49 protein-coding genes and 1 riboswitch (2 of these 50 running past the window's edge) are annotated in these 57,671 nt (G+C 60.3%); of the genes, 13 read left to right on the top strand and 36 right to left on the bottom strand.

The genetic code is table 11. From position 1 onward, the window contains the following. The 4 genes from CAF65_RS17520 to orn all read right to left on the bottom strand — a co-directional run. A protein-coding gene (locus CAF65_RS17520) for an RHS repeat domain-containing protein (protein WP_085717411.1) crosses the window boundary here: on the bottom strand, nucleotides 1-1,462 show its beginning. 3,332 nt of this gene lie to the left of the window's left edge; only the first 1,462 of its 4,794 coding nucleotides appear in the window; it begins with the start codon at nucleotides 1,460-1,462; its stop codon lies beyond the left edge, outside the window. Between the two features lie 93 nt (nucleotides 1,463-1,555). Next, complete coding sequence (locus CAF65_RS17515; protein WP_085717410.1) at nucleotides 1,556-2,608, bottom strand: hypothetical protein; 1,053 nt, start codon at nucleotides 2,606-2,608, stop codon at nucleotides 1,556-1,558. Nucleotides 2,609-3,370: 762 nt separating this feature from the next. Further along, nucleotides 3,371-3,982: a trimeric intracellular cation channel family protein gene (locus CAF65_RS17510; protein WP_085717409.1), complete on the bottom strand. Its 612-nt coding sequence runs from the start codon at nucleotides 3,980-3,982 to the stop codon at nucleotides 3,371-3,373. 195 nt (nucleotides 3,983-4,177) lie between these two features. Further along, nucleotides 4,178-4,720, bottom strand: coding sequence for an oligoribonuclease (orn, locus tag CAF65_RS17505; RefSeq protein ID WP_085717408.1), 543 nt, complete (start codon nucleotides 4,718-4,720; stop codon nucleotides 4,178-4,180). A 107-nt stretch (nucleotides 4,721-4,827) separates the two neighbouring features. Here orn and rsgA point away from each other — a divergent pair, with 107 nt between their 5' ends. Further along, on the top strand, nucleotides 4,828-5,859 hold the full coding sequence (gene rsgA, locus CAF65_RS17500; RefSeq protein WP_085717407.1) for a small ribosomal subunit biogenesis GTPase RsgA: 1,032 nt from the start codon (nucleotides 4,828-4,830) through the stop codon (nucleotides 5,857-5,859). A 52-nt stretch (nucleotides 5,860-5,911) separates the two neighbouring features. Here the strand turns inward: rsgA and motB are convergent, their stop codons facing one another. Together motB and motA are read right to left on the bottom strand one after the other, a co-directional pair. Continuing rightward, the gene (gene motB, locus CAF65_RS17495) at nucleotides 5,912-6,934 is read right to left on the bottom strand and encodes a flagellar motor protein MotB (RefSeq protein WP_085717406.1); all 1,023 of its coding nucleotides are present in this window, start codon (nucleotides 6,932-6,934) and stop codon (nucleotides 5,912-5,914) included. A gap of 2 nt (nucleotides 6,935-6,936) precedes the next feature. Continuing rightward, nucleotides 6,937-7,788 (bottom strand): flagellar motor stator protein MotA, encoded by an 852-nt coding sequence (gene motA, locus CAF65_RS17490; protein ID WP_085717405.1) that lies wholly within the window; start codon nucleotides 7,786-7,788, stop codon nucleotides 6,937-6,939. Between the two features lie 166 nt (nucleotides 7,789-7,954). Between motA and CAF65_RS17485 the strand changes: the two genes are divergently transcribed. The 3 genes from CAF65_RS17485 to asd are packed head-to-tail and all read left to right on the top strand — an operon-like array spanning nucleotide 7,955 to nucleotide 11,229. Beyond that, nucleotides 7,955-9,493 (top strand): HDOD domain-containing protein, encoded by a 1,539-nt coding sequence (locus tag CAF65_RS17485; protein WP_085717404.1) that lies wholly within the window; start codon nucleotides 7,955-7,957, stop codon nucleotides 9,491-9,493. 41 nt (nucleotides 9,494-9,534) lie between these two features. Then, nucleotides 9,535-10,350 carry a rhodanese-like domain-containing protein gene (locus CAF65_RS17480; RefSeq protein WP_085717403.1) on the top strand — a complete coding sequence of 272 codons (816 nt, stop codon included), beginning with the start codon at nucleotides 9,535-9,537 and terminating at the stop codon, nucleotides 10,348-10,350. Between the two features lie 18 nt (nucleotides 10,351-10,368). After that, the gene (gene asd / locus CAF65_RS17475; protein WP_085717402.1) at nucleotides 10,369-11,229 is read left to right on the top strand and encodes an archaetidylserine decarboxylase; all 861 of its coding nucleotides are present in this window, start codon (nucleotides 10,369-10,371) and stop codon (nucleotides 11,227-11,229) included. A gap of 141 nt (nucleotides 11,230-11,370) precedes the next feature. Here the strand turns inward: asd and serB are convergent, their stop codons facing one another. Further along, the gene (gene serB / locus CAF65_RS17470) at nucleotides 11,371-12,585 is read right to left on the bottom strand and encodes a phosphoserine phosphatase SerB (protein ID WP_057395688.1); all 1,215 of its coding nucleotides are present in this window, start codon (nucleotides 12,583-12,585) and stop codon (nucleotides 11,371-11,373) included. Between the two features lie 135 nt (nucleotides 12,586-12,720). Between serB and CAF65_RS17465 the strand changes: the two genes are divergently transcribed. Further along, nucleotides 12,721-14,241 (top strand): AhpA/YtjB family protein, encoded by a 1,521-nt coding sequence (locus tag CAF65_RS17465; RefSeq protein ID WP_085717401.1) that lies wholly within the window; start codon nucleotides 12,721-12,723, stop codon nucleotides 14,239-14,241. 250 nt (nucleotides 14,242-14,491) lie between these two features. Here the strand turns inward: CAF65_RS17465 and CAF65_RS17460 are convergent, their stop codons facing one another. The 9 genes from CAF65_RS17460 to CAF65_RS17420 form a co-directional block, all read right to left on the bottom strand. Continuing rightward, the gene (locus CAF65_RS17460; RefSeq protein WP_085717400.1) at nucleotides 14,492-15,208 is read right to left on the bottom strand and encodes a membrane integrity-associated transporter subunit PqiC; all 717 of its coding nucleotides are present in this window, start codon (nucleotides 15,206-15,208) and stop codon (nucleotides 14,492-14,494) included. Between the two features lie 207 nt (nucleotides 15,209-15,415). Continuing rightward, nucleotides 15,416-17,683, bottom strand: a complete 2,268-nt coding sequence (parC, locus tag CAF65_RS17455; protein WP_085717399.1) for a DNA topoisomerase IV subunit A — start codon at nucleotides 17,681-17,683, stop codon at nucleotides 15,416-15,418. A 7-nt stretch (nucleotides 17,684-17,690) separates the two neighbouring features. Beyond that, nucleotides 17,691-18,215 (bottom strand): TIGR02281 family clan AA aspartic protease, encoded by a 525-nt coding sequence (locus CAF65_RS17450; protein ID WP_085717398.1) that lies wholly within the window; start codon nucleotides 18,213-18,215, stop codon nucleotides 17,691-17,693. After that, nucleotides 18,212-19,201 (bottom strand): esterase-like activity of phytase family protein, encoded by a 990-nt coding sequence (locus CAF65_RS17445; RefSeq protein WP_085717397.1) that lies wholly within the window; start codon nucleotides 19,199-19,201, stop codon nucleotides 18,212-18,214. The genes CAF65_RS17450 and CAF65_RS17445 overlap by 4 nt, the downstream gene beginning before the upstream one ends. Next, the gene (gene parE / locus CAF65_RS17440) at nucleotides 19,201-21,105 is read right to left on the bottom strand and encodes a DNA topoisomerase IV subunit B (RefSeq protein ID WP_008016922.1); all 1,905 of its coding nucleotides are present in this window, start codon (nucleotides 21,103-21,105) and stop codon (nucleotides 19,201-19,203) included. Before parE ends, CAF65_RS17445 begins: the two co-directional genes overlap by 1 nt. Before the next feature lie 56 nt (nucleotides 21,106-21,161). Further along, nucleotides 21,162-21,770 carry a YqiA/YcfP family alpha/beta fold hydrolase gene (locus CAF65_RS17435; RefSeq protein ID WP_085717396.1) on the bottom strand — a complete coding sequence of 203 codons (609 nt, stop codon included), beginning with the start codon at nucleotides 21,768-21,770 and terminating at the stop codon, nucleotides 21,162-21,164. Nucleotides 21,771-21,917: 147 nt separating this feature from the next. Continuing rightward, on the bottom strand, nucleotides 21,918-22,733 hold the full coding sequence (gene cpdA / locus CAF65_RS17430; RefSeq protein WP_085717395.1) for a 3',5'-cyclic-AMP phosphodiesterase: 816 nt from the start codon (nucleotides 22,731-22,733) through the stop codon (nucleotides 21,918-21,920). A gap of 97 nt (nucleotides 22,734-22,830) precedes the next feature. Beyond that, nucleotides 22,831-23,283 (bottom strand): DUF1249 domain-containing protein, encoded by a 453-nt coding sequence (locus CAF65_RS17425; RefSeq protein WP_007977461.1) that lies wholly within the window; start codon nucleotides 23,281-23,283, stop codon nucleotides 22,831-22,833. Then, complete coding sequence (locus CAF65_RS17420) at nucleotides 23,274-23,891, bottom strand: NUDIX domain-containing protein (RefSeq protein WP_008016925.1); 618 nt, start codon at nucleotides 23,889-23,891, stop codon at nucleotides 23,274-23,276. Before CAF65_RS17420 ends, CAF65_RS17425 begins: the two co-directional genes overlap by 10 nt. Nucleotides 23,892-24,115: 224 nt before the next feature. Here CAF65_RS17420 and CAF65_RS17415 point away from each other — a divergent pair, with 224 nt between their 5' ends. Further along, the gene (locus CAF65_RS17415) at nucleotides 24,116-24,862 is read left to right on the top strand and encodes an RsiV family protein (protein ID WP_085717394.1); all 747 of its coding nucleotides are present in this window, start codon (nucleotides 24,116-24,118) and stop codon (nucleotides 24,860-24,862) included. Here the strand turns inward: CAF65_RS17415 and cytX are convergent. Beyond that, nucleotides 24,831-26,123 carry a putative hydroxymethylpyrimidine transporter CytX gene (gene cytX, locus CAF65_RS17410; RefSeq protein ID WP_085717393.1) on the bottom strand — a complete coding sequence of 431 codons (1,293 nt, stop codon included), beginning with the start codon at nucleotides 26,121-26,123 and terminating at the stop codon, nucleotides 24,831-24,833. The two genes, CAF65_RS17415 and cytX, sit on opposite strands and share 32 nt — an antisense overlap. 155 nt (nucleotides 26,124-26,278) lie before the next feature. Further along, nucleotides 26,279-28,168, bottom strand: a complete 1,890-nt coding sequence (gene thiC / locus CAF65_RS17405) for a phosphomethylpyrimidine synthase ThiC (RefSeq protein WP_085717392.1) — start codon at nucleotides 28,166-28,168, stop codon at nucleotides 26,279-26,281. Nucleotides 28,169-28,332: 164 nt separating this feature from the next. Then, nucleotides 28,333-28,438, bottom strand: a riboswitch (TPP riboswitch). Nucleotides 28,439-28,643: 205 nt separating this feature from the next. On the opposite strand from thiC, the gene CAF65_RS17400 reads away from it, so the two are divergent. Next, complete coding sequence (locus tag CAF65_RS17400; RefSeq protein WP_085717391.1) at nucleotides 28,644-30,083, top strand: TolC family outer membrane protein; 1,440 nt, start codon at nucleotides 28,644-28,646, stop codon at nucleotides 30,081-30,083. Nucleotides 30,084-30,166: 83 nt separating this feature from the next. Here the strand turns inward: CAF65_RS17400 and waaA are convergent, their stop codons facing one another. Beyond that, nucleotides 30,167-31,444: a lipid IV(A) 3-deoxy-D-manno-octulosonic acid transferase gene (waaA, locus tag CAF65_RS17395; protein WP_085717390.1), complete on the bottom strand. Its 1,278-nt coding sequence runs from the start codon at nucleotides 31,442-31,444 to the stop codon at nucleotides 30,167-30,169. An 11-nt stretch (nucleotides 31,445-31,455) separates the two neighbouring features. Next, nucleotides 31,456-32,358, bottom strand: coding sequence for a LysR family transcriptional regulator (locus CAF65_RS17390; RefSeq protein ID WP_085717389.1), 903 nt, complete (start codon nucleotides 32,356-32,358; stop codon nucleotides 31,456-31,458). A gap of 103 nt (nucleotides 32,359-32,461) precedes the next feature. Between CAF65_RS17390 and CAF65_RS17385 the strand changes: the two genes are divergently transcribed. From CAF65_RS17385 to CAF65_RS17370, 4 genes are all read left to right on the top strand, one after another. Beyond that, on the top strand, nucleotides 32,462-32,794 hold the full coding sequence (locus tag CAF65_RS17385; protein ID WP_007977444.1) for a multidrug efflux SMR transporter: 333 nt from the start codon (nucleotides 32,462-32,464) through the stop codon (nucleotides 32,792-32,794). Between the two features lie 122 nt (nucleotides 32,795-32,916). Further along, nucleotides 32,917-34,092 carry an FAD-binding oxidoreductase gene (locus tag CAF65_RS17380; RefSeq protein WP_085717388.1) on the top strand — a complete coding sequence of 392 codons (1,176 nt, stop codon included), beginning with the start codon at nucleotides 32,917-32,919 and terminating at the stop codon, nucleotides 34,090-34,092. Then, on the top strand, nucleotides 34,089-34,901 hold the full coding sequence (locus CAF65_RS17375; RefSeq protein WP_085717387.1) for an aldo/keto reductase: 813 nt from the start codon (nucleotides 34,089-34,091) through the stop codon (nucleotides 34,899-34,901). Before CAF65_RS17380 ends, CAF65_RS17375 begins: the two co-directional genes overlap by 4 nt. Before the next feature lie 32 nt (nucleotides 34,902-34,933). Beyond that, on the top strand, nucleotides 34,934-35,902 hold the full coding sequence (locus CAF65_RS17370; RefSeq protein WP_085717386.1) for a metal ABC transporter ATPase: 969 nt from the start codon (nucleotides 34,934-34,936) through the stop codon (nucleotides 35,900-35,902). A 54-nt stretch (nucleotides 35,903-35,956) separates the two neighbouring features. Here the strand turns inward: CAF65_RS17370 and hldE are convergent, their stop codons facing one another. Beyond that, nucleotides 35,957-37,381: a bifunctional D-glycero-beta-D-manno-heptose-7-phosphate kinase/D-glycero-beta-D-manno-heptose 1-phosphate adenylyltransferase HldE gene (hldE, locus tag CAF65_RS17365; protein ID WP_085717385.1), complete on the bottom strand. Its 1,425-nt coding sequence runs from the start codon at nucleotides 37,379-37,381 to the stop codon at nucleotides 35,957-35,959. Between the two features lie 209 nt (nucleotides 37,382-37,590). Further along, entirely contained in the window at nucleotides 37,591-39,393 is a 1,803-nt protein-coding gene (gene msbA, locus CAF65_RS17360; protein WP_085717384.1) for a lipid A export permease/ATP-binding protein MsbA, read from the bottom strand. 154 nt (nucleotides 39,394-39,547) lie between these two features. On the opposite strand from msbA, the gene CAF65_RS17355 reads away from it, so the two are divergent. Together CAF65_RS17355 and CAF65_RS17350 are read left to right on the top strand one after the other, a co-directional pair. Next, nucleotides 39,548-41,413, top strand: a complete 1,866-nt coding sequence (locus tag CAF65_RS17355; protein WP_085717383.1) for an O-antigen ligase family protein — start codon at nucleotides 39,548-39,550, stop codon at nucleotides 41,411-41,413. After that, complete coding sequence (locus tag CAF65_RS17350) at nucleotides 41,410-42,630, top strand: acyltransferase (RefSeq protein WP_085717382.1); 1,221 nt, start codon at nucleotides 41,410-41,412, stop codon at nucleotides 42,628-42,630. The genes CAF65_RS17355 and CAF65_RS17350 overlap by 4 nt, the downstream gene beginning before the upstream one ends. 67 nt (nucleotides 42,631-42,697) lie before the next feature. Here CAF65_RS17350 and CAF65_RS17345 read toward each other — a convergent pair whose 3' ends face one another. The 14 genes from CAF65_RS17345 to glnE form a co-directional block, all read right to left on the bottom strand. Continuing rightward, a complete protein-coding gene (locus CAF65_RS17345) occupies nucleotides 42,698-43,582 on the bottom strand; it encodes a glycosyltransferase (protein WP_085717381.1) in 885 nt (294 codons plus the stop codon). After that, nucleotides 43,579-44,733 (bottom strand): glycosyltransferase family 4 protein, encoded by a 1,155-nt coding sequence (locus CAF65_RS17340; protein WP_085717380.1) that lies wholly within the window; start codon nucleotides 44,731-44,733, stop codon nucleotides 43,579-43,581. The genes CAF65_RS17345 and CAF65_RS17340 overlap by 4 nt, the downstream gene beginning before the upstream one ends. Beyond that, on the bottom strand, nucleotides 44,730-46,172 hold the full coding sequence (locus CAF65_RS17335) for a PIG-L deacetylase family protein (protein ID WP_085717496.1): 1,443 nt from the start codon (nucleotides 46,170-46,172) through the stop codon (nucleotides 44,730-44,732). Before CAF65_RS17335 ends, CAF65_RS17340 begins: the two co-directional genes overlap by 4 nt. A gap of 8 nt (nucleotides 46,173-46,180) precedes the next feature. Continuing rightward, the gene (locus CAF65_RS17330) at nucleotides 46,181-47,077 is read right to left on the bottom strand and encodes an antimicrobial resistance protein Mig-14 (RefSeq protein WP_085717379.1); all 897 of its coding nucleotides are present in this window, start codon (nucleotides 47,075-47,077) and stop codon (nucleotides 46,181-46,183) included. Next, nucleotides 47,077-48,207: a glycosyltransferase gene (locus CAF65_RS17325; RefSeq protein WP_085717378.1), complete on the bottom strand. Its 1,131-nt coding sequence runs from the start codon at nucleotides 48,205-48,207 to the stop codon at nucleotides 47,077-47,079. The genes CAF65_RS17330 and CAF65_RS17325 overlap by 1 nt, the downstream gene beginning before the upstream one ends. After that, nucleotides 48,191-49,948, bottom strand: a complete 1,758-nt coding sequence (locus tag CAF65_RS17320; RefSeq protein WP_085717377.1) for a carbamoyltransferase — start codon at nucleotides 49,946-49,948, stop codon at nucleotides 48,191-48,193. The genes CAF65_RS17325 and CAF65_RS17320 overlap by 17 nt, the downstream gene beginning before the upstream one ends. A gap of 280 nt (nucleotides 49,949-50,228) precedes the next feature. Further along, nucleotides 50,229-51,680 carry a lipopolysaccharide kinase InaA family protein gene (locus tag CAF65_RS17315; RefSeq protein WP_085717376.1) on the bottom strand — a complete coding sequence of 484 codons (1,452 nt, stop codon included), beginning with the start codon at nucleotides 51,678-51,680 and terminating at the stop codon, nucleotides 50,229-50,231. Continuing rightward, nucleotides 51,680-52,432: a lipopolysaccharide kinase InaA family protein gene (locus tag CAF65_RS17310; protein WP_085717375.1), complete on the bottom strand. Its 753-nt coding sequence runs from the start codon at nucleotides 52,430-52,432 to the stop codon at nucleotides 51,680-51,682. The genes CAF65_RS17315 and CAF65_RS17310 overlap by 1 nt, the downstream gene beginning before the upstream one ends. Beyond that, nucleotides 52,429-53,163 (bottom strand): lipopolysaccharide kinase InaA family protein, encoded by a 735-nt coding sequence (locus CAF65_RS17305; RefSeq protein ID WP_085717374.1) that lies wholly within the window; start codon nucleotides 53,161-53,163, stop codon nucleotides 52,429-52,431. Before CAF65_RS17305 ends, CAF65_RS17310 begins: the two co-directional genes overlap by 4 nt. Next, entirely contained in the window at nucleotides 53,163-53,969 is an 807-nt protein-coding gene (gene rfaP, locus CAF65_RS17300) for a lipopolysaccharide core heptose(I) kinase RfaP (RefSeq protein ID WP_085717373.1), read from the bottom strand. The genes CAF65_RS17305 and rfaP overlap by 1 nt, the downstream gene beginning before the upstream one ends. Continuing rightward, entirely contained in the window at nucleotides 53,970-55,091 is a 1,122-nt protein-coding gene (locus tag CAF65_RS17295; RefSeq protein WP_085717372.1) for a glycosyltransferase family 4 protein, read from the bottom strand. Beyond that, nucleotides 55,091-56,152 carry a lipopolysaccharide heptosyltransferase I gene (waaC, locus tag CAF65_RS17290; RefSeq protein WP_085717371.1) on the bottom strand — a complete coding sequence of 354 codons (1,062 nt, stop codon included), beginning with the start codon at nucleotides 56,150-56,152 and terminating at the stop codon, nucleotides 55,091-55,093. Before waaC ends, CAF65_RS17295 begins: the two co-directional genes overlap by 1 nt. A 1-nt stretch (nucleotide 56,153) precedes the next feature. After that, nucleotides 56,154-57,188, bottom strand: coding sequence for a lipopolysaccharide heptosyltransferase II (waaF, locus tag CAF65_RS17285; protein WP_085717370.1), 1,035 nt, complete (start codon nucleotides 57,186-57,188; stop codon nucleotides 56,154-56,156). A 234-nt stretch (nucleotides 57,189-57,422) separates the two neighbouring features. Further along, nucleotides 57,423-57,671 carry the 3' end of a bifunctional [glutamate--ammonia ligase]-adenylyl-L-tyrosine phosphorylase/[glutamate--ammonia-ligase] adenylyltransferase gene (gene glnE, locus CAF65_RS17280; protein ID WP_085717369.1) on the bottom strand. The gene runs 2,691 nt beyond the window's last position, so 249 of the gene's 2,940 nt are visible here — the last part of the coding sequence; its start codon lies off the right edge, out of view; its stop codon occupies nucleotides 57,423-57,425.

Raw genomic sequence — 57,671 nt, 5'->3', positions numbered from 1 at the left:
TGGGCACGATATTGGCCACTGTCGCGCCGTTCACTCCGGCCTGCAGCCCATAGCGATAACAATGGATGGTCGGCGCCGCGGCGGCAAAACCCGCGGCCGGGGTCATGGTCGTTTGCTTGACAAACCGTACAAAGCCCAGCGGATCGGCTGGACAACCATCTGCGCCACGAGCCGGGTAGTATTCGGAAACAGTGGTGACACCACTCGGTTCGACTTGCTTGAGCAGATTGCCAGAAACGTCGAAGTCGGTCTCTGTCACTTCTTCGCGCCTACTCCTCGTCAGCTTGTCTTCGTAACGTATCGTCTGGGTTTTGGGTAAACGAAATTGCGCGGGCTGGTCCTGGATACCCTTGTCAGGTATCAGTGGGTATTCCGTCAGCTCCGAGATGACTTTTTGACCGCATGTGCTCACCCGCGACAGCAGCAGATGAAATTTGTTGTATGTACACACTACCGTACTGTGAATACGCCCATTGAGATACAAATACTCGGTTGAGCTGTACTGGTAATTGTCCTGCACCCGATAGAGGTTGTCGCCCTCGTTATTCCAACCGGAAACCCCCTCATACCCGAGATAATTTTTTGTCGAATACGCATAGTTTTTTTCTATGTCGGGCTGACCATATCCGGGGCTCACGACATGCACATCTACAAAGGGCGAATAGTCCATGGGAGCCAACGGGGGAAAACGATGCCCATGTTCTTTGTATCGAATAGTCTCGACAGCTCCCTGGGGAGAAACAACCTTGCTTAAATAGCGAACATTGCGAATTTTTACATAACCTAACCCCCAGGCCCCACCCGTGGGCAAAGTGATGGTACTTAGGTATTCGTTATTGGTCAGCGTGAGCGTAAATATCGCCTCACATTCCGTACCGGGGTAGTGCGTAAAAATTACTTTCCCGCCAACCCTGTCAACCTTAAGTAGCGCGCGCCCGTTGCTGTCCTTGACTTCAACCAGCATGGCTTGCCCGTTGATCGGCAGATGACGCAAAGACAGATAGGAACCGTTCGCCGCCATGATCCTTTTCGGCGCTGCCACTTGGGTATTATTGACAACCTCAAGCACCTCGCGCTGACCATTCTTGCTGACAACATCAAAACCCCTCGAAGTCATATTCGAGATATTAAACACTTGCAGCCGCTCCTCTTCGAACACTAATTCTCCAGGACTTGTCCTCGCCTTATAGTTTTCCCCACTTGCGAACGATAGTGTTCTGCTGGGAAAATCATAGCGACTCAATGACAATGACCAGCCCACTCCAAAACCCGAATCCACTCTATTCAATGGATTGAATTGAAGTCTGATGGGGAAAGAAGGACCATTCAACGCCTCAGACCGGATCTCACCAAGTGACAACGAGCACGTATACAGCCCCGTACGGGGGTCCACACCACCCGCCATAAAATCATTAAAATTGAACGCATTGGAATAAATAGCGCTTGCACTCTGGACGCTCATCGATGACCTCCGAAAACACGAATCACCAAACATTGGTTTATAGATGGACAGAAGCCCACGCCCACCAAGAGCGCGGGACAATCCAAAGAGGTATCAGCCTCGTTCCAGAATAAACTGCCTGCTTGTCATATCCGTACGAATCGACAGTCGATGCTCAGTACCATACATATCTATAGCGGTAAAAAAGAAGGGCTCCTTCCTGACCCGGTAATTATCGAAATATTTAGAGGATAACGCCTGGACAATTGTGAGTTCGCCCTCACGTTGATTTACGCCAATGCGATACCTGCTTGCGATGCCTCCTGGAAGATTAACATCTACCCTCGCGGCTCGAACAGGAACAATAATACCCATGAAATATTTGGTACTTGAATCGTTCTTCACCTCACCCGAACTAAAAAACTCAAGGGGATAGAGGGAGTCCTGGCCATATTGGCTACTGTGCCAATTCAGCAATTTTAGCTGCCTGCCGCCGGGAAAAGCGCCCAGATAATAGCGATAAATCCGATCACCGTTATGCTCCCCCCCTACTCTCTGGCTTTCGAAGGTAAATTGACTTGTGGCATAGGTTGCCGGTGTAATCGCATTGAGCGTCACACTTTCATCCAACTGGCCAGGTACATTGGGTTTATTAGTGTAGATCACTGAGCCAGAACCACCCATCATCCTTATCTCTGCCGCGATCTTCATAAACTCCACTCGGGAGGACGAAACCCAAAAATCATAACGCAGCGTCCTTGAATTGAGACTGGAAATGCCCACCTCTCCTTGCATTTCACCATTGACCTCCTCATGAGGTGCCGACCCTCTTGAATAAGCCGAATATGGAGACTCAATGCTATGGGCATATTGATTTTCATCAAAGGCTGACACCCACCCGTTTGTCAGTCGCTGCCCGCCTTGATAATGAATCAGGTGAACCCTAGGCCATTTATCCGACTCCGGAGGGCCTCCAAAATTGCCCGTTATCAACACGGTTACGCGTACCTGCATGCGTCCATTGGCATACAATCTTTTTTCATTACTAAATTCAGACCCATCGAACACCACTTGGACCTTTGTAATCTCTTGATTGTCGCGCACACCGCTTGCAATCGCACCCAAATCATCGGCTTGCTTCTCGGACGGATCTATCAAATCATTCATTATTCACTCCTTGTGATTACGTTATTCGCAGCACCTTGACTGCACCTGGCTCCACCTTGAACTTTTTAGTTCATGCTGAGCCGCTGGAATAAGTAATAACACGGTCTGAAATTTTTCCCTACCCATCAAGCACGCTGATCAACAGCATCAAAAAAAACTCTGATCACTACCCACTTTGTATTTTTGATAAATTATAACAAGCAAACACTTTATGTATTACCACCCATGTCATCTACAACACCAAAAAAAACAGGTCACGCGGGCACACTATAAATGTCGCCGCTCATTTTAAATTTATATTTAAAATTTAAAAAAACAGACTAACACTGAACAAAACCAAAACCAGAGAGCAAAAAATACCACCTGATCACTCCGCCAAATTTGTGGGTTTGTCTTTTACAGCGTCATTCAGGTCAAAGCGCTCTCTATCACCTTAAGCACTGCCTGACACTCGACACCGCCCCCTGCCCTGCGCCGATCCAACTCTGTCTTTGCCTCCAGCACGCGCTCACTTTCGACGATATCTATCACTTTGCCATCAAACCAAACCAAAACCTTTCAATCCGACTCTGCAATAGGGATATATTCGGTAATACGCCGCTTGGTTTTATCGTCCAGTGGGTTGTCACAAAATTTGTGGTGCGTGGTTTTCATGCCGGATGAAAAGAGATTGCTGAGCTGCTGCCGGCTGCGATCTTTTGATCTTGCTGTTGATCTTCAACGTCTGGAAGAAAAAGATCGCCGGCTCTACGGGATCGCGACTCAGGCCTCGTCGTTATAGATGAACTTGGGCATTTCCCAGTGAAAACGGATTGCCAGCAAGCGCAGCAGAAAACCACCGAACAGGGTGATCAGAATCGATTGCTCATTGGGTAATTGCAGATAGATGCAGAGCATGTAGCACCACGCCGCCGCGAACGAGACGCTGGCATAGAGCTCACGCCGGAAGATCAGCGGAATATCGTTGCAGAAGATATCCCGCAGGATGCCACCGAAGACGCCGGTGATCACGCCACTGACCGAAGCCACCAGCATGCCGTGGCCCATTTCCAGGGCGGTCATGCAGCCGATCAGGGTGAATGCCACCAGACCTACGGCATCGAGCACCAGAAACAGCGAGCGCAGGTGGCGCATCCAGCGCGCCGTGAACACGGTGATCATCGCGGCAGCCGTGGTCAGCACCAGGTATTCCGGGTGTTTGACCCACGTCAGCGGGTAATGCCCGAGCAGCACATCGCGCACCGACCCGCCACCCAGCGCCGTGACACAAGCGATCAGCACCACACCGAACCAGTCCATGCCACGACGCCCGGCAGACAGGGCACCGGTCATGGCTTCGGCGGTGATGGCGATCAGGTAGAGCATCAGCAGCATGGTGGCGGTCCTTGCAGAAAGGCGCGCAGTCTACTCAGTTCACCCAAGCACCAAAAGAGGGCACCACAGAATCAGCCCAGCCATCGATAGTGACTGTACGGACGCCATCGCGAGCAGGCTCGCTCCCACAAGGCAAACCCAGCCCAATGTGGGAACGAACCTGCTCGCGATGGGGCCGGAACAGCTCCCTGTGAATCAGGCTTTGATGAAATGCTTGCGGTAGTGCTGCAATTCGGCGATGGATTCGCGGATGTCATCCAGCGCCAGGTGGGTGCTGCCCTTCTTGAAGCTGTCACGCACGTCCGGCGCCCAGCGCGCAGCCAGCTCTTTGAGCGTGGACACATCGAGGTTGCGGTAGTGGAAATAGCTTTCCAGGGATTTCATGTGGGTATAAAGGAAGCGACGATCCTGGCAGATGCTGTTGCCACAGATCGGCGACTTGCCCTTCGGCACCCACTTCTCCAGGAATGCGAGGGTTTCGGCCTCGGCTTCGGCCATGCTGATGCGGCTGTCGCGAACCCGCTGGGTCAGCCCGGAACCGCCGTGCTGACGGGTGTTCCACTCGTCCATGCCGGCGAGGATTTCGTCGCTGTGGTGAATGGCGATCACCGGGCCTTCGGCCAGGGTGTTCAGATCGCTGTCGGTGACGATGGTGGCCATTTCGATAATGACATCGGTATCAGGGTTCAGACCGGTCATTTCCAGGTCGATCCAGATCAGGTTCTGCGGGTTTTGCATGTGTCGGCTCCTAGGCAATGCTGCGCAGTTTAGCCTAGGCCGGTGGCCGGGCGTGCTAAACTCGCGGCCGTTTTACCTAATCGTTGCATTCTTGATACGGAACACCCATGGCCAAACGCCAACTCAATCGCCGCCAAAACTGGCGCATCGAAAAGATTCAGGGCGAACGCGCTGCCCGCGCCGCCAAACGCGAGTCCTCGGCTGTCGAGGCACTTGAGGGCGGCGATCTGGGCCCGGAACAGCACGGTCTGGTGATCGCGCACTTCGGTGTGCAGGTCGAGGTCGAGGCCCGCGACGGCGAACTGGCCGGCCAGGTGTTCCGTTGCTACCTGCGCGCCAACCTGCCGGCGCTGGTGACCGGCGACCAGGTAGTGTGGCGTGCCGGCAACCAGGGCATCGGCGTGATCGTGGCGCAACTGCCACGCAACACCGAACTGTGCCGCCCGGACAGCCGTGGCCAGCTCAAGCCGGTGGCGGCCAACGTCGACATGATCGTCATCGTGTTTGCACCGCTACCCGAGCCCCACGCCAACCTGATCGACCGCTATCTGGTGGCGGCCGAGCATGCGGGCATCAAGCCGCTGTTGCTGCTGAACAAGTTCGACCTGATCGACGACCACAACGCCCCGGCACTCAACGCCTTGCTCGCGGTGTACCGCACCCTCGGCTATCCGGTGCTGGAAGTGTCGGCGCACCACGGCAATGGCATGGAGCAACTGCAGGCACAACTGGACGGGCGCATCAGCGTGTTCGTCGGCCAGTCCGGTGTCGGCAAGTCGTCGTTGGTCAACAGCCTGCTGCCGGATGTCGAAACCCGCGTCGGCCCATTGTCCGAGCTGTCCGGCCAGGGCACTCACACCACCACCACCGCGCGGTTGTTCCACTTCCCCGGCGGCGGTGAGTTGATCGACTCCCCGGGTATCCGCGAATTCGGGCTGGGCCACGTCAGCCGTGCCGACGTCGAAGCCGGCTTCATCGAATTCAACGACCTGCTCGGCACCTGCCGTTTCCGTGACTGCAAGCATGACCGCGAACCCGGTTGCGCCCTGCTCAAGGCCCTTGAAGACGGCCGCGTGCAGCAGCAACGGATGAACAGCTACCGCTCGATCATCGCCAGCTTGCCGGAAAATGGCTACTGAGCCGCTTCCCGCAGACATGAAAAAGCCGCGATCATCGCGGCTTTTTCATGGGTCACTGTTTGGGCGCGTCACCCGGTTTGGGCGCCGGATCGTCAAACAGATTCAGCCGCTCACGAAGTTCGTGGGCCGGTAGCGGCTCCTTGTCCGCCGGCAACGCGTTCGGGTCAGCCGGCGCGGCAGGCGCTGCGCCGGGAGCGCCTTGGGAGGCATCTGGAGCCGGCTCCGCGCCTTGCGAACCTTCGATCGCACGCTGGGCCTTCTTGGTCAGCACCACGATGTCGATACGACGGTTCACCGGGTTGAACGGGTGCTCGCGATCGAACAGTGCTGACGAGGCATAACCGACCACGCGCGCCACCTGCGCATCCGGATAACTGCCCGCCACCAGCGCACGCCTTGCGGCGTTGGCACGGTTGGCCGAGAGCTCCCAGTTACCGAAATCACCGGTCCCGGTGTATGGCTTGGCATCGGTGTGACCGCTGATGCTGATCTTGTTCGGCACCGCCTTGATGGTGTCGGCCATGGCCAGCAGGATGTCTTCGAAATACGGTTTCAGACGGGCCGAGCCTGAGTCGAACATCGGCCGGTTCTCGGCATCCACGATCTGGATACGCAGGCCGTCCGGAGTGATCTCGAACATGATCTGGTCTTTGAATTTCTGCAGCTGCGGGTTCTCCTCGACCTTGTTCTGCAGTTCTTGCAGCAACAGTTCGAGACGTTCCTTTTCAACCTGTTCGGCCATGCCTTCGACCTGGTCGGTATCGACGGTGACCTTGTCCGGCTGCGGCTGGGATTTCACCTCGGGGTTGAGGGTGTTTTCCGGCGCCAGGGTCGGCGTGCCACCCAGATCAATGATGTACGGCGTACCGCTTTCGGAAAAGCCAATCGGGTCCTTGAAGTAACCGGCGATGGCAATCTTCTGTTCCGGGGTGGCGGTGGACAGCAGCCACAGCACCAGGAAGAACGCCATCATCGCCGTGGCAAAGTCAGCGAAGGCGATTTTCCAGGAGCCCCCGTGATGCCCGCCGGCGTAGCGCTTGACGCGCTTGATGATTATCGGCTGGTTATTTTCCATTCTTAACGACCACGAACCGCTTGTTCCAGCTCGGCGAAGCTAGGGCGGTGCGCCGGGTACAGAACCTTGCGCCCGAACTCTACCGCCAGCGATGGCGGCATGCCGGAAGCCGAAGCGACCAGCGAGGCCTTGATGGCTTCGTAGACGTTCAGCTCTTCCTTGGCATCGTGACCCAGGGCATGCGCCAGGGGACCGAAGAAGCCGTAGGCCGCGAGAATACCGAAGAAAGTACCGACCAGTGCCGCACCGACGTGCAGGCCAATCATTTTCTGGTCGCTTTCACCGAGCGAAGCCATGGTCACCACGATACCCAATACCGCCGCGACGATACCGAAACCCGGCATGGCGTCGGCAATGCCGTTCACTGCATGGGACGGGTGGTCCAGGTCTTCCTTGAGACTGGCAAGCTCCATGTCGAACAGGTTTTCAAGTTCATGGGGAGCCATGTTGCCGGAGGACATGATGCGCAGGTAATCGCAGACAAATGCGGTCATGCGCTCATCCTTGAGGACCGTAGGGTACTTGGCGAAGATCGGGCTCGCGGCGGCATCTTCGATATCGCCTTCGATCGCCATCATGCCTTCGCGGCGACTCTTGTTGAGGATCTCGTAGATCAGGCCCAGCACTTCCAGATAGAACCCGTGGTTGAAGCGTGAACTGAACATCCCCAAGGCTTTCTTGAGAACGTGCATCGCCATATGGCCAGGGTTGGCCTGCAGGAATGCGCCGAGGGCCGCACCACCGATAATCATGACCTCGAAAGGTTGGATCAGGGCGGCAACCTTGCCGTGGGAAAGCACGTATCCGCCGAGCACGCTCGCGAATACGACGATGATGCCGATAATTTTAGCCATAGGTAGGAGAGCACTTACTGAGTCGGGTTCAAGGTCATATTCGGAAGTTAAAAAATCTCTTCTTCTACTTATCGGCAAAACTGCGCCAGACTAAAGCCCGTTCAGGCGAAAAGCCAATTTGACCCACTCCGGGCCCGGGTAATGCTGATGATGATCGCCGCCAACCATGGTTAACGAAACGAACGTTCCAACACCAAAACCGACAACGCTCGAGGGCTGGATCAAGCTGCTCGATGGCGTACGCCTTCCCGTCCCGCAAGCCAGCCACGACCTTGTCTGCAAGGCCATCCGCGACAATCGCAGCTCGCTGCGCGACATCGCCGACCTCATGCAAGGCAGTCCGGCCCTGGCCTTGAGCGTGATTCGCGAAGCCAACCGACACACCCACGGCAGCATGACCGAGCCTGCGGAAAACCTCGAGATCGCGATCAATCGCCTCGGCCTCAAGCGCACCGAAGAGCTGCTCGCACGCTTGCCCGCCGCCCCCCAGTCCGACATTCCCAAAGCCTTGCGTCAGCTACAGATGATCAGCCAGCACGCCACGCAGCAGGCCAACGGTTTTTTTTCCAGTCGCCTGGCACGCCTGTGGCAGGACATCCACTGGGGTAGCCTGCTGTTCCTTTCGCCCCTCTGGCCGTTGGCGCTGACCCATCCAGAACTGCTCGAAGACTGGGAACTGCGGGTCATCCATAAAGGCGAATCGGCACGCAAAGTCGAGCGGCAACTGTTTGGTGTACGCCTGCTGGACATCGGCCAGGCACTGGTGGAGATCTGGCGCTTGCCGATCTGGGTACAACAAGGCTATCGACTGTTGCTCACTGAACAGCGGGAACTGGTGAAAGTCCTGCGCATTGCCCGTGACAGCGAGCATCCATTGCGCCAGCAGAACCGCCTCGATGACAACCCGACCCTGCGCCGCTGGCTCAATCAACCGGCCAATACGGTGTTGCTGGCCAACGGGTTGGCGCTGTCGGCGCAGCACGCCTGGGACAGCCCGCACAGTGAGCGCTGGCAGTACCTGACCAGCCTTTACCTGCAAATGCCGATGGCCGAGGTGCAGCAGCAACTGCATCAGCAAGCCGCCAACAGCGCACGCCAGCATGCCATGCCCGATCTCTGGCACCCCGCCGAATCGCTGATCTGGCCGTGGAGCATGAACCGTATCCACGCCGGACTGCTGCCGGCCGCGGCACCCACCGCCGAAGATCTGGCGAAATGGCGCAAGCAATGCGCCGAATTGCTGGTCGAGCCGAGTCGCTTTACCAACGCCATGCACCTGACCATCGCCGCCCGGGACGCCCTCGCAGCCTGCGGCATGCGTCGGGTGATGATCCTGATGGCCGACCGCACCCACGCCAACCTGCGCGTGCACCAGACGGCCGGCCTGCCGAAGGAGGCGGCCGGGCTGAACTTCGTGGTCAGCCAGAGCAACGTGTTGCAACGCCTGCTCACGCAACAGGCCCAGGTCCGCCTGACGCCGGCCAACAATGCGCAACTCTCGGCCCTGCTGCCCAACGGCCTGCGTTCGCAGTTCAGCGGCGAACACCTGCTGCTGCGTTCGCTGGTCAACAATGGTCGGGTGATCATGATCGTCGTGGCGGATCAGGGCGGTGGGCCGTTTTCGGAAATTTCCGTACAGGCCTTCGGCAAAACCGCACAATGCATCGAAAAAGCCCTGCACAGCTTTAGCAACCGAGGCCAATAAGCTGCGCTACAATCCTCCCTTTTGTGCTCTGGAGACCTCACATGCCTGACTTCTCTGGCTTGCCGCTGGTGATCGAGCCGAGCGACTTGCTCCCTCGTCTCGACACCCGCGAACTGATTCTGGTGGACTTGACCAGTGCCGCCCGCTACACCGAAGGGCACATTCCCGGCGCGCGCTTTGTCGATCCCAAACGCACGCAACTGGGTCAGGCGCCCGCCCCCGGACTGATGCCCCCGCAGGCAGCACTCGAAGCGTTGTTTGGTGAGCTGGGACACAACCCCGACGCGGTCTACGTGGTGTATGACGACGAAGGCGGCGGTTGGGCCGGACGCTTTATCTGGCTGCTGGATGTCATCGGCCACAGCAAGTACCACTATATCAACGGCGGCCTGCCGGCCTGGCTGGCAGAGGGTTCGCCCATGTCGATCCAGATCCCGCCTGCTGTGGGTGGCCCGGTTGCATTGACCTTGCACGACGAGCCCACCGCCACCCGCGAATACCTGCAAAGCCGTCTCGGCGCCGCCGACCTGGCTATCTGGGACGCACGCGGGCCGCTGGAGTATTCCGGCGAGAAAGTCCTGGCAGCCAAGGGCGGCCACATTCCCGGCGCGGTCAATTTCGAATGGACCGCCGGCATGGACCAGGCGCGCCAGCTGCGTATCCGCACCGACATGCCGCAGATCCTCGAACAACTCGGGATCAGCAAAGACAAAGAAGTGATTACCCACTGCCAGACCCATCATCGTTCTGGCTTCACCTATCTGGTGGCCAAGGCCCTCGGTTATCCGCGGGTCAAAGGCTACGCCGGCTCCTGGGGCGAATGGGGCAACCATCCCGATACGCCCGTAGAGATTTAAGGTTTTTAAGGACAGTTAATGAACAAGCGTCTGTTTATCCTCAGCCAGTACCTGCTGCCCCACAACTTGCTCTCGCGACTGGCCGGCTGCATCGCCGAATGCCGCGTGCGCTGGTTCAAGAACGCCTTTACCGCCTGGTTTGCCAAGCGTTACCAGGTGGACATGTCCCAGGCGCTGGTCGAAGACCTGACCGCCTATGAGCACTTCAACGCGTTCTTCACCCGCGCACTGAAAGCCGGTGCCCGCCCGCTGGACGAGACCCCGGGTGCGATCCTCAGCCCGGCCGACGGTGCGATCAGCCAGCTCGGCCCGATCGAGCACGGTCGTGTGTTCCAGGCCAAGGGCCACAGCTTCAGCGTGCTGGAACTGCTCGGCGGCGATGCGGCGAATGCTGCGCCGTTCATGGGTGGCGATTTCGCGACCATCTACCTGTCGCCGAAGGACTATCACCGCGTGCACATGCCACTGGCTGGCACCCTGCGCGAGATGATCTACATCCCGGGTCGTCTGTTCTCGGTCAACCAGACCACTGCTGAAAACGTTCCGGAACTGTTTGCCCGCAACGAGCGCGTGGCGTGCATTTTCGACACCGAGCGCGGTCCGATGGCCGTGGTACTGGTGGGCGCGATGATCGTGGCCTCGATCGAAACCGTCTGGGCGGGCCTGGTGACGCCGCCGAAACGGGAACTGAAAACCTTCCGTTACGACGAAGCCTCCCGCGCACCGATCCACCTGGAAAAAGGTGCGGAACTGGGTCGCTTCAAGCTGGGTTCGACCGCTGTCGTGCTGTTCGGGCCGGATCAGGTGAAGTGGGCTGAAGAAATGACCGCCGGAACAGCGGTGCAGATGGGTCAGGGCATGGGCCTGCCAAAGGCCTGATCGTCGCACATAACTGTAGGAGCAGCCGGTCGACGCTCGATTGCTCGCGATGAACCAGAGAGCGGCGCGGACATTCAGAATACCCGCGTCATCGTTGACGATCATCGCGAGCGGGCTCGCTCCTACAGTTGTTTTGCGGTGTCAGAGCTGGCCGTCGCGATCGCGGAAGCCCAGCAAATACAGCACACCATCCAGCCCCAGCGTTGAAATCGCCTGCTTGGCAGACTGCTTGACCAGCGGCTTGGCGCGGAACGCCACGCCCAACCCGGCAATCGCCAGCATCGGCAGATCGTTGGCACCATCACCGACCGCAATGGTCTGCTCCAGGCGCAAGCCTTCCTTGTGTGCCAATTCCTTCAACAAATCTGCCTTGCGCTGGGCGTCGACAATCGGCTCGACCGCCACGCCGGTAACTTTGCCGTCGACCACTTCCAGTTCGTTGGCGAACACGTAGTCGATACCCAGTTTGGCCTGCAATTGCTTGGCAAAGTAGGTGAAGCCGCCCGACAGAATCGCGGTCTTGTAGCCCAGGCGCTTGAGCTCGGCGAACAGGGTTTCGGCCCCTTCGGTCAGGCGCAGCGAGGCGCCGATGGAATCCAGCACATTGACATCCAGCCCTTTGAGCAAGGCCAGACGCTCCTTGAAGCTGGCGCGGAAATCCAGCTCACCGGCCATTGCCCGCTCGGTGATTTCCGAAACCTTGTCACCCACACCGGCCGCCTTGGCCAGCTCATCGATCACTTCGGCTTCGATCAGCGTCGAGTCCATGTCGAACACCGCCAGCCGACGGTTGCGACGGAACAGCGAATCTTCCTGGAAGGCGATGTCGACATTCAGCTCCTGGGCAACGCTGAGGAATTCTGCCCGCAGCGCCTGCGGATCAGCCGCCTCGCCACGCACGGAAAATTCGATGCAGCCCTTGCCCTTGTCGGCCGGGGTATCCAGCGGCATGCGCCCGGAAAGACGATCGATGTGGTCGATGTTCAAGCCATATTTGGCGGTGATCGAGCTTACGGCCTGCAACTGCCCGGCTGTCACCTTGCGGGTCAACAGGGTCACGATGTGACGCTTTTTGCCCTGGTTGCCAACCCACTGCTGGTAATCCTGTTCGGATACCGGTGTGAAACGCACCTGTTGATCGAGTTCATAGCCCTTGAACAGGATGTCCTTGAGCACGGACTTGCCTTGCTCGGTGTCAGGAATTTCAACCAGGATGCCGAACGACAAGGTGTCGTGGATCACCGCCTGACCGATGTCGAGAATGTTCACACCACCCTGGGCCAGAACGCCGGTAATGGCCGCAGTCAGACCCGGACGGTCGACTCCCGTGATGTTTATCAGGACGATTTCGCGCAAGGCGCACCCCCGCAGGTGGAAAAAAACCGCATTCTACCCACTTTCAGTGACCATCGGGCACCGCGAGCGCTTTGACGGTCTAGGGCCTGTCGCTATACTGCGCGTCAACTTCACGGACAAAAGAGCCGAGCTCAAGTGAACCGGCCCACGCCAGTAAAAACCGACAACTTCTTCCTGCTGATCTTCCGGGCACTGCGCCACCGCCGTGTACCGATTGCATTGCGCATCGCCAGCCATAACGTGATCCTGGTCGCCCTGGCCCTGGTCATCTATGCCGGTGTGATGGGCTTGCAGTTCAAGCAGGCCATGCACGAGCAGGCGGATGCGCTGGGCGAAAGCCTGACCACGCAGACGGCCACCTCGGCTACCGAGCTGCTGGTGTCCAACGACATCCTCAGCCTCAACGTGCTGCTCAACAACCTGACCAAGAACAAGCTGGTGGCCCACGCTGCCATCTACAGTCCGGACAACCGCATCCTCGCCGAATCCGGTCAGCGCCCCAAGCATGGCCTGCTGGGCGAAGCCGAGGGCATGTACCAGAGCAAGATCACCTTCCAGGACGTGACCGCCGGACAATTGCGCATTAGCCTGGACATGGACCAGTTCCAGCAACCGATGACCATCAGCCTGCAAAGCATGGGCATCCTCAGCGCCATTCTGCTGGCCCTGTCTTTGGCCTTGAGCCTGCGCATGGGGCGTTATCTCTCCACGCCGCTGCTGCAATTGCGGGTGTGGCTGCGCAATATCGATGAATACACCCCGGCCACCGACCGCCAGGACGAGATCGGTGACCTGGCGCGTCAGCTGCACGCCAACTTCGCCCCGGAGCCCGCCGAGCCAGCCCCGGTGCCGGAACCGGAGTTCGACGACGTCGATGACGAGGCCGACCCGGCCTTCGAAGTACGTAACCTGCGCGATCCGAGCTTTGACGAGAGTCGCCCGGTAGCGGCGCTCAAGCCAGCGCCACGGCAGATCGTCAGCACCGTCGAAGACGACGATGATGAAGACCCCTTCGCCGATCTGCGCGACGAGTCACTGGGCAGCACCCCACAACCGGTCATTCGCCAGGCCACTCCGAGCATGCCGCAACACAGCGCAGTGCTGGCAGTGCAACTGGGCTCCCAGGAACAACTGCGTCGCCTGCCGCGGGCACGTCTGGAAGAACTGCTCGAACGCTATCGCGATTGCCTCGATCAGGCCGCGTCGCTGTATCAAGGCGAAGTGGAGACCTTGAACGATGGCAGCACCTTGATGCTGTTCCACACCGAAGACAGCGGCGACGATTACCTGACCAACGCCATTTGCTGTGGCGAGCTGCTGCGGGCCCTGGGCCACCAGTTGCAGATCGAAGTCGCGGACAGCGGCATCACCCTGCAATTGCAGCTGGGCCTGACCCTCGGCGAGGAACTGTTCGGCCTGAGCCAGATCGACCTGCTGCTGACCGATTCCGCCCAGGACGCCCTGGCCCTGTCGCAACACAGCCGCAACCTGCTGCTGGTGGAGCGCAAGATCAGCGATGACGCGTTGATCCGCCAGCGCGCGCGGATCCGCCCGATTGCCAGCCCTGAAGGTGCGTGCTGCGTGGAACGGTTGATGGAGCCATATCCGTCGATGCTTGAACGGCAATTGGCGCGGATGCACGAGCGCCGCGCTTAAGCCTCAGCCCCGGCCACAATGAAGCCCGCAGATGAGCGATCGTCTGCGGGCTTTTTGTTGCCTGTACTGACGCCTTCGCGGGCAGGCCCGCTCCCACAATGACTGCTCCGGTCACGATTGACGTGTACGACGCGCACCCTGTGGGAGCGGGCTTGCCCGCGAAGAGGCCGGAACTGACGCTAAAGATCTCCAACCCGCAGAAACAACAAAGCCCGCATAATGCGGGCTTTGTTTCAAATCCATCCTGCGGTCAGAAGCGGAACACTTCCATATCCGTACGAATAGGCGCGGCCATCGGGATCTTCGGCTGCTTTTCCTGTTCTACCGCAGGTGCTGCCGCCTTGGCTGCCGCCGGCTTGCGCGGGACTTCGGCGATCGGCGGCTGATTGGCCAGAGGCTTGATTGCCACCGACAGTTGCTCGGCCAGGCGTTGCAACAACACGCCCTGCGCCTGGACCTGCGCCGCCGTACTACCGGCATGCTGTTCCTGCAAATGGATGATTCGGTTGTCGCGGACCTGTCCGCGACGGTCGATCAGACGCCATTGCGCGTCGAGGATCGCCGGTTGTTTTTCACCCGAATCCAGGCGGGTGATGGTCAGCAGCACCTGAACGTCCGGGGTGAAACCCGCTGTCGCCGGGGCCAGCACTACGCGCTGGCTGTCCAGGCGACCTGAGACCTGACGCAGCAGCAACTGATCGATATCCGACGAAAGGCTGCCAGCCCAACGACCATCGGTCGAGGCTTGCAGGCTTCCATCCGGCTGTCGCTGCAACAGGGTTTCACGTTGCAGGTAGTCGGCCACGGTGACCGGGCCCAACAAAACCGCCATGCCAGCGTTCTGTGCAGGCTGAGCCGGACTTCCAGCATCCAGCTGGTACAACGACACCGGTTGGTGAACGCTGCAACCCGCCAGGCCAAGTACGCCGGCGAGCATGAGAATAAAAGGAAGGCGCAGAGCAGTCATCGTCCCATCCAGGTGATCGCCAAAAGGCTGACCACAGTGAAAATACTCAACAAATATTAAAAATGCGCGGCCAGGCCGACGCTTGAAAGGCCATATCATCCGTGAATATGCGTTCCGACTCCAGCGCAAAGCGCCGAACTACGGGTTAAATCGTAGTTCGGCGCCTCCAGGGGACGCTATCGACTGGTTTCCCCGCCGCGATGTCACCTAATTAAGGTTTTCGACGAGCAACGCATCTACCCGCTGGAAGCCACGCGGCAACTTGTTGCCCCGACGACCACGTTCACCCTTGTAGTGTTCGAGGTCGTCCGCTTTCAGCGACAAGGTACGTTTCCCGGCCTGCAACACCAGTGTTGCACCGTCCGGCAATACGGCGATGTCCGTCACATACTCTTCGCGACTGGCCACTCGTTCACCAGGAATCCCGATGATCTTGTTGCCTTTGCCCTTACCTAATTGTGGCAGGTCGCTGATCTTGAAGATCAGCAGGCGACCTTCGGTCGTCACCGACGCCAGCCAGTTCTGCTCACGATCGGCCACCGGACGCGGCAGCATGACCTTGGCATTGTTCGGCAGGCTCAACAGGGCCTTGCCCGCCTTGTTCTTGGCCTGCAGATCTTCACCCTTGACCACGAAACCGTAACCGGCGTCGGAGGCGATCACGTACAGCGCATCGTCTTCCGGCATCAGCACGCATTCGAAACTTGCACCTGGCGGCGGCGTCAGGCGACCGGTCAGCGGTTCGCCCTGGCCGCGGGCCGACGGCAAGGTGTGGGCAGCCACCGAGTAACTGCGGCCGGTGGAGTCGATAAACACGGCAAACTGGTTGGAGCGCCCCGCTGCCAACGCCTTGAAACCGTCTCCGGCCTTGTAGGAAAGCCCGGTGGCATCGATTTCGTGACCTTTGGCGGAGCGAATCCAGCCTTTTTCCGACAGCACGACCGTCACTTTCTCGTTCGGCAGCAGATCGTGCTCGGTCAGGGCCCGGGCCTCGGCGCGCTCGACAATAGGCGACCGGCGGTCATCACCGTAAGTTTCAGCGTCCTTGATCAGCTCGCTGCGCACCAGTTTTTTCAACTTGGCTTCGCTGCTCAGCAGGGCTTGCAGCTTGGCTTGTTCCTTGAGCAGTTCATCCTGCTCGGCACGCAGCTTCATCTCTTCCAGTCGCGCCAACTGACGCAGACGGGTGTCGAGAATGTAGTCGGCCTGGATTTCGCTCAGGGCGAAGCGTTCGATCAGCCTGGCCCGTGGTTGCTCCTCGGTACGGATGATGTGGATCACTTCATCCAGGTTGAGATAGGCAATCAACAAGCCATCCAACAGGTGCAGGCGACGCTCGACCTTGTCGAGGCGGAATTGCAGGCGACGACGCACGGTCTGCACCCGGAACTCCAGCCACTCGACCAGCAGCGCGCGCAAGTTTTTCAGCTGTGGCTTGCCATCCAGGCCGATGATGTTGATGTTGACCCGGTAGCTCGACTCCAGCTCGGTGCTGGCGAACAGGTGCTGCATCAGCGCATCGTGATCGAAGTTTTTCCGGGCACCCGGGATGATCACGATCCGGCACGGGTTCTCGTGGTCGGACTCGTCACGCAGGTCGGCAATTTGCGGCGCCTTGGACGGCTTGGCCTGCATCATCGCGGCGATCTGTTCCAGCACTTTGGCGCCCGAAACCTGATGCGGCAGCGCGGTAACGATGATGTCGCCGTCTTCGATGTGATACACGGCGCGCATGCGCACGGAACCGCGACCGGTTTCGTAGATTTTCAGCAGGTCGGCGCGCGGGGTGATGATTTCCGCTTCGGTCGGATAGTCCGGGCCCTGGATGTGTTCACAGAGCTGTTCGACTGTGGCCTTGGGCTCGTCGAGCAAGCGCACGCAGGCGGTGGCGACTTCGCGCAGGTTGTGCGGCGGAACGTCGGTGGCCATGCCCACGGCGATACCGGTGGTGCCGTTGAGCAGAATGTTCGGCAGACGGGCAGGCAAGACCAGCGGCTCGTCCAGCGTGCCGTCGAAGTTTGGCCCCCAGTCCGCCGTGCCCTGGCCCAGCTCGCTGAGCAGTACTTCGGAATAACGCGACAGCCGCGCTTCGGTGTAACGCATGGCGGCGAACGACTTGGGATCATCCGGAGCACCCCAGTTGCCCTGGCCGTCGACCAGCGTGTAGCGATAGCTGAACGGCTGGGCCATCAGCACCATGGCTTCGTAGCAGGCCGAGTCACCGTGGGGGTGGAACTTACCGAGCACGTCACCGACTGTACGCGCCGACTTCTTGTGCTTGGAATCGGCATCCAGCCCCAGCTCGCTCATGGCGTAGACGATACGCCGCTGTACCGGTTTCAGACCGTCGCCGATATGCGGCAAGGCACGGTCCATGATCACGTACATGGAGTAGTTGAGGTAGGCATTTTCGGTGAAGTCAGCCAGTGACCGGCGTTCTACACCGTCCAGGCTGAGATCAAGGGAGTCGCTCATGCGGGCCTCATCGGTTCGTTGTCTGGCGCAGCAGCATGGTGCCACCGCGCTGGGTAAATTCAAGTTTGTTCAGTGCGCTCATGCCGAGCAGCACCTGATCGCCATGCAGCCCCGGGGCCACCAGTGCGCGTACATCCCGCAGCACGATGTCACCCAGTTGCAGGCGTTCGATACGAGTGCGATAGCCCTGGCTCAGGCCATTGGCCGTGCTCAGGGTCACGCCGAATCCTTCTTCGAGCTTCAGGCGCCTGGCCAGGTCCGCCGGGATCGACACGTCGGTCGCCCCGGTGTCGAGCATGAAGTCCACCGGCTGGCCGTTGATCAGGCCGCTGGCGACGAAATGCCCTTGTACATTGCTGACCAGTTTCACCTCAATGAAACCTTCGCCCTGCTCCGAGCTGACCACAACATTCGGATTTTGCTGACGCGCTTCCCAGTGGCCGAAAAATCGCGTGGCCAGAAACAGCGCCGCACACCAGGCCAGCACCATAAACACCCGGCCGATGCGCTGCCCCGGCGATTGCTGCCTCACAGACTGGCACTCCAGCCACCTTCCGGTGCAGCGAAACGCCAGACCACCGGACGCACTTCACCATCGGCGCGCGGGCCGAAGTTATTGTCAACACCGATCCAGGCGCCGTCGGCATCCACGATCAACGCTTCTTCCAGCCCGTAATTCTGTGGATAACGACGGTTGTCCTGCAACAACTCGGCGGCGTACGACCAGCAGCGCTCGACCTTGGCCGTCTGCGGATCCCTGCGGCAGATCTGGTAGGCGTTGCGTTCAAGGGTGAACAGTTTGCCGTTGAACAGCGACAGGTCAGAGAAGTCCCGCGGAACAGCTTTGGCGTGGGGAAACTGCTCGGGCTGCATTTCCATGCCCGCCTCGCTCAACAGTACACAGCCACCTTCACAATCCCACACCGTCTGTTTGCGCTTGATCATCAGCAGTCCGCGACCTTGACGTTCGGCAGCGAGCCACATCTGATCGCCCGCCGGATTGATGGCCAGCCCTTCGAACAGTGCGTTGAATTGCAACAACAGACCACTGGCCCGCGCCTCGCGCACCAGCATCGGCGAAATCTTCAGCCAGGAGGCAGGCCCCGTTGGCGGCACTTGCAAGACAGCGGCATGGCCTTCGCTGACCACGTAACGATTGCCGGCGCCATCGCAGGTGATGCCCTCGAAGTCCAGATCGCCGCCACGTACGAACGCAGCCCCCCAGACACGAGACTTCAGCCCCCAGGGCAAGCCGCTGTCAGGCACCGGTGGTACATCAATGTGCAGCGCTTCGGCCTGCCAGGCAGATTCGCGGGTATCCAGGCGATAGATCTGATCATCGTCGCGGTCGGAAACCGCCCACAGCTCATTGCCGCACTGCGCCAGCCCGGACAGGTTGCCGCCGCGCATGCCTTCCACGACGTGCTCGGACAACAGGTGCAACTGTGGTGCCGGCCCGGCGCAGACCGTGATCGATGTCAGCAGCAACCCACAGGCCAGGGCAAAGCCCAGACGCATCAGCCCAGAACCTCGGCCAGGTTGCCCTTGGATTCCAGCCAGTTCTTGCGGTCACCAGCGCGTTTCTTCGCCAGCAGCATGTCCATGATTTCCGCAGTCGCCTCGAAATCATCCAGGGTCAGTTGCACCAGGCGCCGGGTGTTCGGGTCCATGGTGGTCTCGCGCAACTGTGGCGGGTTCATTTCGCCCAGACCCTTGAATCGCGTGACCTGCGGTTTGCCGCGCTTCTTCTCGGCCACCAGACGATCGAGAATGCCGTCGCGCTCGGCTTCATCCAGGGCATAGTAAATTTCCTTGCCCAGGTCGATGCGGTACAGCGGCGGCATGGCCACATAAACGTGACCGGCATCCACCAGCGCGCGGAAATGCTGAACGAACAATGCGCACAACAAGGTTGCGATGTGCAGGCCATCGGAGTCGGCGTCGGCGAGGATGCAGATCTTGCCGTAGCGCAGCTGGCTCATGTCGGCCGCGCCTGGATCGACACCGATGGCCACCGCGATGTTGTGCACTTCCTGGCTGGCCAGCACTTCGCTGCCGTCGACTTCCCAGGTGTTCAGGATTTTGCCGCGCAACGGCAGAATCGCCTGGAACTCTTTGTCCCGCGCCTGCTTGGCCGAGCCGCCGGCGGAGTCACCTTCCACCAGGAACAGTTCGGAACGCATCGGGTCCTGCCCGGCACAGTCGGCCAGTTTGCCCGGCAGCGCCGGACCCTGGGTAATGCGTTTACGCTCGACCTTCTTGCTCGCCTTGAGGCGACGGCCGGCGTTGTTGATCGCCAGTTCCGCCAGCAGCATGCCGGTTTCCGGGTTGGCGTTGAGCCACAGGCTGAACGCATCCTTGACCACCCCGGAGACAAACGCCGCCGCTTCACGGGACGACAGGCGCTCCTTGGTCTGGCCGGAGAATTGCGGCTCCTGCATTTTCATCGACAAAACGAAGGCAATACGCTCCCATACGTCCTCCGGCGCCAGCTTCACGCCGCGCGGCAACAGGCTGCGGAATTCGCAGAATTCGCGCATGGCGTCGAGCAGGCCCTGACGCAAACCGTTGACGTGGGTGCCGCCCTGGGCGGTAGGAATCAGGTTGACGTAGCTTTCCTGGACCGCATCGCCACCTTCCGGTAGCCACAGCAGCGCCCAATCCACCGCTTCCTTGTTACCGGCCAGGCTGCCGCAGAACGGCTCGTCCGGCAGGCGCTCGAATTCGCTGACCGCATCCACCAGGTAGGAACGCAGGCCGTCTTCGTAATGCCACTCGACTTTCTCGCCGGTGGCCTTGTCTTCAAAGCTGACCAGCAGCCCCGGGCACAACACGGCCTTGGCCTTGAGCACGTGCTTGAGGCGGCTGATGGAGAATTTAGGGGAGTCGAAGTATTTCGGATCCGGCGCGAAGAACACACTGGTACCAGTGTTGCGCTTGCCGACAGTGCCAACGATTTCCAGCTCGGTGGCCTTGTAGCCATCCTTGAAGGTCATCTGGTATTCGTTGCCGTCACGCTTGACCCGCACCCGCACTTCGGTGGACAAGGCGTTGACCACGGAAATACCCACCCCGTGCAAACCGCCGGAGAACTGGTAGTTCTTGTTGGAAAACTTGCCGCCCGCGTGGAGTTTGGTAAGGATCAACTCGACGCCCGACACACCTTCCTCGGGGTGAATGTCCACCGGCATGCCACGGCCGTCATCGCTGACTTCCAGGGAATGGTCGGCATGCAGGATCACCTGCACCGATCTGGCATGCCCGGCCAAGGCTTCGTCGACACTGTTGTCGATGACTTCCTGGGCAAGGTGGTTCGGCCGACTGGTGTCGGTGTACATGCCGGGGCGTTTGCGCACCGGGTCGAGGCCCGAGAGGACTTCGATGGCGTCTGCGTTATAAGAGCTAGCGCTGGGAGTAGCCATGGGGTCTCGTCGTCAGTGTTGCGTGAAAAAAGAAATCCATGAAAACAGGCACCGCATCAAAGCGATGTGAAATCAATTGCCTGATACAAATCGGCGCCAATGCCGGCAAAACTCAGCATGGCTGGCAGTTGCGCGGCAAACCCCTGGAAACTGTGGTCACCGCCCGCCTGGATACGCAAGGCACATGCCCGGTAATACTGCTGGGCGAGGCGATAGTCCAGCGTTTCGTCTGCCGTCTGCAACCATACCTGATAACGCTGCGGATCCCGGGGCGCCGGCACTTCCAGCTCGGCCAGGGCCGTCACGTGGTCGTGGGTCAATTCCCAGGCCTCTTCGGTATACAGGTTTTTCTGTGTCCCCAGATAGCCGTCGAACATCCGGTGCGGGCTGACGGCAGGGTTGATCAACAGGGCTCTCAAGCCAAGTCGCTCGGCCAGGTGAGTGGCATAGTAGCCGCCGAGCGAGCTGCCGACCAGCAGTGGCCGCCCCAGCTCGACAATCGTCCGCTCCAGCTGCGCGATAGCCTGGCGCGGGTGATGGTGCAGCGCCGGTACGCGCAAATGTTCGCTCAGGCCCAGACGCTCCATCACGTCGATCAACTGGCAAGCCTTCTTCGACAACGGCGAGCTGTTGAAGCCGTGGATATAAAGGATCGAACCGGACATTTGAGTTCCCTGGACGTCGGCTAAAGAGGCGGAGTTTACTGTAGGAGCGAGCAAGCTCGCGATGGTCGTCAACGATAACGGTGCAAACCTGGCGCCCCCGCGGTGTTCTCAGGCTAATCGCGAGCAGGTTCGCTCCTACAGGGGGGATCAGTAGCCGTTGGAACCGTAATCCACAGTAAAATCGAACCCCGTGACCCGCTCAACACCCGTTTCCAGCCGCCCGTCGGGCAGCAGTCGCAACCAGCGATACCCCGGCGCTTGCTCTGCGACCTTGAAATCCTCGCTGCCCGGCTCGAACTGGATACAGGTCGAGGGCGAGGCGATCAGACGCACGCCGTTACGCCATTGATCGATTTCCTGATGAACATGCCCCCACAACACCGCGCGCACCTGTGGAAAACGGTCCAGCACGGCGAACAGCGCCTCGGGATTGCGCAAGCCGATCGGTTCCATCCAGGCGCAACCAATGGACACCGGGTGATGGTGGAAGCACACCAGATGATGGCGCTCCGGCGCTTCGCTCAACGAACGGGCGAGCAACTGCAACTGTTCGTCCTGCAAATAACCCGGCACCGAGCCTGGCACCGCCGAATCGAGCAACGTGACCCGCCAGTTGCCGATATCCAGCACCGGTTCGAGCAAGGCACTCTGCACCGCCGCCTCAGCCATGATCTGCGGCTCATCGTGATTACCGGGAATCCAGCGCGCCGGCGCATCGAGCTGACGCGTCATGTCGCGAAATTGCCGGTAAGACTCCACCGTCCCGTCTTGGGACAGGTCACCCGTGGCCAGGATCAAGTCAATCCGCGGCTGTTGCGCGCGCACCAGTTCGATGACCTTTTGCAGACTGTCGCGGGTGTTCATGCCCAACAACGCGCCGTCCGCTTCGGCAAACAGATGGCTGTCGGAGAGTTGCACCAGCAACGCCGGATCGGCGGTGGTCAATGTGGATACGCTCGGCAAGGCGTTCTCCCAGATGGGTAAGTGCCGTAATTATGCTGGGGGATGACCGAAAGGGGAAACTGTTGAACCTGACGCAGTTCACAACTGCGTTGCCCGTTTAACGGACAACTTCGTACTCATGCCCCAGCGCCAGGCAATGGCTCAGCCATTCGCCCAGAAACATGTTCAGTTGGGCTTTTTCGTCCGGCTGGTGCATCGAGGCGTTCGGGTAAGGATAGATGCCGCGAAAGCGTCGCGCATGTTCGGCGCTGACCACTTCAGCCATGCGTGCGTCGTGATAGACCTGTACTTCCAGTTGCGGCACCGGCAGCCACGGCAGGCTGTGTTCCTGACGCACTTGCAGGGTCGTGGTGTAAGGACAGGTCAGCAACACTTCCAGCGCCAGCACACCCAGCATCTGGTCGCCATGGGTCACGGCGATGCGCCGCGCGGCAGGCTCACTGCGCATGTCCGGCAGCAGTCGCATCAGGCGCGCGTAGTTCGCCTCGCAGGACGCTTGCAGCCCCACCAGGTCCACCCGATAGCGATCGCGCAGCTTGTTTACGACCATAACCCCCTCACTTCAACGCGGTTCAAAGCAAGCCATTGCAAGGCAATGATGCTCGCCGCGTTGGCAATACGCCCGTCGCGCACGGCTTGCAGGGCATCTTCGAAAGCCCAGACCGTAACGCGGATGTCTTCTGCCTCTTCTTCCAGCCCATGCAGGCCGCCCACCCCGGTCGTGTCACAGCGCCCCAGGTACAAATGCACGAATTCGTTGCTGCCGCCCGGCGATGGAAAGTATTTGAGCATCGGCCAGAGCGCCCCGATCACAAGCCCAGCTTCCTCCTGCGCTTCGCGGTGAGCAACTGCTTCCGGTACTTCATCCTTGTCGATCAGACCAGCGACCAGTTCGATCAGCCAGGGATTGTCGGTCTTGCCCATGGCACCGACGCGAAACTGCTCGATCAGCACCACTTCATCGCGCTGCGGGTCGTAAGGCAGCATGCATACCGCGTCATGGCGAACGAACACTTCACGATTGATTTCGCGGCTCATGCCTCCGGCGAACAATTCGTGGCGCAAGTGCACACGTTCGAGTTTGTAAAAGCCCTCGTAGCACTTTTCGCGCCGCACGATATCAACGGCGGTCGGAATGGCGTTGGCAAAATCCGTCATGACAATCCTCGTTACTGCGATTCCTGAACGAGGCTGCTTTTTTCCTGGGCCTCGACTTCGCGCCATCCTAACGCGCGCGTGACGTTTGATGCAGCTCCTTTCCCGTCAGTGGGATGGACGGTGAGAGCGAAACCCACTCTAATTAGCTTAGTGGCGAACTGATTGCTTTGTTGAGAGTCGAAGCCGGTATCTTTTTGCCTTCCCCTGTTTCAGAAAGGATGCACATGTCGCTTTTCAAAATCGCCTCCGTGGCCGCTATCGCCCTGACCTTGGGCGCTTGCGCGAGTCTGTTCCAGCCCAACTACCGGACGCCGCTGGAAACCACCCGCGACGCTTCCGAGCAGCTCAAGCCCGGTTGCAGCAACCCGGATTGCCCGCTGGTCAACATCGACACCCTGCACTTCCCGGCCGAGCCACAATTGGACGGCATCATCGAAAATCGCCTGCTGCAGATGACTCGTACCTCGCCCGACGCGCCGGTCGCACCGACCCTGGCGGCCTATCGCGAAGAGTTTTTGCGCACCGCCGGCCCGCACAACAGCAGCTATCTGCAAGCGAAGGTACGTGAGCAGCATGACGGCTTGGTGATCGTCGAATTATCCAGCTACCTGGACACCGGCGGTGACCATGGCACGCCAGGCCGAGGTTTTATCAACTATTCGCGCCAGCAACATAAAGTGCTGACGCTGTCGGACATGCTGGTGCCAGGGCAGGAAGACGCGTTCTGGAAAGCGGCGCAGGTGGCGCACAACAGCTGGTTGATCAGCACCAAGCTCGATCAGGAACCGGAGTTCGTGAAGAGCTGGCCGTTCCAGAAAACCCGGAACGTGGCGCTGACCTACGGTGGGGTAATCCTCAAGTACGAAACCAGCAGCATTGCACCTTACGCGCTGGGTCATGTCGAACTGAAGATCCCCTACCCTCGCCTGAACGGCATCATCAAGCCCGAGCTGTTTCCCGGCCGTAACTGAAGGCCCGGCCCAGCACCAGTTGCAGCAACCCTGCCAGGACCAGCGCCGGCAGGGTGGCGCCCACATCCGGGTACAGGTTGGCCAGCAAATGATAGGTGCTGATCCCGCCCAGCCAGGCGAGCAGCGCCGGCCAGCGCAGTGCAATTGAGGCGACCTGGCCACTGCGCTTACGCAGGATGAAGTGATCCACCAGCACCACGCCGAACAATGGCGCAAACACCGAACCGATCAGCAGCAGGAAGTTCTGGTACTGGGCCAATGGCGCCAGCAGGGCAATCAGCGTGCAGATAACGCCAATAGCCAGGGCCAGATGCTCGACTTTGGCGCGCAACAGAATCCCGCTGGACACTGCCGCCGAGTGAATATCGGCAAAGGCGTTTTCCGATTCGTCCAAAAGAATCAGCAGCAGCGGAATCCCCAGGCCAGCCCCGGCCAATGCCAGCAGCAAGGCATTGACTTCACCGCTCGGCGCGAACGCCAGGGTGTAGGCCACGCCCAGGCTCATCAGCCAGAAATTGCCGATGAAGAAACCGATGGCGGTGCCACCGAAGACGTTTTTCGCCCGTTTGCCGAAGCGCGAATAGTCGGCAATCAGCGGCAACCACGACAGCGGCATGGCGATGGCGATGTCGAAACCCACGGCAAACGGCATCGAACCGTCACCGGCCTGGGCCCACAACGCAGCCAGGTCGGCCTTGGCGAACAGGTTCCAGGTCAGCCAGGTGCACGCGGCCAGCAGCAGCCAGATGCCCCATTTGCGCAGGATCTGCCGGACGAAAGCCAGCGGACCGCTGACCGCCAGCAAGGTCGCCAGTGCGCCGAAGAACAGTGTCCACAACAGCGGACTGGACAGCAGGCTGCCTTCACTGAACGCTTTGGCGCCCAACAGGCTGGCGGCATCGCGCATGACGATGATTTCGAACGAACCCCAGCCGATCAATTGCAGCAGGTTCAGCACCGCCGGCAGGCTCGCGCCTTTGGTACCGAGGCTGAGCTTGAGTGCGGCCATCGACGACAGGCCGGTATCACTGCCGATCACCCCGACCGCCGCCAGCAGCAGAACGCCGACCAGGGTGCCAAGAAAAATTGCCAGCAACGAACCGGACAGGCCCAGGCCTGGCGCGAGCAAGGCACCGGTCTGCAAGACCATAAGGCCGATGCCGAGGGAAAACCACAGGGAAAACAGATCGCGGCCACCGAACACGCGCTTGTCGGTCGGCACCGCGATGTCAGGTGAATAAGTACTCGGTTGAATGCTCAAGGGTGTTATCTCAGAGGGACATTTGTTGTTGTGTAGATCGCTTTCGCGAGCAGGCTCGCTCCCACAGGAGAATGCATTCCAATGTGGGAGCGACGGTGCGACGACTCGACCTGCTCGCGAAGAGGCCCTTTCAGGCCCCACCTTTTCAGGTCAGATCAAACTTTCTGGTACAACTGGCTGCCTTCCTGCTTGAAGCGCTCGGCCTGTTCCGCCATGCCTTTGGCGACGTCCACGTCGACCGCTTCGATCCGTTGGTTGGCCGCATATTCGCGGACTTCCTGGGTGATTTTCATCGAGCAGAACTTCGGCCCGCACATCGAGCAGAAATGCGCGACCTTGGCCGAATCCTTCGGCAGGGTTTCATCGTGATACGAACGGGCGGTGTCCGGATCGAGGCCCAGGTTGAACTGATCCTCCCAACGGAACTCGAAACGCGCCTTGCTCAAGGCATTGTCGCGGATCTGTGCCCCCGGATGCCCCTTCGCCAGATCGGCGGCATGCGCGGCGATCTTGTAGGTGATGATCCCGGTCTTCACGTCATCCTTGTTCGGCAAGCCCAAGTGTTCCTTCGGCGTCACGTAGCAAAGCATGGCGCAACCGAACCAGCCGATCATCGCCGCACCGATGCCGGAGGTGATGTGGTCGTAGCCCGGCGCGATGTCGGTGGTCAGTGGGCCGAGGGTGTAGAACGGCGCCTCGTCGCAGCACTCGAGCTGCTTGTCCATGTTCTCTTTGATCAACTGCATCGGCACGTGGCCCGGGCCTTCGATCATGCACTGCACGTCATGCTTCCAGGCAATCTTGGTCAGTTCGCCGAGGGTTTCCAGTTCGCCGAACTGCGCCTCGTCGTTGGCATCGGCAATCGAGCCCGGACGCAGGCCATCGCCCAGCGAGAAGCTGACGTCGTAGGCCTTCATGATTTCGCAGATGTCTTCGAAATGAGTGTAGAGGAAGTTCTCTTTGTGGTGTGCCAGGCACCACTTGGCCATGATCGAACCACCACGGGAGACAATGCCGGTGACGCGCTTGGCGGTCATCGGCACGTAGCGCAGTAACACGCCGGCGTGGATGGTGAAATAGTCGACGCCCTGCTCGGCCTGCTCGATCAGCGTGTCGCGGAACAGCTCCCAGGTCAGGTCTTCGGCCACGCCGCCGACTTTTTCCAGGGCCTGGTAGATTGGCACGGTACCGATCGGCACCGGCGAGTTGCGGATGATCCACTCGCGGGTTTCGTGAATGTGCTTGCCGGTGGACAGGTCCATGACCGTGTCCGAACCCCAGCGAATGCCCCAGGTCAGCTTCGCCACTTCTTCTTCGATGGACGAACCCAGGGCGCTGTTGCCGATGTTGCCGTTGATCTTCACCAGGAAGTTACGGCCGATGATCATCGGTTCCAGTTCGGTGTGGTTGATGTTGGCCGGAATGATCGCGCGGCCGCGGGCGATTTCGTCACGGACAAATTCAGGGGTGATGATTTTCGGCACGCTGGCGCCGAAACTGTGGCCGGCATGTTGCTGGTCCAGCAGACCGGCGGCGCGGGCCACTTCCAGCTTCATGTTTTCACGGATGGCGACGTATTCCATCTCGGCGGTGATGATGCCTTTGCGCGCGTAGTGCATCTGGCTGACGTTGGCCCCCGGCTTGGCACGGCGCGGGTTGTTGACGTGAGCGAAGCGCAGCTTGGTCAGCTCCGGATCGGCAAGGCGCTCCTGGCCGAAATTCGAGCTCAGACCGCTCAGGCGCTCGGTATCGCCACGGGATTCGATCCACGGCGAACGCACATCGGCCAGGCCTTTGCGCACATCGATGATGACATTGGGGTCGGTGTACGGACCCGAGGTGTCGTACACCACCACCGGCGCGTTGACCTCGCCACCGAAGTCGGTCGGCGTCACGTCCAGGCTGATTTCGCGCATCGGCACGAGGATGTCCGGGCGAGTGCCCTGAACATATATTTTTTGCGAGCGGGCAAACGGCTGAACCGATTGTTGATCGACCTTGGCCGACTCACTCAGGTTGGTGGCGATTTTTGCTTTTGTAGTCATCACGGGCTCTCCAGACAGCATCCAGGCAGTGGATTTTTGTCGGAGCGAACCTGTAAACGAATGGACGCACGGGCGCTGGGAAAACCAGCTGTGCTGTGCTCAGTGCTCGAGGGGTGTTCGATTGTCGAACAACATCCCGGACGAAGCACAAGAGGACTCGCCGGGTGACGAGAAATCTTGTTCCCTACGCAGGCGCTAACCTGATCAGGTTCAACGGGATCCGAAATTATTCGATCTCAGCCTCATAGCAAGGCACCCCGACAAGAACCCGGCCAGTCTAGACACAACTGGCGAAGAACGCCAACCCCACTGCAATCACCATGATGAATGGCGTAATAACACGCAGTATCAGGATTGTTGCCGCCCGAATGCACAACTACACTCGCTACGCTGAGTCGCGCATTGGCGCTGTCAAGGCAGCGCCTTAGCCTTGGCGCTCAAATTACCTGTGCAATATCAATTCTAGGGAACGTTTATGCTGCGCAAACTCTCACTGGCCCTTGCCGTGTCTTGTGCGACCAATGGAATGGCCTGGGCAGCAGATGCGCCCTTATCGAACAAGACGGACCTTGTCAGCGTTTATCAGGAAGCCGTCAACAACAACGCCGACCTGGCGGCTGCGATCGCCCAATACGGCGCGCAGAAGGAAGTCGTACCCCAAGCCCGCGCCGGGCTGCTGCCGAACCTCTCGGGCGGAGCGAATATTTCCGAGGTGCGTACGGATCTCGATCAACCGTCCGCCACGTCCAACCGCGATGCTCATTCGTACCAGGCCACCCTGGCGCAACCCTTGTTCCGCGCCGATCGCTGGTTCCAGTTCCAGGCGGCCAAGGAAGTCAACGAACAGGCCGCCCTGCAACTCTCGGCGACCGAGCAGAACTTAATCCTGCAAACGGCTCAAAGCTATTTCAACGTGCTGCGCAGCCAGGACAACCTGGCCTCGACCAAGGCCGAAGAAGCGGCGTTCAAACGCCAGCTTGATCAGTCCAACGAGCGCTTCGATGTCGGCCTCTCGGACAAGACCGACGTATTGAACTCACAAGCCAGCTACGACACCGCACGCGCCAACCGCATCGTTGCCCAGCGTCAGGTGGATGATGCCTTTGAAGCATTGATCACCCTGACCAACCGCCAGTACAACTCGATCTGGGGCATCAGCCATAACTTGCCGATCCTGCCGCCAACACCGAACGACGCCAAGGCCTGGGTCGAAACGGCGGGCAGGCAGAACCTCAATCTGCTGGCCAGCAACTATGCCGTCAGCGCCGCCGAGCAAACCCTCAAGCAGCGCAAGTCCGGGCACTTGCCTACGGTTGACGCGATAGCCAAGTACGAGAAAGGCGACAACGACGCACTGGGCTTCAGCAACCCGAATAACCAGCCCGTGCCGTACGGTGGCAACGTCTCGCAAACGACCGTTGGCCTGCAACTGAACATCCCGATCTACAGCGGTGGCCTGATCAGCTCCCAGGTGCGTCAATCGTATGCACAACTGGACCAGACCGAGCAGCAGCGCGAGTCCTTGCGCCGGCAGGTCGTGGAAAACACCCGCGACCTGCACCGCGCGGTGAACACCGATGTCGAGCAGGTACAGGCGCGCAAGCAATCGATCATCTCCAACCAGAGCGCGGTGGAAGCGACCGAAGTCGGCTATCAGGTGGGTACGCGAAACATCGTCGACGTGCTGGATGCACAGCGTCAGCTGTACACCTCGGTGCGCGACTACAACAACACCCGCTACGACTACATCCTCGACAACCTGCGCCTGAAGCAACAGGCCGGCACGTTGAATCCGGGGGATCTGCAAACCCTGGCACGCTGGCTCAACCCCAACTACAACCCGGACAAGGACTTCCTGCCACCGGATCTGGCCAAGGCTGCGGAGGAGCAGTTGAAAGCGCGACCGGAGCAGTAAAAGCAAAGCTTCGCGAGCAGGCTCGCTCCCACACTCGAAACACTGTGCAAGCGAGCCTGCTCGCGGATGAATACAGCGCGGTCTTAGCGGTCGATCAACCGCCCCAACCCGTCCAGCAACCGTTGCAACGCCCCCTGATTGGCGCGCATCACCTTCAGCCCGGCCTCTGCCATGCGCTGCGCATCACGCGGCAGTTCGAACAGCCGCTGCACCGCCACCGCCAGCCCTTCGGCATCCTCCACTTCCTGCAACGCCCCGGCACTGCGCAACTGCGTGGCGATTTCGAGGAAGTTGAAAAGATGCGGCCCACTCAGCACCGGCTTGGCGAGGGCTGCCGGCTCCAGCAGGTTATGCCCGCCATTCGGTACCAGGCTGCCGCCGACGAATGCACTGTCAGCCAGGGCGTAGAGAAACAGCAACTCGCCCATGGTGTCGCCAAGCAACACTGAAGTATTCGCACTGACCGCATCGCCGCTGGAACGCCGGACCGTGGCAAAACCTTGTTGCTGGCACAATCCGTACACCGAATTGAAACGCTCCGGATGACGCGGTACCAGAATCAGCAAGGCATCGGGGTGATTGGCCAACAACTGACGATGGGCCGCCAGCACGACCTCGTCTTCGCCATCATGGGTACTGGCCGCGATCCACACCGGTCGTTCCAGCGCCTGCCATTGCCCGCGCAATTGGTTGGCGCGCTCAAGCAGTTGCGGGTCGATGGTCAGGTCGAACTTGATCGAACCGGTCACTTCGACGGTTTCCGCCCGCGCGCCCAGGTCGCGAAAGCGTTGGGCTTCGGCTTCGGTCTGCACCGCGAACAGGCTCATCTCGGCCAACATCGGCTGGGTCAGCTTGCGGAACCGGCCGTAGCCCCTGGCCGAACGTTCGGACAGCCGCGCATTGGCCAACGCCACGGGAATCCCGCGCTTGGCACATTGATGGATATGGTTGGGCCACAGTTCGGTTTCCATGATCACCGCCAGTTTCGGCTGGACCCGATCGAGCAAGCGCCGGGCGGCGCAAGGCAGGTCGTAAGGCAGATAGCAGTGCTGGATGCGCGGCTCATTGGCGAACAGTGCCTGGATCCGTTCCGAACCGGTTGGTGTCATGCAGGTCACGGTGATCGGCAGATTCGGATAACGCGCCAGCAAGGCTCGGATCATCGGTGCGGCAGCGATGCTTTCGCCCACCGACACGGCGTGCACCCAAATGCCGCCCGGCTTCATCGCCGGCATCCCATAGGAGAAGCGCTCGCCGATGCGCCTGGCATACGCCGGCGCCTTGCGCGCGCGCAGCCAAAGCCGAATCGCTACCAATGGCAGCCCCAGATAAAACAGCGCGGTGTAAAGAGTTCTATTCATGGCGGCGGAGTTTATCGGCTTTTTTCGCCAATCGCCTGCAAGTGCACGGCAAAACGTTCGGCGAGCCAGCGCGCGGCCGGACCGAGTGGTTCATCCCGGCGCCATACCAGTTCCACCACCAGGGCCGGCGGGGTCCATTCGCTGGCCAGTTCGACCATCTGATTCTGATAGGTCGGGTACTGCACCACGTGGCGTGGCAACCAGGCCCAGCCGAGGCCGCGCACCAGCCATTCGGCCATCACATAGAAACTGTCGGCACGCCAGACTTGCGGGCTGGCCGGATCACTGCCGGGATAAATGCTCGACTCCGCGGACATCAGCAACTGCCGATGCTGCGCCAGTTGTTGGCCGTCCACTGAGCCTTTGCGCGCCAACGGATGGTCCTTGCCGCACACCGTGACCATTTCCACGCTGCCCAGTACCCGCCGCTCAAGTGCCTCGGGAATCTGATCGTGAAAGAACAGCAGCCCAAGATCGGCGCGCCGCTCCACCAGCTTACGCGCGACATCGCCCTGGGCGGCGCTGGTCAGTTGCACTTCAAGGCTGGGGAATTTTTCCGCCAGGGCCTCGAAGCTTTCGATGATCGGCTGATAAGGCATCGCTTCATCCTGCGCCACACGCAGTCGTGCCTCCTGCCCGCGCATCATTGCCAATGCCCGGCCATTGAGTCGTTCGCACTGGCGCAATACTTCCCGTGCTTCGTCCAGCAACGCCGTGCCGGCTTCGGTGAGTTTCGGTTGTCGGCCGCTGCTGCGGTCGAACAGGCTGACGCCCAGGTCTTCTTCCAGCAACGCAATCGAGCTGCTGACCGCCGACTGTGCCTTGCGCTGGTCCCGCGCCACGGCAGAAAACGAACGCTGCTCCGCTACGCTGACAAACAACCGCAGCTGCTCCAGATTCCATTGCGTGCTCATGGCTCAACCCATCTTCCATTCAGATAGGTAATGACTTTACCGCATCTGGCAACTCACTAGAATGCCGACCTCAGAGAGCAACACTTCACACGAGGATTGACCCATGACCGCTTACTACTACCTGGCCATAGCCATCTGCGCCGAAGTGATTGCCACTGTTTCGATGAAAGCCGTCAAAGGCCTCAGCACCCCGCTGCCCTTGGTGCTGGTCATCCTCGGCTACGGGATTGCCTTCTGGATGCTGACCCTGGTGGTGCGCAGCGTTCCGGTGGGCGTGGCGTATGCCGTATGGGCCGGAATGGGGATTGTGATGGTCAGCGTCGCGGCGCTGTTTATCTATGGGCAGAAGCTGGACGTGCCGGCGATGCTGGGGATGGCACTCATTGTCCTTGGCGTGGTGGTCATCCAGCTCTTCTCCAAAACCGCCGGGCACTAAGTCCGAAGCACCATTCATTGTGGGAGCGAGCCTGCTCGCTCCCACAGGTTTTGTACTCCAGTAAATCCCCTCCACTTCGAGTCTGTATACTGCGCCCTCGTCTTGAACACAGAGGTCGCTGCATGCCATCCGTTATTTCCACCGACGTTCTGATTGTCGGCGCTGGTGTCGCCGGCCTCTGGCTGAATGCGCGTCTGCGCCGCCAGGGTTTTTCGACCGTGCTGGTGGAAAGCGCCAGCCTCGGCGGCGGGCAGAGTGTGAAGTCCCAGGGCATCATCCACGGCGGTGCCAAATACGCGCTGCACGGCGCCCTGACCGGTGCCTCGGAAGCCATCGCCGACATGCCGCGCCGTTGGCGTGAAGCCCTGGCGGGCAATGGTGAGCTGGATCTGTCCGGCGTGCGTTTGTTGTCCGAAGCCCATTACCTCTGGTCCCCCGGCACCCTCGCCGGCAACCTCACCAGTTTCTTTGCCAGCAAAGCGGTGCGCGGTCGCGTCGATCAGGTCAAGGGTGAACAATTGCCGCCGGCCCTGCAAGACAAGCGTTTCAAGGGCAAGGTCTATCGCCTGGCGGAACTGGTGATCGATGTGCCGAGCCTGATCCAGCGCCTGGCCGACCTGGCGGGAGATGGCTTGCTCGCCGGGCAGAACATCGAGCCGTTGCTGGAGAATGGTGAGCTGGTCGGCTTGAAAGTCGATGAGCGCGAAATCCGCGCCCAGCGCATCGTACTCAGCGCTGGCGCCGGCACCGCCGACCTGCTCACCGCGCTCGGCCTGAGCCAGCCGGCCATGCAGCGCCGACCGCTGCACATGATCATTGCCAAAGGCCCGGGCCTCAAGCCACTGTACGCCCACTGCCTGGGCGGCGGCACCAAACCGCGCCTGACCGTGACCACCCACCCGGCCGCCGATGGTCAATGGGTCTGGTACCTGGGCGGCGACATCGCCGAAGCCGAAGGCGTGGCCCGCGAGCCCGCCGAGCAAATCGCTACCGCCCGCAAAGAGCTCGGCCAATTACTGCCGTGGATCGACCTGAGCAGCGCGCAATGGGCGACCCTGCGGGTCGACCGCGCCGAACCGTTGCAATCGGGGTTGACCCGCCCGGACAACGCCTTCCTCGCCGAACAGGATCGCCTGCTGGTGGGCTGGCCGACCAAACTCGCCCTGGCGCCGGACTTCGCCGACCGGGTCATCGCCAGCCTGACCCGCGATGGTATCCAGCCAAGCCACCCGGCAGCGCTGCCTGAACTGCCGAAGCCGCCGATGGGCGTACCTGCCTGGGAGCAACTGCTGCCATGAGCCAACCGACCCTGCACGACTTGCATCGCCCGTTGGGCAGCACTGGCCTGCTGGTTTCACCCCTGGGCCTGGGCACGGTGAAACTGGGCCGCGACCTGGGAGTGAAGTACCCCAACGGCTTCCGGATTCCCGATGACGATGAAGCACGCATGCTGCTCAAGCTCGCCCGCGACCTGGGCATCAACCTGATCGACACAGCCCCGGCCTATGGTCGCAGCGAAGAACGTCTCGGTCCGTTGCTGCGCGGCCAGCGTGAGGATTGGGTGATTGTCAGCAAGGTGGGCGAAGAGTTCACCGACGGCCAGTCCCGTCACGATTTCAGCGCTGCACACACGCGAATGTCAGTGGAACGCAGCCTGCAACGCCTGGAAACGGACTTCATCGACCTGGTGCTGGTGCACTCCGATGGTAACGACCTGGCGATCCTCAATAATGGCGAAGTCTACGAGACCCTCGCCGAGCTCAAGGCCGAAGGCAAGATTCGCGGCTTCGGATTTTCCGGCAAAACCGTCGACGGCGGCCTGAAGGCGCTGGAGCAAGGCGACTGCGCGATGGTCACCTACAATCTGAACGACCAGAATGAGAAGGCCGTCATTGACTATGCTGCTGCACACGGCAAAGCCATTCTGGTCAAGAAAGCCCTCGCCAGTGGTCATGCATGCCTGAGTCCGGGCGTGGATCCGGTGCGCGCCAGTTTCGAGCTGTTGTTTGAACATCCGGGTGTTGCCAGTGCTATTGTCGGGACCATCAATCCGCTGCACCTCGCCCACAATGTCGCGACCGTTGCCCAGGTCCTACGTAGCCACTGATGCCGCCCACGCGGCCTTAAGCAGGAGCCGACATGCCGCGCACGCTCATAAGAAAGAACCCGAGCAACTTCAAGACCCTGCCGTTATTCGTCGAAGCGACTCCCGAAGGCCTGGCTTATCAGAGCGTCGGCAGGCCGCTGAATTTCTCCCAGACCCTGCAACGTCGTCGGCCGGTGACGGTCGGCGACAGCGAGCGGTTTGCCCTGGAGCTGGCCAATCTCGGAGTGTCAGTGCGCCTGACCCTGCATTGGCAGAATCGTGACTATTGGGTGCTGGTACGCCAGCGTCGTCAGGACCGTGGCGATGTGGTGCTCAAGCTGATCTCCGGATATGTGCCAGCCCATGAACTGAACCTGCCCTTGCACACAGCGATTCAGGAGATTGCCGAAGAATGCCTGCTGGAAACCCCCGAAGGCTGGCTCGGCGGGCGGTTCAATGACACCTGGCTGCCGACACCCTACTCGGCCGCCCTGCATTACCGTGAGGCCCTGCCATTTCGCCTGTCGCCACTGTCCGGCTCGGCGCGGCCAGTACGTTGCGCCAATCTGATGCTGATGGAGCGCCCGCGGGCTTACGTGCATTTGCCAACGGCGTCACTGCAACTGATTTACGACTTGCGCCTGGACGTTCCCAGAGAAGCCAAATCCCTGAGTCTGTTCCATGTCGATGAAAGACTCGAAGGCGATCAACTCGTCGCCCGTCTCGACCGCAAACGCCCCGATCTGTACTTGATGCCCTTGCAGGACGGTCACCCGATGGCTGAGCTCTATACCTTGAAAAAGGATCAGCTGTACCCGGCCAGCACGCGCGGCCTGTACCTGGCCGAGAGTTTTGCCCGACAGGAAGGCTGGCTGGTGCGCGATGAACGAATTCGCTGGAAGGACTGGGTGAGGCAGCAAGGCTTGACCCCGCCGGGGAAGGATTCGGGACTGGCGCGGTTGCGCGGGAAGGCCAGGCTGCTGCTGAAGAAGATCGTACCGCGTAAAAAAGTCAGCTCCTGAAGGTGTACACATAACTCTGTAGAAGCGAGCAAGCTCGCTCCTACAGAGGCTATTTTATTCGGACTTGCGGATCTTCTCGACAATCGCGGTGGTCGAGCTGTTTTCCACCAGCCCCAACACTTTCACTGTGCCGCCGTAGGCTTTCACGATGTCCGCGCCGACCACCTGGTCGATCCCGTAGTCACCGCCCTTGACCAGCACATCCGGCTTGACTGCGCTCAACAGGCTTTCCGGTGTGCCTTCCGGAAAGCTGATCACCCAGTCCACCGCGCCCAGACCGGCCAGTACCGCCATGCGCCGGTCGACGCTGTTGATCGGACGGCCCGGCCCTTTCAGGCGGCTGACCGATGCATCGTCGTTGATCGCAACGATCAGGCGATCACCCTGGGCCCGCGCCTGCTCCAGATAGGTCACGTGGCCGGCGTGCAGGATATCGAAGCAACCGTTGGTGAACACGATCCGCTCGTTGTGCGCGCGGGCATCATCGACCGCCAGCAACAGTTGCTCAAGACCCAGTACACCGCGCTCGGAACCCTCCTCGCGCTGAATCGCACGACGCAGTTCCGGCGCACTGATGGCCGCCGTACCGAGCTTGCCGACCACGATGCCGGCCGCCAGGTTGGCCAGGGCCACCGCGTGGGGCAGTTCTTCACCTGCGGCAATCGCAGCCGCCAGGGTGGAAATCACCGTATCGCCGGCACCGGTCACGTCGAACACTTCACGGGCACGGGCCGGCAAGTGCAGCGCCGGATGATCCGGGCGCAGCAAGGTCATGCCGTGCTCGCCACGGGTCACCAGCAAGGCGCCGAGGTCCAGGTCGTGCATCAACTGCGCGCCCTTGTTGACCAGCTCGTGCTCATCGACGCAACCACCGACAATGGTTTCGAACTCGCTGAGATTCGGCGTGATCAGGCTCGCACCGCGGTAGATCGAGAAGTCCTTGCCCTTGGGATCGGCCAGCACCGGAATGCCGCGGGCACGGGCGGCCTGGATCAGCGCCTGATGGTTTTTCAGCGCGCCTTTGCCGTAGTCGGACAACACCAGCACCTTGATGCCTTCGAGCAACTCATCGACCTGCGCGGCCAACGCCAGTGCATCGGTGGCGAAGGGTTCTTCGAAGTCGATACGCAGCAATTGCTGGTGACGACTCATGACCCGCAGCTTGACGATGGTCGGCTGATGCGCAATGCGCTGGAAGATGGCCCGCACGCCAGCGCCCTTGAGGCTGTTGACCAGGCTGTTGGCGGCTTCATCGTCGCCTGTGACACCGACCAGCGAGGCCGGAGCCCCCAGGGCGGCAATGTTCAAGGCAACGTTGGCAGCGCCGCCCGGACGGTCCTCGATGTGATCGACCTTGACCACCGGCACCGGCGCCTCAGGAGAAATCCGTGAGGTACCACCATGCCAGTAACGGTCGAGCATGACATCGCCAACCACCAAGACAGGGGCTTGATCGAATCGCGGCATGGACAACTTCATGGTGCAACCCACATACAGAATGAACAGGGGCGCGATATTAACACAGGGTTGGTGTCGGCTTGTGCGGTGGCTGCAACGGGATGATTCGCCAGCATTTTTTGCTCATTTTTTGAGCAAAAACCCGCTAGATGAAATCACCAAAGTCACGGTAGTGGCTGTGCGGTTTCGTCGGGTGTGCGAAAGGGCGAGCCAGGCTCGCCCTTTCAGGGTCAGGCGATGTCTTCGGCCGGGGCGTCGAGGCCCATCGCGTTGAGGCGCGAGTAGTAACCGTTTTGCGCCAGCAGTTGCTCATGGGTACCGCGCTCGACGATTCTCCCCTGATCCATGACCAGGATCAGGTCGGCCTTCTCGATGGTCGACAAACGGTGAGCGATCACCAGCGTGGTGCGCCCTTTCATGACCTGATCCAGGGCTGCCTGGATATGCCGCTCGGACTCGGTATCGAGTGCCGAAGTCGCCTCGTCGAGAATCAGCAGCGGAGCATTCTTCAACAGCGCCCGGGCAATCGCCAGGCGCTGGCGCTGGCCACCGGACAACAGCACGCCGTTCTCCCCGACCTGGGTGTCCAGACCTTCAGGCAATTGGGCAATGAAGTCCATCGCGTAGGCATCCCTGGCCGCCTTTTCAATGTCTTCACGAGGTGCGCCGGCCAGGTCGCCATAGGCGATGTTGTTGGCCACGGTGTCGCTGAACAGGGTCACGTGCTGCGTCACCTGGGCGATATGCTGACGCAGGTTCAACAGCTTGTACTGCTCCACTTCGACACCATCGATGAGGATTTCGCCCTTGTCGTGGTGATAAAAACGCGGAATCAGGTTGGCCAGGGTCGACTTGCCGCTGCCCGAACGCCCCACCAGCGCCACCATCTGCCCGGGCTCGACCGAGAAACTGATGTCATTGAGCACCTGACGCTCGGTTTCAGGATAGGTAAAGCTGAGGTTGCGCACTTCCAGGCGGCCACTGACGGCATCACGCTCGACGGTGCCGGCATCGACTTCAGGCTCGACATCCAGTTGCTCGAAGATACTTTCAGCACCGGCCACCCCCTTCTGGATGGTCGAGCTGACTTCGGACAGCTGGCGTATCGGCTTGGGCAGCAGGCCGGCCAAGGTGATGTACGCAACCATGTCACCGGCGGACGCATCGCCCCGCAGGAACAGCACCAGGAACATCAACACGGCCATGGCGGTGTAGATCACCAATTGCAGCAGCGGCGTGTAGATGGCACCGGTGCGGGTCATGCGCAATTGTTTCTCGGTATTGCCCTGGCTGGCGTCGAAGAAGCGTTTCTCTTCGTACTTTTCACCGCCGAAGCTGCGCACCACGCGATAGCCCTGGATCGTTTCGGACGCCACATGCGTCACGTCCCCCATGGCCAGCTGGATTTTCTTGCTCTGCTTGCGGAATTTCTTGCTGGCCGTGCGCACCATGATGGCGATCAGCGGCAGGATGGCGACCATGACCAGGGTCAGGCGCCAGTTCATGAACAACAGCGAGGCAAACAGGAAGATCACCGTCATGCCTTCACGAATTACGACCTTGATCGCATCTGTTGCCGCCCCCGTGACCATGGTCACGTTGAAGGTGATACGTGAAATCAGGTGCCCCGAGTTATGCTTGTCGAAATACCGGTTTGGCAACACCAGCAGGTTGTTGAACAACTGGACCCGCAAGTCATGGACCAGGCCCAGGGAAACCTTGGCCAGAAAGTAGTTGCCCAAGTACGACCCCAATCCCTGCCACGCGGCGATCAGGATGATCAGCAACGGCACCGCCTGCAGCAGTTGCAGGTCTCGCAGGTAGGGCACGGTTGGAAACAGCGCCGCTTCAGGGTTGGATAGACCGTCGACGAAGTACTTGAGGATGTAGCCCAGCATTGGCTGCGTCGAAGCGAAAATCAGAAAACCGACGATGCTGATCAGGAACAGGCTGATGTACGGCCGGACATAGCCGAGCAGACGGAAGTAGATTTTCAAGCTCGATGGGCTTGCGGAGAGACTGGAGTCGGTCATATCACGCGAATGTCGATGAAAAGGACGCTGACTTTAGCACAGCTTCCCCAGGGTTCTGGCAATCGCATACAGTCTGTGTATTGTGGCACGTCAAATAGCCACCAGATGCCCCTGCCTTGGTACGGTCGCTCAATTCAGGAATAAGTTACTCAGCATGCAATTAAACGCTTTGAACAGCACGTCCAATAGAATCTTCGATTTCATTTGTTTGTGGATCCTTCCGCTCGGTTATTTATTGCTGCTTTGTGCACTGTTTTTCCTGCCGGGGCGCAGTGTGCATCACAAGCTTTACTATGGACTGTTCAGCATTCCGGCACTGATTGCACTGTGCCTGCGTCCGCGGCTCGCCAAGGAACTGCTGCATGAACCGATCGTCATTGCAGTCCTGTTGTTTGTGGCATGGGCACTGCTCAGCCTGCGTTGGGGGCCGGGCGACGGCATTGACTTTGGTCAGTTCAAACCGCCATTGCATACCCTTTTCCTGTTCGTTGGCTGCTACCTGCTGGTGCGCTATCGCAGCGAAATCATTCAACCCCTGCTGTTCTGCGCCGCGACGGTGGCGCTGATCGCCTCTGTCTACAACCTGTACAGGTTCGGCCAGATCTACCAACCGGAAATGCGCCTTATCGGCGTAGGCGCGTTCGACAATCCACTGCTCAGCTCCCATGTTTTCGGTTTTTTTTGTACCTACTGGCTGAGCCTGAGCATGACCTTCAAGCGACGCCAGGTACTTTGGTTGAGCATACCGGCGATGGCGATCATGTTCGCCACCGTGCTGGCCACCGGCTCCAGGACTCCACTGGTTGCGCTGACGATCGCTGCGCTGTGGCTGTGTTTCATCTGCTGGAATCGACGCTCGGTCTTCATGCTTGGCGCCATGCTCCTCGCCGGTACGGCGACTTTTGCGTTGTTTGCGGACAAGATCCTCGAAAGAGGCAGCTCTTTCCGTATCGAGCTCTGGCAATTGGCCCTGGGCAGGATCGCTGAACATCCATGGATCGGGCACGGCTACAACGCCGAACTGAGCCTGGACCCAGGCGTCGGCTACCCCCTTTCGGAGCCCCATAGCTTCGCCCTTGGTGTGCTCTACTACGTCGGCATTATCGGTTTGCTGCCATGGTTGTTCCTCCTCGCGTGGGGCTTCATCAGTAGCTGGCGCCATCGCGTGCAACCGCTGTTTATCATTGCCTCAGCCTGGCTGGCATTCGGTATCGGTGCGGGCCTGACCGAAGGTGGCGGGATTATCTCTCGCCCCAAGGAGCACTGGTTCCTGCTGTGGATCCCCTTGGCACTGATTGCCGCACTGAGCATCAATCAACGGGTCAGGCGCCTGCTGGACAGGCCGATCAGGACTGCGACGCCTAGCGACCTGCAACAACTGATTGCCGATGCCCGGGTCATCGAAGAGGATGGTTTGGGCCCCAAGGTCCTGCGCCTGACCGATGGCAGCTTTCTCAAGCTGTTCCGCCGCCGCCGCTGGTACACCTCGGGCAGTTTCACGCCCTATTCCGATCGATTTGCCATCAACGCAGTGCAGCTGCGCAGCATGGGCATCCCGACTCCGCACACTCTCGACCTTTACCGGTTCGAAGACGGCAGCACCGCTGTGCACTACTCGCCCTTGCCGGGCAACACGCTGCGCCAGATCCTGCAAGGCATCACCGCCCCGGCGGTGCGCCAGGCACTGGTGGAGCGTTTCGGCAAGTTCATGGCTCAATTACATCAGCAAGGGGTCTACTTCCGCTCCCTGCACCTGGGCAATGTGCTGGTACTGGAGGACGGCGAGTTCGGCCTGATCGACCTGGCCGACCTGCGCATCTACCCTTCATCCTTGAGCCCTTCCCTGCGTCGGCGCAACCTGCGCCATATGCAGCGCTACGCAGAAGATCGGCATTGGCTGTTCGAGGACCACTTCGAAGCGCTACTGCAGGGCTATGCCGCAGCGGCTTCGAAAGCCGACGTGGATAATTTGCACAGGCAAGTGCTGGCCGGAGGCCCTCCGGCCCAGGCTCACCGATGACCGAAACCAACCCGCTTATCGCGATGACGGCCTACCTGCTCGCCATCGCGACCGCTGCACTACTGCTGCGCACCGTACCGAGATTCACCCGACAGCTGGAGCATTGCGGTGAAAGCCGCTTTGCCGGTATCGACGGTTTACGCGGATATCTGGCTTTCGGCGTGTTCGTGCACCACTCGATAATCACCTGGATCTTTCTGCAAACCGGCGTGATCGACTTTCCGCCGAGCAACTTCTACTCGCAGCTCGGCCAGGGCAGCGTTGCCCTGTTTTTCATGATCACCGGCTTTCTGTTCTGGGACCGTTTGCTCACCCACGGGTGGCAACACGACTGGCTGGCGTTCGCAGTATCTCGGCTGTTTCGCCTCTACCCGCTTTACCTGCCGCTGATGTTGGCCGTGTTTATCAGCGTGCTCTATTTGCAGGGCTGGGAACTCAAGGACTCCGTTACCCAGCTCATTGGCCAGACCCTGGCCTGGCTGACCTTCGACCGGCCAGACGTCAACCAGTACCACCAGACCGGCATGTTGATCTCCAATGTCACCTGGACGCTGGGTTACGAAGTGTTTTTCTATCTGGCCCTGCCACTGGCCGCCATGCTGTTCATTTATCGCGGCGGCTGGATGCAGACGGTGTTGTGCCTGATCGGCATCTACGCCCTGTACAAGTTGGTCGGTCTGGAACACTCGTTGAAGAAGCACTACCTGGCCAGCTTCCTCGGCGGCATCGCTGCGGCGTACTGGATTCGCCGCCCACAATGGGTCGCCTGGAGCCTGTCTCCGCTGGCGGGCATCATCGCCCTGCTCGCATTGGCGATCGCCTTTACCGTGTTCAACCGTGCATTCAACCTGGGAGCGCTGCTGCTGCTTTCACTGTTTTTTGTGATCGTGTCGTCCGGCAATACCTTGTTCGGCGCCCTGAGTCCACGCAGCATTCGCTGGCTGGGGGAAATCAGCTACAGCACGTATTTGCTGCACGGGTTCGTACTCTGGATTATGCTGCAGCGACTGCCACCGGTATTGCATCTTGACGCCCGACAAGCCTGGGTCTTTCTACCGTTGCTGGCCGTGTGCAGTTGCCTGTTGATCATCATCAGCAGCCTGACTTACCAGCACATCGAAAAACCCGGTATCGATGCCGGCAAGAAAACCCTGTACTGGTTACGCCAGAACAGGACACTCAGGAAGGAACCGGAGAAGACGGCTCAACAACGTTGAGCAATTGTCAGGGGCATGTGACCGCGGACAATGCCATGTCTTGCGGCCGATTGATCCAGCCCCTGGCTCAGTCTTTCTCCAGCCGTGAGAAATACATCCGGCCCAACCCACGCCAGGTCTTCCTGTTCCAGGCCTTGAACGGAATCTGCGCCAGCAACTCACGCGCCAGCTTGCGATCGCGGTTGGCGGTTTTGAGGAACATGGAATTGAGAAACTTGTAGCGCACCTCGTCATACAGCGGGTGATCGCTGAAGAGCGCGTAGGTGCGCAGGATGCTGTCGATCATGAAGCGGTGGTTCTTGTAGGAGTTGGTGGCGTGCTTGCGATAGCGCGCCATCAACACATTCAGACCATCGATGAAGTAACCGGCATGGGTCACCTTCAACTCGATCAGCAAGTCTTCCAGGCGAATGGTCGGGTCGAAACCGCCCACCTTCTCCAGCGCTTCGCGGCGGATCATCAGGGTGGGTGCCGGTGGATAGGGCTTGCGCTCCAGGAACATGTCATCGAAGTCCAGGCGACGGAACGGGACATCCCGACGCTGGCGCTTCTCCGGGTAGAGGTTGCCGTCGGCATCGATCAGCTCGATGTTGCCGGCGCAAATGCCGACCTCGGGCTTGCCATCCATATGAGCGACCTGTGTGGCGATGCGCTCCGGCAACATGATGTCGTCCGAACCGAACGGCACGATCAGGCTACCCTTCGCCCGGGCAATCGCACCATTGAGGGTGTTGGTCAGCCCCTGGTTTTCCTGAACCCGAAAGTCGAAACCATGGATGGCCTGCAACGCCTTGATCCGCTCGACGCTGTCATCCTTCGAGCCATCATCAACCACCAGCAACTCAATGTTCCGATAGGTCTGGTTGAGGACGCTGAGGATGCTTTCCTCGATGTAAGGGGCGTGGTTGTACGACGCGATAATGACCGTGACGATGGGTTGCGCGTCGTTCATGGCTGTTCCTTGCGGGCCTGCTCCAGGCCGGAGTCGATCAGATTGAGGTATTCGCGACGGAATTCCTCGATGTCATGGTGTTGTTGCAGATAACGGAAGGCCTGCTCGCCCTTGGCCTTGAGCTCGTCATCCGACAGCCCGAGATAAGTGTCCAGCGCCGCTTGCAGCGTCGGCACATCCTTCGGCGTAATCGCCAGGCCACCGGCCCCCTCGATGAGCGGCAACATGGCCGGCACGTTCGAGGCAATCACCGGCAAATGCCCGCTCATGCCTTCAAGTAGCGCCAGCCCGAGGCCTTCCGCCAGGGAGGGCATGGTCCAGATGTCGAAAGCGCGAATGTACTGCAGGGCAATGTCCTTGAACCCCAGCAAATGGGCACGACCGCCGAGGCCGAGACGGTCGATTTCCGCGGCCAGGCGTGACTCTTCGCGGCCGGCACCAATGATCGCCAGTTGGGTATTCGGGTATTTGTCCTTGAGCGCGGCAAAGGCCTGCAGCAAATAGATATGGCCTTTGACCGGCACCAGTCGCCCCAACGCACCGATCAGCCGCACCGCCGGATCGATGCCCAGCATTTCGCGGGCCTTTTCACGACTGTGTTGCAGACCTTCGGCTTGCTCGATGTCGATGGCATTGGTGATGGCGTAGGTATTCTGGTCGGTGAAACCACAGTCACAGTCCAGCAGATACTGTTTCACCGCTGGCGACACGCCAACGAAGCGCCAGTGACGATCGATCAGGCGCTGGGTCTGGCGGCGCCGGTAAAAACGGTCGTACTCGCCAAATCCGTGGGAAATGCCAATGCACAATGGCACTTTCAACCAGCGATTGAGCGCCAGCATCATGTTCACCGGCTTGAAGCGGTTGCAGATCACCACATCGAATTTTTCCCGCCGGCAGAACTTGTACAGCTGCCACATCGCCCGCAGGCGCATACCCTTGAGGGACTTGTCGGAAAACTCGAAGTACACCGAACGGTCGGCTCGGCTCACCGCTTCGCCCGGCCCGGGTTTGCCGCGCAGAAACGCGGCGGTCACTTCATAGCGATCACTGGGCAGGGCCTTGACGATCTGCTCCGCGAGGTCGGCGAAATCATGGGCTTTGACGTTGTAGTCAGGCTGCAGCTGCAGGACCTTTGACCGCTGACTCATAACTCTCCCCGCTGAGTAACATTACCTGGTGTGTGCTTGATGGACCACAAAAGCTCGTGGCGCCGGACTGCCTTGCGAAAGAACTCGTTCTCGCCATAGGTTGGTGGCAACCGACCGGCCAACAACCGTTGTATCAGCCGACGCAAGCGACGCTTGAATGGCATCGCCGGTTGCAGGTCGTGCATCATGCCCAACGCCATGGCTTTGTCTCGCTGTTGCTCGAGCGGCATCGCCAGGCAATAAGGCTGCATCGGCTGAACCGAATCGAAGGCCGGCGGCAAGGCGATGCCGTCACCGCTATCGCCCATCGGCCAGCGGTCGTTGTCGTGCAGGTGGTTGGCGTAGCCCAATAGTGTGGTCGGCTGCCAGTCCAGACCTTGCAAGGCTTCAAGGACTGCCGCCTGGGCGCAGATATGATCGGGATGCGGATCCAGGGTCGGATGCGGCAGGACGATGACCTCGGGCCGGGCGCGCAGCAGCAACTCTCGCAGATCCGCCAGCAGATTGTTCCAGGTCGGCGCGCCATCGACATCGCCGGGCAGCGCGAAAGGGTTCAACTGACGGAACAGCCGCGTGTCGCTCAGGTCCGCTTCCCGCGATCCCGCCGCCACGGCAGGCGCGGCCTGCATGTTCGGCAATTGCAGGCAGAAGTAACCCAGTTGTACGCAGTGAGCCTCGGGTACACCGGCCCAGCGTGGCACGGCAATGCTGTCCCATGCGCGCAGACGGCCTTTCAAGCGAGCCGCCTCGACCTTGTTCAGGCCCATCTGCTGATAGTGTTCGGCTTCGATTTCACCCGCTGTCAGCGTGACGATCCAGGTTTCATCTGCCTGACTGTACAAACCGTAGGCCGCCAGCTCGGCGTCATCAGCGTGGGGCGCGATAACCATCACCCGCTGACGCCGGTAATCCGGATGCTCGAACGCCCACAGCACAGGCTCGCCGAACACACGACAGTAACGCCCGCGCAAGCGCAGGTCACCACGCGACAGCGCCTGAGCCTGGCCACTGAGATTGAGGTAACGCAGGCCGTTTACGCCGCGCTCGAAGGTTTGTCGATCAGGGCTTTCACCCCCTGCCAACTCGACCACCGGATCGATAAAACGCCCCAGCCAGGTGCTTTTTACCCGCAGGGCCAGCACCAGCGTCGCGTCGTCGAGCAGCATCACACCCTCGTCCAGCCGCAAATGTTCACCACTCAGGTGCACCTTGGGCTGTGACGTGTACGGGGGAAAGCTGTACTGGTAATCGTCTTTCGGTGCGTAGAACAGATGATCGGAAAACCAGGCTTCGTGGGCAATCCAGCCCAGAACCGCCAGCACCAGCGGTAACCACCAGGCCACCAGCACACCGATGACGATCAACAACACCAGCGCAATCAACAGGCCGATTCGTTTGTTGCGCCGATGACGCTTGAGCAGTTGCTGTTTGCGGCTCATGACTTGGCTCATACGGTGAAGACCGGCACAGGATTGCACCAGCGATCCTTGTACTCGCGGTCGGCGCGGCCGAAGGAAAAGCGCAGCGGTTTGTCCTGCGCCCGGGCATGTTCCCAGGCGCTTTGCGTATTGAGAAAACTCAGCACGCTGCCGGGGCTGAACTCACGGGTTTGCGGATCGACCCCACCGTTGATGTACTCGACGCTGATCCATTGCGGGGTTTCGACGCGGTACACCAATTGAATCGCAATCGGCGCATCGTTGAGGAAAATCACCGAGCCGATCAGCAACTCGCGCAGCAACTCGATGACGTCGGCCATGCGTTCGGCACCCGTCGCCGGGAAGCCCCAGCGGCGCTGGAACAGGTCGCAATAAATAGCCGCCAGATCGAAGCTGGAAAACTCCGATACCGGCCGCACCACGCCACCGGCCTCTTCCAGCAAACGCAATTCGCGGCGCTGGTTGTAGCGAAACTTTTTCGACAGCTCTTCGGGTGTGCGGGCCATGGCCAGTTGTTCGGCTTGCAACCTGATGCCAGTGAAACGGCCTTCGTTCAGCGCCGACAGATACCGCGCGCGATGGCGCAACGGCGCCGTGGCATCGGCAGCGGCCGGCAGGATGATTTCGGCGTTGCCCAGGTCGAACAGACCTTTTTTGCCGCGACGCTTGAGCACGTCCTTGGACAAAGCCAGGTCGCGCCCCCAGGTCGGGATCGCCGCCTTGATCTCACCACCCTGCAGCCAGGCCAGGTAGCGCACCGGAATGTCGGCCAGTGTCGCCAGCCGCTCGACCACCATGGGATGAGTCGCGACGCTGCCGCCATATCGCTGCCAGGTTTCGGCGTAAGTCGAGGCGTCGACTACCGCCCAGCCACGCTCGCGCCAGCCTTGAAATCGGTTGAGCATCAGCCCCTCTGTGCCAGTTCGGTAACATGTGGCAAGTGCCAGAAAGCATCGCGCACCGCACGGTCGGAAAAGCGCTCGCGCAAGCGTTCGAGCATCAACTCGGCACACTGTCGGCGCTGCTGATCATCCATGCCGGCCAGATGCTGCAGCCCTTGGGCCAGATGCCCGGCATCGCCCAACGGGAACAGGATGCCCACGCCTTCGACCACTTCCTTCGCTCCGCCGCAGGCCGTGGCCAGCAAGGGTACGCCGGCGGCCATGGCCTCCAGCAGCACCATGCCGAACGGTTCGTGATCGGAACTCAGGGCAAACACATCGAAGGCCCGGAAGTAGTTGCGCGCATCCGGCACCTGACCGAGGAACAACACCCGGTCACCAATGCCCAGCTCTCGGGCCTGAGCCTTGAGCTTTTCCTCCAGGCGTCCTTTACCGAGAATGACGAGCTGGCTGTTGGCCGGCAACCTCGGCAACGCCTCGGCGAACCCCTGCAGCAGCGTGGCCTGGTCCTTGTCCGGATGCAGCCGTCCGACGTTGCCGACGATCCAGGCATCCGCCGCCAGACCGAGGGTTTCCCGGGCCTCGCGAGCCGACACCTGGGTGGTTTGCAAGGCATCCACGTCGATGCGGTTGTACAACGTCTGAATTCTCGAAGCCGGCCACTTCGGCAGGCAATCGCGCATGTCGTCGCGCACCGCGTCGGACACACCGAGCAGACTCAAACGCTTGCGGAATATATGCGCGAACAGTTTACGACTGCCGCGCTTGTAGTCTTCAAACCCGTGGTGCACGCCAATGACCGGCAACGACGTACCGAGCAAGGCGATATAGATGGGTTTGAAGCGGTGAGCGATGCAGAAACTGAAGTTGCGCGACGCGGCGATCTTGCGCAGATCGCCGATGGCTCCCAGCTTCAGGCCGCGAATGGCCTTGGAGCTGTACTCCATGAATAGCACTTCGTCGGAAGCGCAGCCCGCGGCGACTTCGGCATCAGCAGCCCCGGTGAGAAACACCGTGGTCACTCGATAACCGGTCCCAGCGAACAGGCTGGCGTACTGCCGCGCGCAGTCCAGAAACGGCCCGTCATAGCCGTGGCAGAACTGCAGCACATGGCGTTCAGCCGAACGTGTCATAGGCGTTCGCGCCCTCTTTGACCACCAGGATGTCTTCCATGATCAGATACTGTAGATCCGAGCCGAAGAACATATTCAGCGCATCGGTCGGCGAGCAGATCATCGGTTCGCCGCGACGGTTGAGCGACGTGTTGAGCGACACACCGTTGCCGGTGAGCACTTCCAGCGCTTTCATCATGTCGTAGTAGCGCGGGTTGTATTCGCGCTTGAGCACCTGGGCACGGGAGGTGCCGTCTTCGTGGACGACTTCCGGCACGCGGGTTTTCCACTCTTCAGCCACTTCGAAGGTGAAGGTCATGAACGGCGCCGGGTGATCGATCTTGATCATCTGCGGCGCCACGGTGTCGAGCATCGACGGGCAGAAAGGCCTCCAGCGCTCGCGGAACTTGATCTGGTGGTTGATGCGGTCGGCCACGCCGGCCACACTCGGGCAACCGATGATCGAACGACCACCCAGTGCACGCGGACCGAATTCCATGCGGCCCTGGAACCAGGCCACCGGGTTGCCATCGACCATGATTTTGGCGATCTGCTCCGGCATGTTGTCGAGCTTGCGCCATGTCGGCTTGTTGGCGTGACGGGCGCAGGCCGCGATCACGTCTTCGTTGCTGTACGACGGGCCGAGGTAGACGTGTTCCATCTTCTCGACCGGTACGCCACGGGCGTGAGAGACGTAGGCCGCTGCACCCACCGCGGTACCGGCATCGCCGGACGCAGGCTGCACGAACAGCTCTTTGACGTCGTCGCGGGCGATGATTTTCTGGTTCAGCTTGACGTTCAACGCACAGCCACCGGCGTAGGCCAGCTTGCCGGTCTCCTTGAGCACGTCGCCCAGGTAGTAATCGATCATCTGCAGCGCAATTTTTTCGAACAGCGCTTGAATGCTGGCGGCGTAGTGGATGTAAGGCTCGTCGGCGATGTCGCCTTCGCGCTTTGGACCCAGCCACTCGATCAGCTTCGGCGAGAAGTAGTAACCCTTGCCCTTCTCTTTATAGCGACGCAGGCCGATGACGTTGGCGTAATCGGTGTTGATCACCAGCTCGCCGTTTTCGAACGAAGCCAGGCGTGAGAAATCGTATTTGCTGGCGTCGCCGTACGGCGCCATGCCCATGACCTTGAACTCACCGTCGAGCATATCGAAACCGAGGAATTCGGTGATCGCGCCGTACAGGCCGCCGAGGGAGTCCGGATCGAAGAACTCCTTGATCTTGTGGATCTTGCCGTTTACGCCATAACCGAAGAAGGTCGTGGCGTACTCGCCCTTGCCGTCGATGCCCAGGATCGCGGTTTTCTCTTTGAAACCGGAGCAGTGATAAGCGCTGGAAGCGTGGGCCAGGTGGTGTTCGACCGGCTCGATCTTGATCTTCTTCGGATCAAAACCCAGTTGTTCCAGGCACCAGACGATCTTGTTGCGATAGCGCTTGTAGCGACGGTTGCCCATCAGGATCGCGTCGAGTGCACGGTCCGGGGCGTACCAGTAACGCTTGGCGTACTGCCAGCGAGCCTTGCCGAACAGGCTGATCGGGGCGAACGGGATCGCCACCACGTCGACATCGGACGGCTTGATACCGGCCTGTTCCAGGCAGAATTTCGCCGATTCGTAGGGCATGCGGTTCTTTGCATGTTTATCGCGTACGAAGCGTTCCTCTTCAGCCGCCGCGACCAGCTTGCCGTCGATATACAGGGCTGCGGAAGGATCATGGCTAAGGGCGCCGGACAGGCCAAGAATCGTCAATGCCACAGGGGTCTAGCCTCTTTAGTCTGCATGCAGGCGCAAGCGCCTCAAGAATTAATGTGCCCTCGCAATGGGCGAGAGACAGCTAAAGGGCGGGATTATAGCGTAAAAGCAGCAGCAAGCCTCTAGCCGCAAGTGGCAAGCAACTACGGCGGGGACCTTGCGGCACTTTTATCCGCGCGCAGGACGGCTCACAGGAACTTGTCCCTGATCTTCGCTGACTGTTCGGGCCTCATCGTCGGATCGCCGCCCGGAGCAAGCCCGCGACAGGACCGAAGGTCCTGATTCAGCCAGCGCTGGGGAGGTCTTTGGGCAACCGCTGATCGATGACCTGATAAAGGGCACTGCCTTCAGGCCAGTTGCGCATGAACCGCGCCCGATCCCGGGCATAAGCCGGAGCGAAGCTGCCCACCGAACCATGCTGACGCATCGCATCCAGATCGATCAATGCCCAGCGATCCTGCTGCCAGAACAGGTTGTGACCCTTGAAGTCCCCATGACTGATCCGCTCGCGAATCAGCTCGGCAAACAGGTGATCCAGCGCCAGCAATTCAGCTTCAGGCGCATCGCCGTTTTCAACGTACGGTGCAAAACGCTCGATGATGTCCGGCCCCGGCAGATACTCGGTGATCAGGTAAGCCCGGCTGCGCAGCCACAGAAAACGTTTTTCCAGCAACGCCAGCGGCTTGGGCGTGGCAATCCCGAGGAACGCCAGGCGGTTGCCTTCGCGCCATGAATGCCAGGCCCGGCTCGGGCGCCAGAAGCGCTTGAGCCAGTGGGCGAAACCCTTGATGTTGTAGCGCTTGATCACCAGCGTGCGGCCATCCACCTCGACCTTGCCGACGCTCGCCGCCCCGCCGGTCTTGTACAGATGCCCCTGGTCGAGCAAGGTATCGGCCTGCTCCAGCACCGCCCCCATCGACGACTCTTCCTCGCGGCGAATCGCCCGCAATCCGAAGGCCCCGCGCTGGACGCTGAACAGCGTGCACTCGCGGCCGACCTTGTTCAGGAAGTCCTTGAGGCGCCAGCTGCGGACCTTGTCGATCTGCTTCTGCAACGCCTCCATGGGCAAGGCGTGTTCGCCGTTGCTGAGCAGGTAATACACCAGCAATTCTTCAATGAAAGGCTCAATCGGCTTCGGCAGCTGGGCAAAGAACACCCCGAGGTTTTCCAGGACTTTCTGCCGTGACAGCGGCTGGCCGGGCGTCTCGCAACAGATACCCGCGCCATCGATCAGATACAGGCGACCGCCCTGACGCAGCAAGTTGTCCAGGTGCAGGTCTTCCTGCCACAGGCCCTTGCGATGCATCTGGCCGATCGCACCCAACGCCTCGGCCAACACCGCCCCTTGCCCATCGGACAGTACAGGCTGCTGTTCAACCTGCTTCCAGGTGTCGCCCAGACTTTCGGCATGCTCAAGGAAATCAAACAGCAGCCAGCCACCTTCGCCGTCCTTCAGGCCATCGGCCAACAGCTGCGGGGTGGTCAGCCCCTGGGCGGAAAGCAGGCGCACGCCGTCCAGTTCACGCTGAAAATGCCGTGCGGCCTTGCTGCCGACCAGCAATTTGGCCAACACCGGCCGGCCACGCCAGACGCCGGCACCGACATAACGCTGCCCCGGCAAGACCCGCAACAGACTCAGCAGTTGCAGCTCGGCGGGGCCGGCGGCATCGGCCAGCGATACGCTCAGCGGCAATACGGGATAGCGGCCAGCGGCCTTCAGTTCTGACAAACGCATCAGCGTGGCCTCTTTTGACTGCGCCGCACGGTCAAACGCTGCAGCCAGCTGTCGACCAGCGAGCTGTCCTGCGACTGATCCAGATAGGCGGCCAGTAATTGCCGCAGTTGCGACTCGCCCCACTCGGGTGCGCGGCGCGCCAGCGGTTCCAGATCCTTGATCCGGTCACGCTGCCCGTACAGCAGCGGTCGGGTTTTTTCCAGATCGATCAATTGAGCCTGATAGCCGCTGCCGGTGGCGCGCATGAAAATATGCTTGGGATAGAAGCACCCATGCACCTGGCGTGCAGCGTGCAGTTGCCGGGCCAGCTCACCACTGGCCTTGAGGATTTCCGAGTGCTGCTCAGGGCTCAATTCATCCCAACGCTGCAGCAGCGATTCGAGGTCGTCCCAACCGTCCAGGGCGCGGGTCACCAGGATCGCGCGCACTTCGCCATTGACCTTGCGCTCCCCGTAGAACACCGCTTCCAGCGCTGGAACCCCCAACTTCTGATAACGGGAGATGTTACGAAACTCGCGAGCGAAACTTGGCTCGCCGAAGGGGGCGCGTAACGTACGGGTCAGGTAGTTGCTTTGACGCTTGAGGTAGAAACCATGACCTTCCAGATCCAGCCGAAACACGCTGCTCCAGCCCCCGCGACCGGTGTTGGGTTCGTCCACCGCATCGAGTTGCCTGGTCCAGAGTGCATCGAACGTGCCGAGGCCATGGCGCTCAAGCAGCGCACGGTCTTCAGCAGCCAGAAAATCAGTCATTCGCGCCCCTCGAAAAACCTCAACACGTGCCGGATGCGTTTTTTGTCCGCAGCGTTGAGCCGGGGCCGGTTGCGGTACTGCAAGTAAAAGCGCAGCCGCTGGGTCGCCGACAGTTGATACTTGGCAACCTTGTCCAGGCACGCCAGATCCTTGGTGATACGGTACTTGAGCCAGAAACCGCGCCAGAAATCGCCGTTGGGGCAATCGATCAAAAACAGTCGGGCCTCATCGTCGATCAGCAGGTTGCGCCACTTCAAGTCGTTATGAGTGAAACGGTGGTCGTGCATGGTCCGGGTGTACTGGGCCAACTGACGACTGACAGTGTCGACCCAAGCGCGATCCGACAGTTTCGGATCGCGCCGCTCGGCCAGTGCCGACAAGTCTTCGGTACGCGGTAGCTCCCGGGTTATCATCGCGCCGCGAGCGTAGGCCACACCTCGCCGTTCCAGCCCCCAGGCCACCACTTCGGCAGTGGGGATACCCCACTTGGCGAAGCGCTTGAGGTTCTGCCATTCCATCTTCACCCGAGGTTTGCCCAGGTAACGCCGCAAGCCTCTGCCAGCACCCACGTAGCGCTTGACGTAATAGTTGACGCCATTGCGCTCGACACGGATGACCTCCGAGAGCAGGTCACTGGTGATCTGCTCGCCTTGCAGCGCAAACACAGCCTCGAGGCTGCCAAAGTCATCGGCCAGGTCGCTGTAGGCCGGCTCCAGTCTCCAACCCGACATCAGAGCGCATCCCCGTATCGCTGTTTACGCTCGTAGAGCTTATTGGCCTTGCCATCGAGCCATGCCAGCAAAGCGGCCTCTTCACTCAGGACCTGACGCAGCGGCTGCTGGAAATAGCCCTTGAGGAAACGCAGCTTGTCGCGTCGAGTCAGACCGATGTCCAGCGCGGAAAAGTACAGGGCCGCCAGATCCTTGTTTCGCCAGCGCGAAGTAATTGCCGGGCGGGTCTGGGCGCGGTGCAGGTCGATCACCGAGAGCTTGAAGTCCTCCGCGGTCACCGGCTTGTCAGTGTGCAGCAGGAAATGGCAGATGTAGCAGTCGCGGTGGTTCACCCCGGCGCGGTGCATCATACCGGTCATGCGTGCAACTTCAGCGATCAGCGCGCGCTTGAGCTTTGGCTCGGGCGGCTGCCTGATCCAATTAATGCTGAAATCTTCGAGACTGACCGTGGGCGCCAGCTCTTCGGTGACGATGAACGAGTGCTGGTCGGCCGGGTTGCGGCCCTTCTCGCCATATGCGACAGCGGTCATGGTCGGCACACCGGCTTCCTGCAGGCGCTGAATGGCCTGCCACTCCTGACCGGCACCCAGTACAGGAAGCTTGGCAGTGAGCAGGTTCTTGAAGATTTCGCCCCAGCCGATGCCACGATGGATTTTCACGAAAAACCCGTTGCCGTCGACTTCCGTGCGTAACGTCCGGCGTGCTTCCAGCTCGCGGTACACCTCGCCCTTGAGCCCCTCGACTTCGGCGAACGGGTCGCGTCCGGCCCAGAGGCTCTTGAACGGTTCAGCCAGCATCAACTTCATTTAAGCGTGCTCCGCCAGAATCACATCGGCCGCGTGCTGCGGCATGCTGTAGAGGTCGGCCGTCTCGGCGTAGGCCAGACCATTGCGGCTCCAGGCCGCCCTTGCTTGAGCGTCGTTCAACATGCCGGTCAGGTACTGCGTCAACTGTGCCTGATCGAACGGTTCGTCCAGCACCAGACCGGCATCGGCCTCGGCGATGTAATGGGCGTAACCGCACACCGCGCTCACCAGCACCGGCAAACCGGCCACCAGCGCTTCGAGCAGCACGGTGCCGGTATTTTCGTTGTACGCCGGGTGGATCAACAGGTCGGCACCCAACAGGAAACGCGGGATATCACTGCGCCCCTTGAGGAACGTGACGTTGTCGCCGAGCCCCAGTGTCGCACTCTGCATCTGGAATAATTTGGGGTCATCCTGGCCAATTACAAACAGCCGGGTGCGCTTCCTCAACTCGGCAGGCAATGCCGCCAGTGCCTTGAGGCTGCGGTCAACACCTTTGGTCTTGAACCCGGAGCCGATCTGCACCAGCAGCAGTTCGTCGCCCTTGAGATTGAACTCAGCGCGGAACCCGGCACGAATCTCATCGGCATCGGCCGGCCGGCGACGATCCTGGGCGATACCCGGTGGCAGCAGGTGGAAACGCTCCAGCGGCGTGTCGTAATGCTTGATGAACAGCGGCTGCTGCACCTCGGAAATCATCAATACTTCGGTCTTGGCGTCCCTGGCGAACACTGCCCGCTCGTATTCGGCGAAGTGGCGATAGCGGCCCCAGCGGCGATACAGCGAATTGCGCAGGTTCTGCGCCTTGTCTTCAAAGCAGCCGTCGGCGGCGTAGTAGACGTCCAGGCCCGGCATCTTGTTGAAGCCGATCAGGCGGTCGACCGGGCGCCGGGCCAGGTCCGCCTCCATCCATTCGCTGAGTTTTTCGTTGCGCCGATGGTTGAAGAACGCCTTGACCGGCGCCACCAGCACTTCGAAACCCGGCGGCACGTCGCCTTCCCAGATCAGCGTGTAGACGCGAATCTGGTGACCGCGCTTCTGGCATTCCAGGGCGATGCGCATGAAATCGCGCTGCAAGCCGCCGAACGGAAAATATTTGTACAAAACAAATGCCAATTGCATCAGCGCAGCTCCTCAGCCATTAACAACGTGCTCAGTCGGCTGGCGACACGCTCGGGATTCAGACGCGTGAAGCACAACGGCCACTCGCGTTTCAGGTCAAATTGACGGGCATCGTCGGCCGTCGGTTGATAGGTGCATTTCTTTTGCAGGCACGGCGCGCACGGGAAGTCGCTGGCCATGTGAATCTGCACCTTGCCGTAGGCGCCGGTCAGCCCGGGATTGGTCGGGCCGAACAGCGACAGCGTCGGCACATCCAGCGCGGCGGCCAGATGGCCGAGGCCGGTGTCCACCGCCACGCAGGCTTGCGCGCCGGCCAGCACCTTGCCGACACCTGCCAGATTCAGTTTTGGCAGCACCTCGGCGTGCTTGAAACCCGCAGCGATACGCTCGGCCCGGGCTTTCTCCTGCGCATTGCCCCAGGGCAACTTCACGCCGACGCCAAGGTAGCCGACCCGTTCGGTCAGCTCGCGCCAATAGGCTTCGGGCCAGTGTTTGGTGTCCCAGGTGGTGCCATGCAGAAACACCACGTAAGGATTCTTGCGCGGCAATTCCACCAGGCGCTCGACACTCAGTCCGTAGTCGCCCAGGCCTTTGGGCAAGTCATAGCCCAACGCGATGGCGAACAACTGGCGCACTCGCTCCACCGCGTGCTGCCCGCGGGCAACGGCCAGGCGTCGATCGTAAAAGCGCGCAGCAATGGGTTCGCGTGCAGAGCTTTTATCGAGGCCGGCCACCGGTGCCTTGACGTAACGGGTCAGCCAGGCGCTTTTCAGCAAGCCCTGGGCGTCGATCACCAGGTCATATTTCGTGGCACGAACGCTTTGCTTGAAGCGCTTCCACTCGCCGCTCTTGATGGTCTGCCAGATGTTTTTGCGCCAGCGACGGATCGCCACCGGAATCACCTTGCCCACCGCCGGATGCCAAGTCGGGATCTCGGCAAAACCTTCTTCCACCACCCAGTCGAACTTGATGCCGGGAATCGCCCGCGCCGCGTCAGTCAACGCCGGCAACGCGTGAATGACGTCACCCAGCGAAGAAGTCTTGATCAACAGAACCCGCAAACTATTTGACCTCGACCACAGTGCCCTGCAAACGCTGCAAGGCTTCGTTCACCGCTTGCGGCATGAGCTGGCGCAAGCAGTTGTAATGGCCGAACCGGCAGGTGCGGTCGAAGCATGGGCTACATTCAATGCCCAGGCGCACGATCTCGACATGCTCGGCCAGCGGCGGCGTGAAGCCCGGCGACGTCGAACCGTAGACCGCCACCAGCGGGCGGTTCAGCGCAGCGGCGACGTGCATCAGGCCGGAGTCGTTGGACACCACCGAATCGGCACAGGACATCAGGTCAATGGCTTCGGCCAGCGAGGTGCCGCCGCTGAGGTTGACCGATTCTTCTCGCAGGCCGGGAATCAGCCGCGCACGGATGTCTTCGCCCACGGCGTGATCGTTTTTCGAACCGAACAGCCAGACTTGCCAGCCTTCACGGATCTTCGTTTCGGCGACCTTGGCGTAATGCTCGGACGGCCAGCGCTTGGACTCGCCAAACTCGGCGCCGGGACACAGGACCAACACCGGACGGTCGAGGGTCAGGCCGAACTTGGCCAGTGCCGCTTCGCGGGTAACCGGGTCGATCTGCAGCGCCGGACGCGGATAGGGTTTTGGCAGCTCGACGCCCGGTTCGTAAGCCAGGGCCATGAAGCGCTCGATCATCAGCGGATAACGATCTTTATCCAGCGTGCGCACGTCATTGAGCAAGCCATAACGGAATTCGCCACGCCAGCCGCTGCGTTTCGGGATGCCGGCAAAGAACGGCACCAGCGCCGACTTCAGGGAATTGGGCAGCAGGATCGCCTGATCGTACTGGCCGGTCAGAGATTTGCCGATGCGTCGGCGCGTCGCCAGCTCCAGGACACCGTGACCGAGCGGAAAGCTCAAGGCCTGGCGAACTTCGGGCATGCGCTCAAGAATCGGCCGGCTCCACTCGGGGGCCAGCACGTCGATTTCGCACTGCGGGTGGCGCTGTTTCAGACACTGGAAAAGTGTCTGCGCCATCACCATGTCACCGACCCAACTGGGCCCAACGATCAGAGTTTTCATGTGGTTTCCATAAACGAACCGGGGAGGCCTACGCCTCCCCGCCTCGATAATTCTACAAAACACCGCAAATCTACTACCGCAGGAGCGAGCTTGCTCCGGGCGGCGTTCCGACGATGAACCTGAAAACTCCGCGGGGCGTCAGGCTCGTCGCGTTATCGTTAACGACCATCGTCGGATCGCCGCCCGGAGCAGACTCGCTCCTACAGGGAATATTGGCGTATCAAATACCCCGTTTCAGCGTAGACCCAGCTCTCGCCAGATCCGCATGACCTGCTGCCGTTCGTCCGCGAACTGGTCAGCCGGTATCACCCCCGGGTTCTTCTGCAGAGCCTGCCGGTGGGCAGCGGAACGGTACGCTTTATACGCTTCACGCAACAGGCCGGCATCTTCGACGGGCATCAGCCCTTCACGTTCCAGCTCTTCCAGAATGCGGATATTATCCGTCCAGCGCAGCAATGGCGGGTGTGTTTCAGACCACGCCAA

Source organism: Pseudomonas sp. B28(2017), assembly GCF_002113025.1.
In the GTDB taxonomy this organism is placed as follows: Bacteria; Pseudomonadota; Gammaproteobacteria; order Pseudomonadales; family Pseudomonadaceae; genus Aquipseudomonas.
The sequence above is the reverse complement of the archived record's forward strand: the minus strand, read 5'-3'. Positions and strand labels throughout refer to the sequence as shown.

What these genes read in the sequence shown, in the direction of transcription:
- hldE (WP_085717385.1), bottom strand. Translation starts at nt 37,381, where the DNA reads ATGAAGTTGTCCATGCCGCGATTCGATCAAGCCCCTGTCTTGGTGGTT.
- CAF65_RS17340 (WP_085717380.1), bottom strand. Translation starts at nt 44,733, where the DNA reads ATGAGTCAGCGGTCAAAGGTCCTGCAGCTGCAGCCTGACTACAACGTC.
- CAF65_RS17330 (WP_085717379.1), bottom strand. Translation starts at nt 47,077, where the DNA reads ATGCTCAACCGATTTCAAGGCTGGCGCGAGCGTGGCTGGGCGGTAGTC.
- CAF65_RS17345 (WP_085717381.1), bottom strand. Translation starts at nt 43,582, where the DNA reads ATGAACGACGCGCAACCCATCGTCACGGTCATTATCGCGTCGTACAAC.
- motA (WP_085717405.1), bottom strand. Translation starts at nt 7,788, where the DNA reads ATGGCTAAAATTATCGGCATCATCGTCGTATTCGCGAGCGTGCTCGGC.
- msbA (WP_085717384.1), bottom strand. Translation starts at nt 39,393, where the DNA reads ATGACCGACTCCAGTCTCTCCGCAAGCCCATCGAGCTTGAAAATCTAC.
- CAF65_RS17385 (WP_007977444.1), top strand. Translation starts at nt 32,462, where the DNA reads ATGACCGCTTACTACTACCTGGCCATAGCCATCTGCGCCGAAGTGATT.
- CAF65_RS17295 (WP_085717372.1), bottom strand. Translation starts at nt 55,091, where the DNA reads ATGCAATTGGCATTTGTTTTGTACAAATATTTTCCGTTCGGCGGCTTG.
- orn (WP_085717408.1), bottom strand. Translation starts at nt 4,720, where the DNA reads ATGCAAAACCCGCAGAACCTGATCTGGATCGACCTGGAAATGACCGGT.
- CAF65_RS17380 (WP_085717388.1), top strand. Translation starts at nt 32,917, where the DNA reads ATGCCATCCGTTATTTCCACCGACGTTCTGATTGTCGGCGCTGGTGTC.
- CAF65_RS17415 (WP_085717394.1), top strand. Translation starts at nt 24,116, where the DNA reads ATGTCGCTTTTCAAAATCGCCTCCGTGGCCGCTATCGCCCTGACCTTG.
- CAF65_RS17425 (WP_007977461.1), bottom strand. Translation starts at nt 23,283, where the DNA reads ATGGTCGTAAACAAGCTGCGCGATCGCTATCGGGTGGACCTGGTGGGG.
- rfaP (WP_085717373.1), bottom strand. Translation starts at nt 53,969, where the DNA reads ATGAAGTTGATGCTGGCTGAACCGTTCAAGAGCCTCTGGGCCGGACGC.
- CAF65_RS17420 (WP_008016925.1), bottom strand. Translation starts at nt 23,891, where the DNA reads ATGACGGATTTTGCCAACGCCATTCCGACCGCCGTTGATATCGTGCGG.
- CAF65_RS17390 (WP_085717389.1), bottom strand. Translation starts at nt 32,358, where the DNA reads ATGAGCACGCAATGGAATCTGGAGCAGCTGCGGTTGTTTGTCAGCGTA.
- CAF65_RS17325 (WP_085717378.1), bottom strand. Translation starts at nt 48,207, where the DNA reads ATGACACGTTCGGCTGAACGCCATGTGCTGCAGTTCTGCCACGGCTAT.
- CAF65_RS17305 (WP_085717374.1), bottom strand. Translation starts at nt 53,163, where the DNA reads ATGTCGGGTTGGAGACTGGAGCCGGCCTACAGCGACCTGGCCGATGAC.
- parC (WP_085717399.1), bottom strand. Translation starts at nt 17,683, where the DNA reads ATGAGCGACTCCCTTGATCTCAGCCTGGACGGTGTAGAACGCCGGTCA.
- CAF65_RS17310 (WP_085717375.1), bottom strand. Translation starts at nt 52,432, where the DNA reads ATGACTGATTTTCTGGCTGCTGAAGACCGTGCGCTGCTTGAGCGCCAT.
- CAF65_RS17400 (WP_085717391.1), top strand. Translation starts at nt 28,644, where the DNA reads ATGCTGCGCAAACTCTCACTGGCCCTTGCCGTGTCTTGTGCGACCAAT.
- motB (WP_085717406.1), bottom strand. Translation starts at nt 6,934, where the DNA reads ATGGAAAATAACCAGCCGATAATCATCAAGCGCGTCAAGCGCTACGCC.
- CAF65_RS17315 (WP_085717376.1), bottom strand. Translation starts at nt 51,680, where the DNA reads ATGCGTTTGTCAGAACTGAAGGCCGCTGGCCGCTATCCCGTATTGCCG.
- CAF65_RS17370 (WP_085717386.1), top strand. Translation starts at nt 34,934, where the DNA reads ATGCCGCGCACGCTCATAAGAAAGAACCCGAGCAACTTCAAGACCCTG.
- thiC (WP_085717392.1), bottom strand. Translation starts at nt 28,168, where the DNA reads ATGACTACAAAAGCAAAAATCGCCACCAACCTGAGTGAGTCGGCCAAG.
- waaA (WP_085717390.1), bottom strand. Translation starts at nt 31,444, where the DNA reads ATGAATAGAACTCTTTACACCGCGCTGTTTTATCTGGGGCTGCCATTG.
- parE (WP_008016922.1), bottom strand. Translation starts at nt 21,105, where the DNA reads ATGGCTACTCCCAGCGCTAGCTCTTATAACGCAGACGCCATCGAAGTC.
- CAF65_RS17515 (WP_085717410.1), bottom strand. Translation starts at nt 2,608, where the DNA reads ATGAATGATTTGATAGATCCGTCCGAGAAGCAAGCCGATGATTTGGGT.
- asd (WP_085717402.1), top strand. Translation starts at nt 10,369, where the DNA reads ATGAACAAGCGTCTGTTTATCCTCAGCCAGTACCTGCTGCCCCACAAC.
- CAF65_RS17355 (WP_085717383.1), top strand. Translation starts at nt 39,548, where the DNA reads ATGCAATTAAACGCTTTGAACAGCACGTCCAATAGAATCTTCGATTTC.
- CAF65_RS17335 (WP_085717496.1), bottom strand. Translation starts at nt 46,172, where the DNA reads ATGAGCCGCAAACAGCAACTGCTCAAGCGTCATCGGCGCAACAAACGA.
- CAF65_RS17485 (WP_085717404.1), top strand. Translation starts at nt 7,955, where the DNA reads ATGGTTAACGAAACGAACGTTCCAACACCAAAACCGACAACGCTCGAG.
- CAF65_RS17375 (WP_085717387.1), top strand. Translation starts at nt 34,089, where the DNA reads ATGAGCCAACCGACCCTGCACGACTTGCATCGCCCGTTGGGCAGCACT.
- CAF65_RS17510 (WP_085717409.1), bottom strand. Translation starts at nt 3,982, where the DNA reads ATGCTGCTGATGCTCTACCTGATCGCCATCACCGCCGAAGCCATGACC.
- rsgA (WP_085717407.1), top strand. Translation starts at nt 4,828, where the DNA reads ATGGCCAAACGCCAACTCAATCGCCGCCAAAACTGGCGCATCGAAAAG.
- waaF (WP_085717370.1), bottom strand. Translation starts at nt 57,188, where the DNA reads ATGAAAACTCTGATCGTTGGGCCCAGTTGGGTCGGTGACATGGTGATG.
- CAF65_RS17460 (WP_085717400.1), bottom strand. Translation starts at nt 15,208, where the DNA reads ATGACTGCTCTGCGCCTTCCTTTTATTCTCATGCTCGCCGGCGTACTT.
- CAF65_RS17435 (WP_085717396.1), bottom strand. Translation starts at nt 21,770, where the DNA reads ATGTCCGGTTCGATCCTTTATATCCACGGCTTCAACAGCTCGCCGTTG.
- CAF65_RS17350 (WP_085717382.1), top strand. Translation starts at nt 41,410, where the DNA reads ATGACCGAAACCAACCCGCTTATCGCGATGACGGCCTACCTGCTCGCC.
- CAF65_RS17480 (WP_085717403.1), top strand. Translation starts at nt 9,535, where the DNA reads ATGCCTGACTTCTCTGGCTTGCCGCTGGTGATCGAGCCGAGCGACTTG.
- CAF65_RS17445 (WP_085717397.1), bottom strand. Translation starts at nt 19,201, where the DNA reads ATGCGTCTGGGCTTTGCCCTGGCCTGTGGGTTGCTGCTGACATCGATC.